37 protein-coding genes and 1 riboswitch (1 of these 38 only partly in view) are annotated in these 41,696 nt (G+C 72.4%); of the genes, 24 read left to right on the top strand and 13 right to left on the bottom strand.

Annotated elements, in window-relative coordinates:
• Positions 1 to 302: 302 nt before the first annotated feature.
• The 3 genes from ACIGFK_RS10455 to thiO all read right to left on the bottom strand — a co-directional run bounded on the left by ACIGFK_RS10455 (position 303) and on the right by thiO (position 2,535).
• Positions 303 to 1,097, bottom strand: coding sequence for a thiazole synthase (locus ACIGFK_RS10455; protein ID WP_400051229.1), 795 nt, complete (start codon positions 1,095 to 1,097; stop codon positions 303 to 305).
• Between the two features lie 5 nt (positions 1,098 to 1,102).
• Positions 1,103 to 1,303: a sulfur carrier protein ThiS gene (gene thiS, locus ACIGFK_RS10450; protein ID WP_376659461.1), complete on the bottom strand. Its 201-nt coding sequence runs from the start codon at positions 1,301 to 1,303 to the stop codon at positions 1,103 to 1,105.
• Positions 1,300 to 2,535, bottom strand: coding sequence for a glycine oxidase ThiO (thiO, locus tag ACIGFK_RS10445; RefSeq protein ID WP_386471936.1), 1,236 nt, complete (start codon positions 2,533 to 2,535; stop codon positions 1,300 to 1,302). The genes thiS and thiO overlap by 4 nt, the downstream gene beginning before the upstream one ends.
• Positions 2,533 to 2,644: riboswitch (TPP riboswitch) on the bottom strand. Its footprint overlaps the gene before it by 3 nt.
• A gap of 81 nt (positions 2,645 to 2,725) precedes the next feature.
• Here thiO and ACIGFK_RS10440 point away from each other — a divergent pair.
• The 5 genes from ACIGFK_RS10440 to ACIGFK_RS10420 all read left to right on the top strand — a co-directional run bounded on the left by ACIGFK_RS10440 (position 2,726) and on the right by ACIGFK_RS10420 (position 7,182).
• Complete coding sequence (locus tag ACIGFK_RS10440) at positions 2,726 to 3,973, top strand: NAD(P)/FAD-dependent oxidoreductase (RefSeq protein ID WP_400051228.1); 1,248 nt, start codon at positions 2,726 to 2,728, stop codon at positions 3,971 to 3,973.
• Positions 3,974 to 4,175: 202 nt separating this feature from the next.
• Positions 4,176 to 4,541, top strand: coding sequence for an Rv2175c family DNA-binding protein (locus ACIGFK_RS10435; RefSeq protein ID WP_376659464.1), 366 nt, complete (start codon positions 4,176 to 4,178; stop codon positions 4,539 to 4,541).
• Between the two features lie 85 nt (positions 4,542 to 4,626).
• Complete coding sequence (gene thiE / locus ACIGFK_RS10430; RefSeq protein WP_386471930.1) at positions 4,627 to 5,265, top strand: thiamine phosphate synthase; 639 nt, start codon at positions 4,627 to 4,629, stop codon at positions 5,263 to 5,265.
• A 78-nt stretch (positions 5,266 to 5,343) separates the two neighbouring features.
• Entirely contained in the window at positions 5,344 to 6,258 is a 915-nt protein-coding gene (gene metF, locus ACIGFK_RS10425) for a methylenetetrahydrofolate reductase [NAD(P)H] (protein ID WP_376659466.1), read from the top strand.
• Positions 6,259 to 6,300: 42 nt separating this feature from the next.
• Positions 6,301 to 7,182 (top strand): hypothetical protein, encoded by an 882-nt coding sequence (locus ACIGFK_RS10420; protein ID WP_376659467.1) that lies wholly within the window; start codon positions 6,301 to 6,303, stop codon positions 7,180 to 7,182.
• A gap of 13 nt (positions 7,183 to 7,195) precedes the next feature.
• Here ACIGFK_RS10420 and ACIGFK_RS10415 read toward each other — a convergent pair whose 3' ends face one another.
• The 5 genes from ACIGFK_RS10415 to ACIGFK_RS10395 all read right to left on the bottom strand — a co-directional run bounded on the left by ACIGFK_RS10415 (position 7,196) and on the right by ACIGFK_RS10395 (position 11,432).
• Positions 7,196 to 8,617: a phytoene desaturase family protein gene (locus tag ACIGFK_RS10415; protein WP_376659468.1), complete on the bottom strand. Its 1,422-nt coding sequence runs from the start codon at positions 8,615 to 8,617 to the stop codon at positions 7,196 to 7,198.
• A 23-nt stretch (positions 8,618 to 8,640) separates the two neighbouring features.
• Positions 8,641 to 9,270: a DUF4126 domain-containing protein gene (locus ACIGFK_RS10410; RefSeq protein WP_400051225.1), complete on the bottom strand. Its 630-nt coding sequence runs from the start codon at positions 9,268 to 9,270 to the stop codon at positions 8,641 to 8,643.
• Positions 9,271 to 9,413: 143 nt separating this feature from the next.
• Entirely contained in the window at positions 9,414 to 9,815 is a 402-nt protein-coding gene (locus ACIGFK_RS10405; protein WP_376659470.1) for a DUF3040 domain-containing protein, read from the bottom strand.
• A 274-nt stretch (positions 9,816 to 10,089) separates the two neighbouring features.
• Positions 10,090 to 10,848: a methyltransferase domain-containing protein gene (locus ACIGFK_RS10400; protein WP_376659471.1), complete on the bottom strand. Its 759-nt coding sequence runs from the start codon at positions 10,846 to 10,848 to the stop codon at positions 10,090 to 10,092.
• Between the two features lie 89 nt (positions 10,849 to 10,937).
• Complete coding sequence (locus ACIGFK_RS10395) at positions 10,938 to 11,432, bottom strand: SAV_6107 family HEPN domain-containing protein (protein ID WP_376659472.1); 495 nt, start codon at positions 11,430 to 11,432, stop codon at positions 10,938 to 10,940.
• 191 nt (positions 11,433 to 11,623) lie between these two features.
• Between ACIGFK_RS10395 and ACIGFK_RS10390 the strand changes: the two genes are divergently transcribed.
• The 3 genes from ACIGFK_RS10390 to ACIGFK_RS10380 are packed head-to-tail and all read left to right on the top strand — an operon-like array spanning position 11,624 to position 15,148.
• Complete coding sequence (locus ACIGFK_RS10390) at positions 11,624 to 12,436, top strand: ATP-binding cassette domain-containing protein (protein WP_376659473.1); 813 nt, start codon at positions 11,624 to 11,626, stop codon at positions 12,434 to 12,436.
• On the top strand, positions 12,408 to 14,495 hold the full coding sequence (locus tag ACIGFK_RS10385) for a YhgE/Pip family protein (protein ID WP_376659474.1): 2,088 nt from the start codon (positions 12,408 to 12,410) through the stop codon (positions 14,493 to 14,495). The genes ACIGFK_RS10390 and ACIGFK_RS10385 overlap by 29 nt, the downstream gene beginning before the upstream one ends.
• Before the next feature lie 14 nt (positions 14,496 to 14,509).
• Positions 14,510 to 15,148, top strand: coding sequence for a TetR/AcrR family transcriptional regulator (locus ACIGFK_RS10380; RefSeq protein WP_376659475.1), 639 nt, complete (start codon positions 14,510 to 14,512; stop codon positions 15,146 to 15,148).
• A 393-nt stretch (positions 15,149 to 15,541) separates the two neighbouring features.
• Here the strand turns inward: ACIGFK_RS10380 and ACIGFK_RS10375 are convergent, their stop codons facing one another.
• From ACIGFK_RS10375 to ACIGFK_RS10360, 4 genes are all read right to left on the bottom strand, one after another.
• Positions 15,542 to 17,956 carry a transglutaminaseTgpA domain-containing protein gene (locus ACIGFK_RS10375; RefSeq protein ID WP_376659476.1) on the bottom strand — a complete coding sequence of 805 codons (2,415 nt, stop codon included), beginning with the start codon at positions 17,954 to 17,956 and terminating at the stop codon, positions 15,542 to 15,544.
• Positions 17,953 to 19,341 (bottom strand): DUF58 domain-containing protein, encoded by a 1,389-nt coding sequence (locus ACIGFK_RS10370; RefSeq protein WP_376659477.1) that lies wholly within the window; start codon positions 19,339 to 19,341, stop codon positions 17,953 to 17,955. Before ACIGFK_RS10370 ends, ACIGFK_RS10375 begins: the two co-directional genes overlap by 4 nt.
• Complete coding sequence (locus ACIGFK_RS10365) at positions 19,341 to 20,351, bottom strand: AAA family ATPase (protein WP_400051221.1); 1,011 nt, start codon at positions 20,349 to 20,351, stop codon at positions 19,341 to 19,343. The genes ACIGFK_RS10370 and ACIGFK_RS10365 overlap by 1 nt, the downstream gene beginning before the upstream one ends.
• A 137-nt stretch (positions 20,352 to 20,488) precedes the next feature.
• The gene (locus ACIGFK_RS10360) at positions 20,489 to 21,076 is read right to left on the bottom strand and encodes a beta-class carbonic anhydrase (protein WP_376659479.1); all 588 of its coding nucleotides are present in this window, start codon (positions 21,074 to 21,076) and stop codon (positions 20,489 to 20,491) included.
• Between the two features lie 274 nt (positions 21,077 to 21,350).
• Here ACIGFK_RS10360 and rsmH point away from each other — a divergent pair, with 274 nt between their 5' ends.
• The 16 genes from rsmH to ACIGFK_RS10280 all read left to right on the top strand — a co-directional run bounded on the left by rsmH (position 21,351) and on the right by ACIGFK_RS10280 (position 39,747).
• A complete protein-coding gene (rsmH, locus tag ACIGFK_RS10355) occupies positions 21,351 to 22,310 on the top strand; it encodes a 16S rRNA (cytosine(1402)-N(4))-methyltransferase RsmH (protein ID WP_376659480.1) in 960 nt (319 codons plus the stop codon).
• Positions 22,307 to 22,846, top strand: coding sequence for a hypothetical protein (locus tag ACIGFK_RS10350; protein ID WP_376659481.1), 540 nt, complete (start codon positions 22,307 to 22,309; stop codon positions 22,844 to 22,846). The genes rsmH and ACIGFK_RS10350 overlap by 4 nt, the downstream gene beginning before the upstream one ends.
• Before the next feature lie 312 nt (positions 22,847 to 23,158).
• Positions 23,159 to 25,165, top strand: a complete 2,007-nt coding sequence (locus ACIGFK_RS10345; RefSeq protein ID WP_400051219.1) for a peptidoglycan D,D-transpeptidase FtsI family protein — start codon at positions 23,159 to 23,161, stop codon at positions 25,163 to 25,165.
• A 37-nt stretch (positions 25,166 to 25,202) separates the two neighbouring features.
• On the top strand, positions 25,203 to 26,897 hold the full coding sequence (locus ACIGFK_RS10340) for a UDP-N-acetylmuramoyl-L-alanyl-D-glutamate--2,6-diaminopimelate ligase (protein ID WP_376660686.1): 1,695 nt from the start codon (positions 25,203 to 25,205) through the stop codon (positions 26,895 to 26,897).
• On the top strand, positions 26,894 to 28,312 hold the full coding sequence (murF, locus tag ACIGFK_RS10335) for a UDP-N-acetylmuramoyl-tripeptide--D-alanyl-D-alanine ligase (RefSeq protein ID WP_400051216.1): 1,419 nt from the start codon (positions 26,894 to 26,896) through the stop codon (positions 28,310 to 28,312). Before ACIGFK_RS10340 ends, murF begins: the two co-directional genes overlap by 4 nt.
• Positions 28,309 to 29,379, top strand: a complete 1,071-nt coding sequence (gene mraY, locus ACIGFK_RS10330) for a phospho-N-acetylmuramoyl-pentapeptide-transferase (RefSeq protein ID WP_376660688.1) — start codon at positions 28,309 to 28,311, stop codon at positions 29,377 to 29,379. The genes murF and mraY overlap by 4 nt, the downstream gene beginning before the upstream one ends.
• Positions 29,361 to 30,953, top strand: coding sequence for a UDP-N-acetylmuramoyl-L-alanine--D-glutamate ligase (gene murD / locus ACIGFK_RS10325; protein WP_386471906.1), 1,593 nt, complete (start codon positions 29,361 to 29,363; stop codon positions 30,951 to 30,953). The genes mraY and murD overlap by 19 nt, the downstream gene beginning before the upstream one ends.
• Before the next feature lie 70 nt (positions 30,954 to 31,023).
• A complete protein-coding gene (gene ftsW, locus ACIGFK_RS10320) occupies positions 31,024 to 32,385 on the top strand; it encodes a putative lipid II flippase FtsW (protein WP_376660690.1) in 1,362 nt (453 codons plus the stop codon).
• 6 nt (positions 32,386 to 32,391) lie between these two features.
• Positions 32,392 to 33,486 carry an undecaprenyldiphospho-muramoylpentapeptide beta-N-acetylglucosaminyltransferase gene (murG, locus tag ACIGFK_RS10315; RefSeq protein ID WP_376660691.1) on the top strand — a complete coding sequence of 365 codons (1,095 nt, stop codon included), beginning with the start codon at positions 32,392 to 32,394 and terminating at the stop codon, positions 33,484 to 33,486.
• Between the two features lie 16 nt (positions 33,487 to 33,502).
• Positions 33,503 to 34,381: a cell division protein FtsQ/DivIB gene (locus ACIGFK_RS10310; RefSeq protein ID WP_400051213.1), complete on the top strand. Its 879-nt coding sequence runs from the start codon at positions 33,503 to 33,505 to the stop codon at positions 34,379 to 34,381.
• Between the two features lie 277 nt (positions 34,382 to 34,658).
• The gene (ftsZ, locus tag ACIGFK_RS10305) at positions 34,659 to 35,864 is read left to right on the top strand and encodes a cell division protein FtsZ (RefSeq protein WP_376660693.1); all 1,206 of its coding nucleotides are present in this window, start codon (positions 34,659 to 34,661) and stop codon (positions 35,862 to 35,864) included.
• A complete protein-coding gene (gene pgeF / locus ACIGFK_RS10300) occupies positions 35,861 to 36,592 on the top strand; it encodes a peptidoglycan editing factor PgeF (protein ID WP_386471899.1) in 732 nt (243 codons plus the stop codon). The genes ftsZ and pgeF overlap by 4 nt, the downstream gene beginning before the upstream one ends.
• Entirely contained in the window at positions 36,592 to 37,311 is a 720-nt protein-coding gene (locus ACIGFK_RS10295) for a YggS family pyridoxal phosphate-dependent enzyme (protein ID WP_376660695.1), read from the top strand. The genes pgeF and ACIGFK_RS10295 overlap by 1 nt, the downstream gene beginning before the upstream one ends.
• A 149-nt stretch (positions 37,312 to 37,460) precedes the next feature.
• Positions 37,461 to 38,081, top strand: coding sequence for a cell division protein SepF (locus ACIGFK_RS10290; protein ID WP_376660696.1), 621 nt, complete (start codon positions 37,461 to 37,463; stop codon positions 38,079 to 38,081).
• 60 nt (positions 38,082 to 38,141) lie between these two features.
• Entirely contained in the window at positions 38,142 to 38,438 is a 297-nt protein-coding gene (locus tag ACIGFK_RS10285; RefSeq protein ID WP_362299998.1) for a YggT family protein, read from the top strand.
• Between the two features lie 82 nt (positions 38,439 to 38,520).
• On the top strand, positions 38,521 to 39,747 hold the full coding sequence (locus tag ACIGFK_RS10280; protein ID WP_376660697.1) for a DivIVA domain-containing protein: 1,227 nt from the start codon (positions 38,521 to 38,523) through the stop codon (positions 39,745 to 39,747).
• A 352-nt stretch (positions 39,748 to 40,099) separates the two neighbouring features.
• Here the strand turns inward: ACIGFK_RS10280 and ileS are convergent, their stop codons facing one another.
• Positions 40,100 to 41,696: the 3' portion of an isoleucine--tRNA ligase gene (gene ileS, locus ACIGFK_RS10275; RefSeq protein WP_400051211.1), read on the bottom strand. The gene runs 1,562 nt beyond the window's last position; 1,597 of the gene's 3,159 nt are visible here — the last part of the coding sequence; its start codon lies off the right edge, out of view — the gene reads right to left on this strand; its stop codon occupies positions 40,100 to 40,102.

The following is a 41,696-nucleotide window of genomic DNA, read 5'->3' as shown; positions in this document are numbered from 1 at the left end:
GCGGCCACTCCCTCTCAGCCACAAAAGGCAAGCACCCTTCAGCCACACCCAGCCCTCCCGGACCACCCAACACCTTACGGAGCGCCCTTGACAGGGCGGCCCGCCACGGAAGGACTATGGGACTGACGGGAAAGCCCCAAGGCTTCTCTGATTCCGGCCGACTCGGGCCCTGCCATCGCTCGACCCCGCCGTACAGGACGGTTCGGCTCCGCGTCACCCCGCGTGGTGGTGGGTGGGCAGCCGCTGGGTGCGGGTGGGGGTCGCAGGGGATGAGGTCCCGCCCCCGCGGAACCCCGTACCCCTCAGAACGCCGGCCGCTCCGGGTCCAGGGCGGCGCGGCCCTCCGTGGGGGAGGAGGCCTCGGCGAAGCGGCGTTGGGGGATGCGGCCCGCGCGGTGGGCCAGGCGGCCCGCCGAGACCGCGTCCCGCATGGCCGCCGCCATCAGGGCGGGGGACTGGGCGCGGGTGACCGCGGAGGCGAGCATCACCGCGTCGCAGCCGAGTTCCATGGCGAGGGCCACGTCCGAGGCCGTCCCGGCCCCGGCGTCGAGGATGACCGGGACGCCCGCGCGCTCGGTGATCAGCTCGAAGTTGTGCGGGTTGCGGATGCCCATGCCCGACCCGATGGGGGAGCCGAGCGGCATGATCGCCGCGCAGCCCACGTCCTCGAGCTTGCGCGCCAGCACCGGGTCGTCGTTGGTGTAGGGGAGGACGGTGAAGCCCTCGTCGACCAGGACCTCGGCCGCGTCGAGGAGTTCGACGCCGTCGGGCAGGAGGGTTCGCTCGTCCGCGACGACCTCCAGTTTGATCCAGTCCGTGCCCAGGGCCTCCCGCGCGAGGCGCGCCGTCAGGACGGCCTCGCCCGCCGTGAAGCAGCCCGCGGTGTTGGGGAGGACGGCGATGCCGAGCTTGGTGAGGACCGAGAGGACGGACCCCTGGACCGTCGGGTCCAGGCGGCGCATCGCGACGGTCGTGAGCTCCGTGCCGGACGCGACCAGTGCGCGCTCCAGGACGTCCAGGCTCGGGGCCCCGCCCGTGCCCATGATCAGGCGGGAGGAGAAGGTCCGGCCGCCGAGGGTGAAGAGGTCGTCCGCCATGTCGTTCAGCCTCCCTGGACCGCGGTGAGGATCTCGACCCGGTCGCCGTCGCCCAGCGCCGTGGCGGGCCACTGGCCGCGCGGCACGACGGTCTCGTTGAGCGCGGCCGCGACCCCGGAGGGGGCGGTGGTGAGGGTGGCGACCACCGAGTCCAGGGTGGTGCCGGCCGCGATCTCGCGCGGCTCGCCGTTGACGGAGATGGTCATGCGTAGGACTCCTGACGTGCGGCGGAGAACCGGCGGGGGGAGAAGGGGCGGGCGATCGGCGGGAGTTCGCCGGTGGTCAGCAGCTCCGCCAGGACGTCGCCGGTGAGGGGGGTGAGCAGGACCCCGTTGCGGTAGTGGCCGGTGGCCAGGTGCAGGCCCGGCAGCTCGGTGGGGCCGAGCAGCGGGGCGTTGTCGGGGGAGCCGGGGCGCAGGCCGGCCTTGGTCTCGACGAGGGGGAGTTCGGTGATGCCGGGCACCAGCTCGTGGGCGTCGCGGAGGAGTTCGTAGACCCCGCCGGCGGTGACGGTGGTGTCCCAGCCGAGTTCCTCGCTGGTGGCGCCGAGGACGAGTTCCCCGTTCTCGCGCGGCACCAGGTAGACATGGCTGCCGCGTACGACGGCCCGTACGGTCCGGGACAGGAACGGTGCGTACGCCGCCGGTACGGAGAGCCGCAGGACCTGGCCCTTGACCGGCCGGACGGGTACGGCGGCCTCCGGCGGCACGCCGGGCAGCTTGCAGCTCAGCGAGCCCGCCGCGAGGACCACCTGGCTCGCGTGCAGCTCCGTACCGTCGTCCAGTACGGCGCCGGCCGCGCGGTCGGCGGTGACCAGGAGCCGTTCCGCGTTCGCCCGGTGGATGATCACCCCGGCCCGCTCGCAGGCGGCGAGCAGGGCGGCCGCGAGCCGGCGCGGGTCGACCTGGTGGTCGCCGTCCACGCGCAGGCCGCCGCGGACGCCGGGGGCCAGCATGGGCTCCAGGCGGCGGCACTCGCGGCCGGTGAGCCATTCGGACTCCAGGCCGCAGCGGCGCTGCAGGGCGTGCAGTTCGCGCAGGTGGAGGCGGTCGTCGGAGTCGAGGGCGACGGCGAGGGTGCCGCAGGCGCGGTAGCCGATGTCCATGCCGCCGCTGGCTTCGGCGAGCTCGGCGGCGAACTGCGGATAGCGCTCGGCGGAGGCGAGGCCGAGGCCCAGCAGGGCCTCCTCGCCGTAGTGCAGTTCGGTGACGGGGGCGAGCATGCCGGCCGCGACCTGGGCGGCGCCGCCGCCGGGGGCCGGGTCGGCGAGCACGGTCCGCAGGCCGCGCTCGGCGGCCCGCCAGGCGGTGACCAGGCCGATGATCCCGCCGCCGATGACGAGGACGTCGGATCCCGTTGCGGATCCCGTTCCGAGTCCGTTTCCGGATTGCGTTCCGGGTCCCGTTCCGGGTCCCGTTCGATTCCGAGATGAAAGCATGGGCGTCCAGCCCCTCCCTTCGCCGGCATGACCCGGATCAGGTTCGTACGGTCGGAGGCCGTCCAGCCTCCCTCTCAGCCCGGTGCGCCGGACTCCCGCGATAGGTACGGTGGCCAGACTAACCCGGCCGCCGACGGCGGGTAAGGCGGCACCTATTCCTGACGGAGCGTCAGAAGATTAGGGTGTCCGGGTGAGTGAGCAGACGGAGAACTATCAGAGCGGCGTCGTGATCGTCGGCGCCGGAATGGCCGGTGTGCAGACCGCGGTGGCCCTGCGGGAGCAGGGCTACGCCGGCCCCGTGACCCTGCTGGGCGCCGAACCGCACCAGCCCTACGACCGGCCCCCGCTCTCCAAGGCGGTCCTGCTCGGCAAGGCCGAGGACTCCGCCTTCGACGTGGACTTCGAGGGGCTCGGCATCGAGCTCAGGCTCGGCACCGAGGTCACGGGGCTGCGTGCCGCCGAACGGGAACTGGACACCGAGGCGGGGCCGGTCCCGTACGAGGTCCTCGTGCTGGCCACCGGAGCCGAGCCGCTGACCCTTCCGGGGACGGAGGGCGTCCCCGGCGTGCACCTGCTGCGCACCCTCGACGACGCGGCCCGGCTGCGCCCGGTCCTGGCGGAGGCCCCCTCGGTCGTGGTCGTCGGGGCGGGCTGGATCGGCGCCGAGTTCGCCACCGCGGCCCGGGAGGCGGGCTGCGCGGTGACGGTGGTCGAGGCCGCCGACCGGGTGCTCGCGGGGGCCCTGCCGGAGGAGGTCGCCGCGCCGATGGGGCGCTGGTACGGGGAGGCCGGCGCCGAGCTGGTCACCGGCGCGAAGGTCGCGGGGGTCGAGGCGGGCCGGGTGCGGCTGGCGGACGGCCGCGAGCTGGCCGCCGGGGCGGTCGTCGTCGGCATCGGGGCCCGCCCCGCGACCGGGTGGCTGGCCGGGACCGGCGTGGAGCTCGGGGCGGACGGGTCGGTCACCGCCGACGAGTACCTGCGCACCTCCGTGCCGGGGGTGTACGCGGTCGGCGACTGCGCGTCGTTCCCCTCGGGGCGGTACGGGGCGCGGCTGCTGGTGCACCACTGGGACAACGCGCTGCAGGGGCCGAGGGCGGTCGCGGCGAACATCCTGGCGGGGGCCGGCGCGGAACCCGGCGCGGGTGAGCCGGGTGCGGTGTACGACCCCGTCCCGTACTTCTGGTCGGAGCAGTTCGGGCGCTTCGTGCAGTACGCCGGGCATCACGGCGGGGCGGACGAGCTGCTGTGGCGGGGGGATCCGGACGGGGAGACCTGGTCGGTGTGCTGGCTGAAGGGCGGTGCGCTGGTCGCGGTGCTCGCGGTGGGGCGGCCGCGGGATCTGGCGCAGGGGCGGCGGCTGATCGAGACGGGGGTGGCCGTGGATCCCGCCAAGGTCTCCGACCCCGGGGTGCCGCTGAAGTCGGCCGCCGCCGGGTAGCTGCGTGAGCGGGGGCGGGGTCGGGGGCCGCTGCGCGGGGCCGTGTCCCCCAACCCGCCCCTCCACCGTTCCCCGGGCTCTGCCCGGACCCCGGTCCTCAAACGCCGGACGGGCTGGAAAGACCCGGGGCTCCGCCCCGGGCGGCACCCCGGACGGGGTGGCTCGGGTACCGGCGGCGGAGCCGAGATGGCAGGCTTGGGGTGTGACCGAGATTGACGCAAAGATCGATGCCCTTGTCCCCTCCTGGCTGTACCTCCCCGACATCTCGGAGATGCTCGGCATCGAGGTGACCCGGGTCCGCCAGATGGTCAAGGAAGGTCAGCTGGTCGCCGTACGCCGCGGCGAGAACCGCTCCCTCCAGGTGCCCGCGCCCTTCATCGACGGCGACAAGGTCGTCAAGGGCCTGGTCGGCCTGCTGACGGTGCTCCGCGACGACGGCTTCAGCGACGAAGAGATCCTGGAGTGGATGTTCACCCCGGATCCGACCCTGCCCGGCACCCCCGCGCAGGCGCTGAGCGAGAATCGCGGCACGGAGGTGAAGCGCCGCGCCCAGGCGCTCGCCCTCTGACCCGAAAGAAACGCATCGCTTCCGCTCCACCGCGGTGTACGGGCCTTCGCGCCCGTACACCGCCTCCATCACGGGGGGTACACCCATGCAGCAGCTGTCCGACGCCCGGCTCTACCTGTGCACGGACGCCCGCAAGAAGCAGGGTGACCTCCCCGAGTTCCTGGACGCCGTGCTCGCCGGGGGCGTGGACATCGTCCAGCTCCGGGACAAGGGCATGGAGGCCGGGGAGGAGCTCGAACACCTCCAGGTGTTCGCCGAGGCCGCCCGCCGGCACGGCAAGCTCCTCGCCGTGAACGACCGCGCCGACGTCGCCCACGCCATCGGCTCCGACGTCCTGCACCTCGGCCAGGGCGACATCCCCGTCCCCGCAGCCCGCGCCATCCTCGGCGAGCGGGTGCTGATCGGCCGTTCCTGCCACGCGGAGTCCGAGGTCGACGCGGCCGCCGCCGAACCCGGCGTGGACTACTTCTGCACCGGCCCCTGCTGGCCCACCCCCACCAAGCCCGGCCGCTACGCCCCCGGCCTCGGGCTCGTCCGGTACGCCGCCTCGCTGCAGCAGGACCGGCCCTGGTTCGCCATCGGCGGCATCGACGCCACGAACCTGGACGAGGTGCTGGACGCCGGAGCCACCCGCGTGGTCGTCGTCCGCGCGCTCACGGAGGCCTCCGACCCGGGTGCGGCCGCCGCCGACCTGGCCAAGCGCGTACGGGCCCGCCTGGGGTAGCGCCGCGGGGTGTCCAAAAACGTGTCCAAAAGGCGGACACCGCTTCGGGCTGTGCCATGCCGCGTCTAACCTGCCCGTATGGCCTTTGGTACCGCTTCCACCTGGTCGGACCGTGCACACACGGTCCGGGACCTCCTCGCGTCCGGGCGCTCCTACTCCTTCGAGTTCTGGGCGCCGAAGACCGAGAAGGGCGAACGCAACCTCTGGAACGCGCTGCGCCGGGTGGAGGCGGTAGCCCCCAGCTTCGTCTCCGTGACCTACGGCGCCGGCGGCTCGACCCGCGGCGGCACCGTCCGCGCCACCGAGCAGATCGCCTCGGACACCACCCTGACCCCCGTCGCGCACCTCACGGCGGTCGACCACTCGGTCGCCGAGCTGCGCCACGTCATCGGCCAGTTCGCCGACGCCGGCATCCGGAACATGCTCGTCCTGCGCGGAGACCCGCCGGGCGACCCCATGGGCGAGTGGGTGGCGCACCCCGAGGGCGTGCACTACGCCGCGGACCTCGTCCGGCTCGTCAAGGAGTCGGGCGACTTCTGCGTCGGCGTCGCGGCCTTCCCCGAGATGCACCCGCGTTCGGAGGACTGGGACACGGACATCCGGCACTTCGTGGACAAGTGCCGCGCCGGCGCCGACTACGCCATCACCCAGATGTTCTTCGATCCGGAGAATTATCTGCGGCTGCGCGACAGCGTCGAGAAGGCGGGCTGCGACACCCCGATCATCCCCGAGATCATGCCTGTTGTGGGCATCAAGCAGCTCGACCGGCTGCCCCAACTCAGCAACGCAGTCTTCCCTGCGGACGTGAAAGAGCGCATGCTCGCGGTCAAGGACGACCCGGCCGCTGTACGCTCCATTGGCATCGAGTTCGCCACGGAGTTCTGCGCGCGGCTGCTGTCCGAGGGTGTACCGGGGCTGCACTTCATCACGCTGAACAATTCCACGGCGACTCTCGAAATCTACGAGAACCTGGGCCTGCACCAGCGGGCCTGACCGGCCGTACGCCATGGGCGGCCGTACCGAGAGGGGCCACGCATGGGAATGACGGTCCTCTACATCGCGTTCGGCATCGTCGCGCTGTGGTTGCTCGCCGAGGTCCTGATGCAGTACAAGGCCCGGCTCCGCTGGCGCCTGCTGGCCTTCGCCGGCTTCCTCGGCGTGGTCGCCGGGGTGGTGCTGCCGTCCGTGCTGGTCATCGGTGCCGGCGCGGCGATGTTCGCCGTGGGCCAGACCCTCGTGACGCTCTCCTTCCGCAAGGGCTTCGTGGCCGGCTGGGCGCTGCGCCGCGGCGGGGAACCCGTACGGCAGACCAGGCGCCGCCGCTCCGGCGGTGCCGCGCAGAAGGAACCGTCCCTCCAGGTCACCGGGCTGGAGTACGAGGGCCAGGGCGACGGCCGGGGCGAGGACCAGGACCGGCCCGAGGCCCCCGAGGTCTACAGCCCGGAGCCGGTGCCCGAGGACACCGGGTCCTACGGGATCCAGAGCTTCGCGCCCTCCCAGCCCGCGCACGACGCCGCGCAGACGGCGGCCTTCGCCTCGCCGTTCACCACGGCCGAGCAGGACGCCCACCAGTACGCCGCGTACTACGACCCCTCGCAGTCCCAGGGCGGCCAGGGCGGCTACGACTACTCCAACGGCTATGCCGCGGGCGGGCAGCAGCAGGTCTACGCCGCCTACTCGGACCCGTACATCGGCACCGGAGGGTCGGTCCCCGCCGGCACCGACCCGTACGGCAACTACGCGTACGGCGACCAGGCGCAGCAGCAGTACTCCATGGACACCCCGCCCGGCGGGGTGTGGGTCCCCCAGCAGCGGACCACCGACGCGTACGGGCAGCCGTACCCGGCGGAGGACCAGCAGCAGGGGTACCAGTACCCCTCCCAGGGCACCGGCGAGTACGAGCAGTACCGCTACTGACGGATCCCGCGGCCTACTGCGAGCCGCGGAACTCCGCGCCCTCCACGATCAGCCCGGCCACCAGGGCCCCGGTCATCCCGGCGTGCGGCAGCCCGCCGCCCGGGTGCGCCCAGCCGCCCGCGAGGTACAGGCCGGGCACGGCCGTGGTGTTGGCCGGGTAGAGCAGCCGGCCCCCGGCACCGGCGAGGGCGGGCGGGGGCACGGAGCCGCCGGCCGCACCGGTCGCCGCCTCCACGTCGGCAGGGGTGCGCACCTCGTGCCACAGCAGGCGCTCCCGCAGCCCTGGAACGGCCTTCTCGGCGAGTTCCAGGAGCTGCCCCTCCCCGGGGACCCGGGGACCGCACACGGCGCTCACGGTGACCGCCTCGTGGTCCGCGTCGGGCCGGGTGGCGGGGTCGTCGGGGCGGATCACGGTGATGCCGGCGCCCTGCGCGTGGACCAGCGTGCGGTGGACGGCGTCGGCGGGGCGGGCCCCGCGCAGCGCGAGCAGCAGGGTGACCCGGCTCGGCACCCCCTCCCCGCGGGCGGGGACGGCCTCCGGGAGCCAGGGCAGGGAGCGGGCCGGCAGCTGCCGCGGGTCGATCCCGCAGACGACGGAGTCGGCCTCCACCTCGGTGCCGTCGGCCAGCAGCAGCCCGGACGTCCGGCCGGCGGCCGTGAGCACCTCCCGCACCTCGGCGCCGAAGACGAAGGCGACCTTCCGCTCCAGGCACCGCTCGTACACGGCGGTGGCCAGGGCCCGCATCCCGCCGCGCACGTACCAGCTGCCGAAGGTCTGCTCCATGTACGGGAGCACGGCCGCGGAGCCGGGCGCGGAGGCGGGGTCGAGCCCGTACGTGCGCACGAGGCCCGTCAGCAGTTCACCGAGCGCGCCGCCCAGCTCGCGGTCGGCGACCTCGGCGAGGGTCGGGGGCCGGCGGCGCAGCAGGCCGCTCCGGCGCAGGGCGGGGTACGGGTCGCCGCCGAGCGTCCGCCGGGCCTCGCCCGTGCGCAGCGGCTCCTCCAGGAGCGGGCGGCGGGTGGCGTCCCAGGCGTCCCGGGCACGGCCCAGCACGCCGTTCCAGCGCTCGCCGGAACCCGGGCCGAAGGCGGTGTCGAGGGCGGCGGCGACTCCGCCGCGCGAGGCGCCCGGCAGGGCGACGTCGATGCCGTGGTGGGGGAGGACGTGCCGGACGGCCGGGTCCACCTGGACCGTGTCCACGCAGTCCTCCAGGGACCGCTTGCCGGTCTTCACGAACAGGTCGCGGTAGACGGCGGGCAGGTGCAGCAGTCCGGGGCCGGTGTCGAAGGCGAAGCCCTCGCGCTCGTACCGGCCGAGCGCTCCGCCGTAGGTGGTCCCGCGTTCGTACACCGTCACCCGGTGCCCTGCGACGGCCAGCCGGGCCGCCGTCGCCATTGCGCCCATGCCGGCGCCGATCACCGCAATTCGTGCCATGCGGCCGAGCCTATCGAGCCCGGTCAGCGGTACGGCGGGGCCCCGGCGGTCTCACGGGCCCCGGGGGCGAGCCGCTTCTCCTCGCGGCGCTGGGCGCGCCGGCGCATGAAGCGGCGGATCCGGCTCCAGAGGAAGATCAACAGGGCCACGCCGGCGGCCAGTATGACGGCCGCGATGGTCGCGGCGGCCCCCGGGTGGAAGATCGCGAAGGTGACGAGACCGGCCACGCCGAGGTCCTCGGCCGTGCTCACCACGATGTTGCTGAACGGCTCGGGCGAGGTGTTGATCGCCATCCGGGTGCCGGCCTTGATGAAGTGGCTGACCAGGGCGGTGGAGCCGCCGATGGCGCCGGCGGCGATGTCGGAGAGGGAACCGCTCTGCCCGGCCAGGAGGGCCCCCACCACCGCACCGGCCACGGGACGGATCACGGTGTGGACCGAGTCCCATACCGAGTCCACGTACGGGATCTTGTCGGCGACCGCCTCGCAGAGGAACAGCACGCCGGCGACGATCAGTACGTCGGTGCGTTGCAGCGAAGCGGGGACCTCGTCGGTCATGCCGGTCGCGCCGAAGATGCCGAGCAGGAGGACCACGGCGTACGCGTTGACCCCACTGGCCCAGCCGCTGGTGAAGACCAGGGGGAGCACATTCACGCGATCATCATGCCGCAGTCCGGGGCCGAACGGGTGTGGATCGGGTGCCGAACCGTGGGACGAGCGGTGATGCACAACGGTGAGGGGACGGCCACCGGGCGGCGGCCGTCCCCTCGTCCACGTTGATTTCGGGGCCCGTGGTGCTAGTGCCCCTGCTCGTCACGGCGGCGCTGCCACCGTTCCTCGATGCGGGTCATCATCGACCGACGCTGGCGGCCACGGCCGTGGGCCGAACCGCCTGCACTGCCGGAGACGGGCTGCTCGCCAGGCTTGGGGGCCTTGCGCCAACCGGTGACCACGAGAACCGTGCATCCCAGCATGACGAGGAAACCCACCACGCTGATCCAGAGCACGTTCGGAATGATCACACCGGTCATGAGGAGCGCGATACCCACCACAATGCCTGCGACTGCCTGGTAGACCCGTCGCCGGGTGTACGTACGCAGTCCGCTTCCCTCAAGCGCTGTCGCGAACTTGGGATCTTCGGCGTACAGCGCTCGCTCCATCTGCTCGAGCATTCGCTGCTCGTGCTCCGAGAGCGGCACGGGAGTCCTCCTCATCCGTCGGTCGCGGGGGGTAGCGACCAGGGGTCCCCTTCAGGATAGGCGGGGAACCGCCCCCGTGATACCCGCCCTCTACGCCACGTTCCTAAAAAAGCACTGCCGGAAAGAACTGCGAGTCCGTCCGGCTCTGCGAGCGGCCACTGAGGCGCTTATTCCCCAATGATCCGTCCGCCATGCCGTTCGGTTACCCGATCATACGGGGCCGAGCGTCGTGGCGGAGGGTGTGTGGCCTACTCCATGCGCCGAAGCCTGCAGATCAGGCCTGCTTCTCGCCCAGGACGTGCAGCTGTGTGGCGACCGCGTGGAAGGCGGGGAGCTCCGCGGCGGCCTCCTCCAGCCGGAGCAGGGCCTCGACCGCGCCCGGCTCGGTGTCCACCAGGACGCCCGGCACGAGGTCGGCGAAGATCCGTACACCGTGGACCGAGCCGACCTCCAGGCCGGCTCCACCTACCAGCTCGGAAAGCTGTTCGGCGGTGAAGCGGCGCGGCACCGGGTCGCCGGAGCCCCAGCGGCCCGCCGGGTCGGTGAGGGCCGTACGGGCCTCGGTGAAGTGGCCGGCCAGCGCGCGGGCGAGCACGGCCCCGCCGAGACCGGCGGCCAGCAGGCTGAGCGTGCCGCCGGGGCGCAGGGCCGCCACCGCATTGGCCACGCCTTCGGCCGGGTCGTCCACGTACTCGAGCACGCCGTGGCAGAGCACCACGTCGTACGAGCCCTGCTCGACGACGTCCAACAGGCCCTGGGCGTCGCCCTGGACGCCGCGGACCAGGTCGGAGAGGCCGGCCTCGGAGACCCGGCGCTCCAGCCCGAACAGCGCGTTCGGGCTGGGGTCGACCACGGTGACCCGGTGGCCCAGGAGGGCCACCGGCACCGCGAACTTGCCGGTACCGCCACCGGTGTCGAGCACGTCCAGCACATCCCGCCCGGTCGCCTTCACCCGGCGGTCGAGAGCCTCCTTGAGGACCTCCCACACCACGGCGGTGCGAAGGGAGGCGCGGGGGCGGGAATTGTCCGACACGGCTGATGGCTCCTCGGCGCGCTAGGGAATCGGGTGGGCCGTCAGTGCCCCACCCCGCCCCACCCTATTGCCTTGCGCAGCCCGGCAGCTCATCCCGCGTCCGGACGCTCCGGACGAGGTCCCGGCAGGGCCCCCGGGAGGGGCTGCGCCGGCGGCCGCAGGGCGAGCATCCGCTCCACCAGGCGCAGGAACATCGAGACGGCGCGCACCAGATCGTCCGCCTCCCGGGCACTCGCCGCGCCCTCTATCCCCGCCTCGGCCCGGGCCCGGCGCGCTGCCCCGGAGGCGAAGAGCGCGCTCCACTCGGCGAGCTCCGGCGCTATCTCCGGGAGCACCTCCCACGCGCTGCGGATCCGGGGCCGCCGCCGCGGGTTGACCGGTTCCGGCCGCCCGCGCGCGGCGAGCACGGCCGCGGCGGTGCGCAGTGCGGCCAGGTGGGCGGTGGCGTACCGCTCGTTGGGCCGGGTCAGCCGGGCCGCCTCGGCCAGGCCGCCGCGGGCCTTCTCGAGCAGGTCGAGCGCGGCCGGATCGGCTGCCGACTTGCGCGGGACGGGATGGACAGGGGACGGGGACGGTGTGGCCATGACGAACCTCCTGTCGATGCCTTGCACGGTGTTGCTGCCTTGTCACCATCGTGACGGGCGCCACTGACAATCACGCTGACCTGCGGTTCTTTCCTCGCCGACACGGCAACTTCCCCCTCCTGCGCACCTGGTGCGGAAAGGGATGGTAGTTTTTGAACTGACCGGTCAGTTCAAAAAGAAGGGGGGACGGCGTGGACAGCCCGCACGGCGCGGCCGTCAAAGCCGAGAACTTCGGACTCAAGGGCCCGCGCGGATGGGCCTTCCGGGGAATCGGCATCGATGCGGCGCCCGGCTCGCTCATCGCGGTCGAAGGCCCTTCCGGCAGCGGCCGCACCTGCCTGCTCCTCGCCCTCACCGGACGGATGAAGCCCACCGAGGGCCACGCCGAGATCGGCGGCCACCGGCTGCCGAAGCGGATGACCGCGGTCCGCCGCACCGCCGCCCTCGGCCCGGTCACCGGGGTCAACGAGCTCGACCAGGCCCTCACCGTCGCCGAGCAACTTCGCGAAGGCGCCCTGCTCCAGCGCCGCTACGAAGGATCCGTCCGCGCCCTGCTGCGCCCCCGCGACGAGCGCAGCTCCGCGACCCAGGCCCGCATCGACGCGGCGCTGGCCGCTGCCGGACTGGACCTCGACACGCTGCCGAAGGGCGCGCGGACCTCCGTGCGCGACCTGGAACGCCTGGAGTCCGTACGGCTGTCCGTGGCCATCGCCCTGCTCGGTGAGCCGCGGCTGCTGGCCCTGGACGACCTCGACCTGAAGCTCTCGGACGCCGAACGCGACGAGGCCTGGGCGATGCTCCGCGGGATCGCAGCCGCGGGCACCACCGTCCTCGCGGTCTGCAGCGAGGCCCCCGCCGACGCGATGGTCCTGCGGACCGCCGCCGGCACGGAGGCCGCCACGGCCGGGACCGGCACCGGCACGGACACCGGCACTCACACCGACACCGACAACGAAGACACGAAGGGGGCGGACGATGCGCTCGCCGAAGCTGGCCGCGCTTGAGCTGAAGCGGTTCGGGCGGGGGAAGCTGCCCCGGGCCGCTCTCGTCGCGCTGCTCCTGCTGCCGCTGCTCTACGGGGCCCTGTACCTCTGGTCCTTCTGGGACCCGTACAGCCGCCTCGACAAGGTGCCCGTCGCCCTCGTCAACTCCGACAAGGGCGCCACCGTCGACGGCAAGCACATCGACGCCGGCGGCGAGATCACCAAGAAGCTCCACAGCAGCAAGACCTTCGACTGGCGCGAGGTCAGCGCCGAGGAGGCCGCCAAGGGCCTGGAGAACGGGACGTACTACCTGTCCCTCACCATGCCCGCGGACTTCAGCCAGAAGATCGCCTCCAGCTCCGGCCAGGACCCCACCACCGGGGCCCTCCAGGTCCGCACCAACGACGCCAACAACTACATCGTCGGCTCGATCTCCCGGACCGTCTTCTCCGAGGTCCGCTCGGCGGCCTCCACCAACGCCTCCCGGGGCTTCCTCGACAAGATCTTCGTCTCCTTCTCCGACCTGCACGACAAGACCGCCGAGGCCGCCGACGGCGCCGACAAGCTCAAGGACGGTGCCGGCAAGGCCCAGGAGGGCGCCAAGGAGATCGCCGCCGGACTCGACACCGTCGAGGAGAAGAACGGCGAGCTGACCGGCGGGCTGAAGAAGCTCAGCGAGGCGTCCGCCAAGCTGGCGAAGGGCACGAAGGACGTCGCCGCCGGCACCCAGCAGGTCGCGGACAAGGTCAACGGCACCGCCTCCCAGGTCCGCCCCTACCTCGACAACCCCAAGCAGCTCGCCGACGCGGCCCTGCTCGTGGCGGACACCGCCCACGTCGTCAACAACCACCTCGAGACCTTCGGCAAGAAGGCCCCCGCCGCCGCCCGGGTCAGCAAGCAGGCCGCCGCCCTGGCAGCCGACACCTACACGCGCACCTGCACCGGTTCGGCGCCCAAGCCGCTGCCCGCCGCGTGCGCCGACATGAAGAAGCTGAAGGACGCCACCGCCGAGGCCGCCCGGCTCACCGGAGACGTCGACACCCTGGTCAAGGACTCGGGCGGAGACCTGGCCGCCCTGCGCAAGCAGCTCACCGACCTGGAGAAGCAGGCCCGCAAGCTGGCCGACGGCGCCCCCGGCCTCGCCGGCAAGCTCGACCAGGCCGTCGCCGACGCCAAGGCCCTCAACGACGGCGCCCACAAGGTCGCCACCGGCATGGCCCAGCTCCACGCGGGCCTGGGCAAGGCCACCGACGGCTCCGCCGCCATCGGCGAGGGAGTCGGCAAGATCGGCGACGGCGCGCACAGCCTCAGCGGCGGCATGTACAAGCTCGTCGACGGCACCGGCGAACTCGCCGGCGGCCTCCACGAGGGCGCCGACAAGATCCCCGACTACGACGACCAGCAGCGCGACGCCCGCACCGAGGTCATGGCCGACCCCGTCCGGCTCGCCAACCAGTCCCTGCACAAGGCGCCCAACTACGGCACCGGCTTCGCCCCCTACTTCATCCCGCTCTCCCTCTGGGTCGGCGCGATGGTCGCCTACATGCTGATCGCCCCGCTCAACAAGCGGGCCCTGGCCGCCGGAGCCTCGCCCTGGCGGATCGCCCTCGCCGGCTGGCTGCCCGTGGCGGGCCTCGGCGCGGCGCAGGTGGGCGCGCTGATGTCCGTACTGCACTTCGGACTCGGCCTGGAGATGGCCCACCCCGCCCTCACCATCGGCTTCCTGATGCTGGTCACGGGCTGCTTCGCGGCGATCGTGCAGTGGCTCAACGCCAAGTTCGGCGCGGCCGGGCGGATCCTCGTCCTCGCCGTGCTGATGCTCCAGCTGACCTCGGCGGGCGGCACCTACCCCGTCCAGACCAGCCCCGGCTTCTTCAACGCGATCCACCCGTACCTGCCGATGTCGTACATCGTCGAGAGCCTGCGCCACCTGATCAGCGGCGGGCCGCTCACCGCGGTCTGGCAGGGCTCCGCGGTCCTGCTGGCCTTCACCGCGGGCGCCCTCGCCCTCACCGCGCTCGCCGCCCGCGGCAAGCAGGTGTGGACCATGGACCGGCTGCACCCGGAACTGAGCCTGTAGGGAGCGGTTGACCTGTGAGAATCAGCGCCATGGAAAGCAGCACCGGTACCGGCACGGGCGGCCGACGGCAGGCCACGCGGCAGAAGCTCTACGAGGCGGCCGTGACGCTCATCGCGGAACAGGGGTTCTCGGCGACCACGGTCGAGGAGATCGCCGAGCGGGCGGGCGTGGCGAAGGGCACCGTCTACTACAACTTCGCCAGCAAGAACGACCTCTTCGAGGAACTGCTGCGGCACGGCGTCGGGCTGCTGACCGCGTCCCTGCGGGAGGCCGCGGAGACCACCGAGGCACGGGGCGGCACGCGCGTCGAGGCGCTCGACGCCATGATCCGGGCCGGTCTCGTCTTCATCGACCGCTACCCCGCCTTCACCCAGCTGTACGTCGCCGAGCTGTGGCGCACCAACCGGACCTGGCAGTCCACGCTGATGGTGGTCCGCCAGGAGGCGGTGGCCGTCGTGGAGAAGGTGCTGGCGGAGGGGGTCGAGCGGGGTGAGCTGAGCGCGGAGATCGACGTTCCGCTGACCGCCGCGGCGATGGTCGGGATGGTGCTGGTGGCGGCGCTCGACTGGCAGTCCTTCCAGCGCGAGCGGTCCCTGGACGACGTCCACTCCGCGCTGTCGCTGCTGCTGCGGGGCCGGGTCAGCGGGCACTGACCCGGTCGGCGGTGTCCGCGCGGGGCGCGGAGCCCGTACAACTGGTGGGGCCCGCCGCGGCGGCTGAGTATCCGTACCTAGACGCGGATATGAGTAGGCGCGCGGATGGGCCGCCACCTGCCCGGACGCCAGACTGGGGGCAACGGACGGGAGACCCGGTCCGCACCGCCGACACGGGGCTGCGGAGCGGACCGGGTGCCTCCTGGCCGGGTACGGGGGTGTGGGAAACGGCGGGGCTCGGGGGGATCGAGCCTCGCCGTTTCGCGTTCCCGCACCTTGGGCCGCCCCGCCGCTGCCGGGGCTCCGCCCCGGACCCCGCTCCTCAAACGCCGGAGGGGCCGGAATGTCCGGGCGGGGGCGGGGGAGAGGCCCCGCAGGGACCGCCCCCGCCCGTCAGCCGCGGCCGCGCAAAGGCAGGCGGAGGCGTACGGCGGACGTCCGGGCCGATACCGTCGAGGTCAGCGCCGACCAGCGCGCCGAGGCCGCCCACGAGAGGCGGGCCGCCGAGCGCGGCAGCAGCAGCGCGCGCAGGCGCGACCAGCGGGTCACCGCCCCAAGGAGCCCCGCGCGGGCCAGCAGGACGTCGGACGCCAGGCCGGGGTACGAGACCTCCGCGCCCGGGGGTGCGTACAGGGAGCGTTCCACCGCGCCCGCCACCCGGTGCACGGCAGCCGCTCCGTCCGCGTCCAGCCGGCCCAGGTCCGCCACGCGCGCGGCGGCCCGGCGCGGGGACAGCGCCCCGTCCGGCGGTACGCCCACGTCCCACGCCGTGTCGCCCAGCTCCCGCCAGGCCGTCAGCACGTCACCGGTGCCCAGCCGGCGCGCCCGCAGCCTGGTCCGCCACAGCAGCGGCAGCAGCGGCAGGCCCAGCACCGCCAGCGCGGCCAGCACCCACACCGCGATCGCCGCCGCCGACGGACCCCCGCCGCCCGAGGCGCCCTGCGCCGCCGCAGCCGTACCGCACTCGCCGAGCTTCTTCATCTCCGGCGGGCAGTCGTCCGCCTTCGAGGGGGCGGCGGAGGGCGCGGGCGTGTTCGCCGAGGGCAGCGGAGCCGGCGCGGACGGCTGGGCCGGCTGCGCCTGCGGCCGGGAGTAGTCCGGAATCGTGATGCCCGACCGGGGCGTCGGCTCGAACCGGGTCCAGCCCACGCCCTCGAAGTACAGCTCGGGCCAGGCGTGCGCGTCCCGCATCGAGACGTTCACGCTGCCGTCCGCCTGCTTCTCGCCGGGCGTGAAGCCCACGGCCACCCGCGCCGGGATCCCCAGCGAGCGGGACATCGCCGCCATCGAGAACGCGAAGTGGACGCAGAAGCCCTCCTTCTCGGCGAGGAACCTGGCGACCGCGGCCGAACCCGTGCCCGAGGCGGTCTTCGTGTTGTAGCGGAAGCCGCCGCTCACCGCGAAGTAGTCCTGGAGCCTGACCGCCCGCGTGTAGTCGTCCTTCGCGCCCTGCGTCACCTGGCGGGCCGTCTCGGCCACCACCGGCGGCAGGTTGTCCGGCAGCTTGGTGTACTCGGCCAGGACGGCCGGGTTGGGATCCGGGGCCTTGGAGAGCTGCTCGGCCGTCGGCTTCAGCAGCAGGCTCCGCACCGTGTACTGCGCGCCCTGGACGTTCTGGAACTTGTCCTTCGCCAGCTGGTCGCCCACCAGGGTCCGGCCCTCCGGCTCGAACCGCCACTTCCCGCCGATGTCCACCTGCGTCGCCGGGTACGGCATCGGCAGGTAGCGCTGGGTGTAGCTGTCCGCCGCCGAGACGCTCGTACGCACCTCGGTCGCGCCCGCCCGGACGGGCCCGCTGAGACCGGGAGGCCTCGGCAGCTGCTCCGGGACGTCGGTCAGCGCCCGCCCGGAGGCCTCCCACTTGACCCCGTTGAACTCGTCCAGCGCCAGGATCCGCAGGTACTGCTCGCTCTGCTGCGGGCTGTCGGTGCGGTACTTGAGCACCACCCGGTTGTCCTGTGCGTTCAGGCTGCTCTGCAGGGACACCAGCGGGTTGACCGCCGAGATGGTCCCGCCCGCGCCGCTCCCGCCGCGCTCCTCGCCCTGCGCGCCCAGCAGTCCGCCGCCGAGTGCGGGCAGCGCCGCGGGAACCGCCAGCGCGACCCCGAGCGCCACCGCGCCGATCCGCCGCCCGGTCCGTACCGGGGCCGTCGCCTGTCCGCCCGCGCCGCCGCCCAGGCCGGAGGCGGCCGAGACCCGGTCGCGCGGGGCCGCGCCGAAGACCCGGCCCCACTGGGCGAGCCGGTCGCGGCCCTCGGCCAGCAGCATCAGCAGGTAGCCGCAGCCCGCCAGCAGGAAGGAGAACCAGGAGGCGTTCCCGCCGCCCGACAGGCCCGCGGCCACCGAGTACAGCGCGAGCAGCGGCAGACCGGCCGCGGCGGCCGTCCGCGCGGTGACCGCCAGCGCGTCCACCAGCAGCCCGATCAGCAGCACTCCGGACAGCAGCAGCAGCCGGATGCCGTCCGTCAGCGGGGCGGGGATCGCGAACTCGCCCACGTCCTGAGCGCCTTGCGCGAACAGCGCGCCGAAGTCCGTGACCAGGTAGGCGAACGGGCCCTGGCCGGTCGGCTCGCCCTTGCCCAGGAAGAGGAACATGAGCAGGAGCAGGGAGACGAGCGCCTGCGCGGCCACGGTCAGGGACCGGGCCAGCGGCACCCGCCGGGCCCCGGCTCCCACTGCGCTCTGCACGGCCAGCAGCAGCGCCGCCTGGAGCAGCCAGCCCGCCGACTGCACCAGCGGGGTCAGCGACCACGAGGTCAGCAGCGTCGCCAGTGCCGCGAACAGGGTCAGTCTCGCGCGCCCGCTCATCCGCGTCCTCCGGAGGTTCCCGTGCCGAGGGGAGCGGCCCCGGCCTGTCGCCACAGCTCGCCGAAGGCCACCCCGGGCGGGACGGCCACGGCCGTCCAGCCCGCGTCGCGCAGCCTGTGCAGCCGCTCTTCCACCGAGGGCAGGCCGTACGCCGACGCGGGTTCCCCGGACCAGGTCGCCGAGTCCAGTACGAAGGCCACCGCGCCCCCGGCACGCTGGCGCATCTTGGCCGCCAGCTCGGTCTGTGCGTCGTCCAGGTCCCCGAAGAACGCGACGAGGAGCCCGTCGCCGCCGAACCCGCCGCCGCTCTGGCCGGCGCCGCGCACCGCGTCGTGGGCACGGGAGATCCCCGCGCCGTCGGAGTGCCCGATGACCGCGAGGGTGTCCATCATCAGCCCGGCCGCCTCGGCGGACTCGTGGCCGGTGGAGGAGACTCCGCCGAAAGCACTGTCGCCCTCGCCGGGCACCGAGGTGCCGGTGTCCGTGAGCAGCCGTACCGAGAAGCCCTGCTCCAGCAGGTGCACCAGGGTGGAAGCGGCCGCGGACACGGCCCACTCGAAGGCGGAGTCGGGCCCCGCGCCCTCGAAGGCGACGGCCCGGGTGTCCAGCAGGACGGTGGCCCGGCTGCGCTGCGGCTGCTCCTCGCGGCGCACCATCAGCTCGCCGTAGCGGGCGGTGGAGCGCCAGTGCACCCGGCGCAGGTCGTCGCCGCGCCGGTAGGTGCGCGGGATGACGTCGTCGTCGCCGGCCAGGGCCAGCGAGCGGCGGCCGCCGTCGCCGTAGCCGGAGGAGTCGCCCGTCAGCCGGACCGGCGGCAGGGGCTCGGTGCGGGGGATGACGGTGAGGGTGTCGTACGTGCTGAACGAGCGGGTCAGCTCGACCAGCCCGAAGGGGTCGCTCAGGCGCAGCTGGAGCGGGCCCAGCGGATAGCGGCCGCGCAGGTCGGAGCGGACCCGGTAGGACACCTCGCGGCGCCCGCCGGGCTCGACCCGGTCCAGTACGAACCGCGGGCGCGGGCCCAGTACGTAGGGCACCCGGTCCTGGAGCATCAGCAGTCCGGTGGGCATGCGGGACACGTTGTCCATCCGCAGCTGCACCCGGGCCTCGGCGCCCGCGGGCACCCGCCCGGGGCTCAGCCGGCGGCTGCCGGACACCCGGTGGCGGGTGCGGTGCAGGGCGACGACGCAGATCAGCGGCAGGGCGGTGAGCAGCAGGCCGACCCGCAGCAGTTCGCCCTGGCCCAGGACGTAGGCGCACGCGGCCGCGGCGATCCCCGCGGCCAGGAACGAGCGGCCGCGGGTGGTCAGACCGGACAGTGACGCGCGCAGCCCGCCGACGCCGCCGCGGTCCTCGCCACCGGCGCCGCGCGGGGCACCGGCGCTCATCAGAAGCTCCGGATGCCGGCGCCGGGCGGAATCTCGCCGCCGGGGTGCGCGGCCGGCACGGGCGTGCGCTGCAGGATGTCGGCGACTACCTGCTCGGCCGTGCGCCGGTTCAGCTGGGCCTGCGCGGTGGGCAGCAGGCGGTGCGCGAGGACCGGTGCGGCGAGCGCCTGGACGTCGTCGGGCAGGACGTAGTCCCGGCCGGCGAGCGCGGCGGAGGCCTTCACGGCGCGCAGCAGGTGCAGGGTGGCGCGGGGCGAGGCGCCCAGGCGCAGGTCGGGGTGGCTGCGGGTGGCGGAGACCAGGTTGACGACGTACCGCTTGACGGGCTCGGCGACGTACACCTCGCGGACGGCCTCGATGAGCTTGACGATCTCGTGGGCGTGCGCGACGGCCGTCAGGTCGTCGAGCGGGGAGAGCCCGCCGTGCACGTCGAGCATCTGCAGTTCGGCGTCGGCGCTGGGGTAGCCGACGGAGACGCGGGCCATGAAGCGGTCGCGCTGGGCCTCGGGCAGCGGGTAGGTGCCCTCCATCTCCACCGGGTTCTGGGTGGCGACGACCATGAAGGGGCTCGGCAGCGTGTAGGTGGTGCCGTCGATGGTGACCTGGCGCTCCTCCATCGACTCCAGCAGCGCGGACTGGGTCTTGGGGGAGGCGCGGTTGATCTCGTCGCCGATGACGATCTGGGCGAAGATCGCGCCCGGCTTGAACTCGAACTCGCGGCGCTGCTGGTCGTAGATGCTGACACCGGTGATGTCGGAGGGCAGCAGGTCCGGTGTGAACTGGATGCGCTGCACCGAGCAGTCGATGGACTTGGCCAGCGTCTTGGCGAGCATCGTCTTGCCGACGCCGGGGACGTCCTCGATCAGCAGGTGCCCTTCGGCGAGGAGCACGACCAGCGCGAGGCGGACGACCTCGGGCTTGCCCTCGATCACGCTCTCGACCGAGTGGCGCACCCGCTCCACCGTGCTCGTCAGATCCGCGAGGCTCGCTCGGTCGTCATACGTCGTCACCTTGGTACTCCTCGGCCCAAAATCCAGGGCCGACGCCCTTGGCGCATGACCGGCCCACCCCAAAACGCGGACACCGGCCCGGGGGGTCCCGGGTGGCGCCTCCCCGCATTGTTGACGGCGTTACGGCCTTGTGTCACTCAAGAGCTGGGATCGATCTCCCGCAGGAGCCCGGTGTGCACGTCGAAGACGAAGCCTCGCACATCGTCGCGGTGCGGCAGGAAGGGGTTCGTACGGACGCGCTGCATGGACTGGCGAACGTCCTGGTCAACGTCCCGGAAAGCCTCCACGGCCCAGGCGGGGCGCTGGCCGACCTCGTCCTCCAGCTCGTGGCGGAAGTCCTCGGTCAGGCTTTCGAGGCCGCAGCCGGTGTGGTGGATGAGTATGACCGAGCGGGTGCCGAGGGCGCGCTGGCTGATGGTGAGGGAGCGGATGGTGTCGTCGGTGACGACGCCGCCGGCGTTGCGGATCGTGTGGCAGTCGCCGAGCTCCAGGCCGAGGGCCTTGTGCAGGTCGAGACGGGCGTCCATGCAGGCGACGATCGCCACCTGGAGGACGGGGCGCGCGTCCATTCCCGGGTCGGTGAAGTCCGACGAGTAGGCACGGTTCGCCTCGACCAGTCGGTCGGTGACACTGCTTCCGCCGGAAGCCTTGTGTGCGGACTCGGCGGGCACGGATGCGGAGGTCGTCATGGATACGACGTTAGTGGTCACAGCTGGTCCGGGCATGGGGTGAGGATGGACAAAGAAGGTCAACCGGCTTTGTTGTGAGCTAATCCACAGGGGTGGCAGGAGGGGGCCGTACGGGTGATTGGCGGCATTTGCGGGTTCCCGTGGAGAGGGGCGCACCGCACGCGGGGCGGTTCGTTGACCGCGGCGACCGTTGCACTAAAGTGACGCGAACCGGCCGGAGCCCGGCCCTCACCGGCCGCCCGGCCCCCTGGTAACACTCCGCGTGCGCGGCGCGGCGTATGCCTGCCGCGCCGTTATCTGAGAGGGCGCTTTGACCAGCGAGTCCCGACATGTCCCGGTGATGCTCCAGCGGTGCCTGGACCTGTTGGCCCCGGCGCTGCAGAAGCCGGGGGCCGTCGTCGTCGACTGCACCCTCGGCCTCGGCGGCCACAGCGAGGCCCTGCTGACCCGATTCCCCGAGGCGCACCTGATCGGCCTCGACCGCGACAAGGAGGCCCTGCGGCTCTCCGGCGAGCGCCTGGCGCCCTTCGGCGACCGGGTCACCCTCGTCCACGCGATCTACGCCGACCTGGCCGAGGTCCTCGACCGGCTGGGCATCCCCGCGGTCCAGGGCATCCTCTTCGACCTCGGCGTCTCCTCCATGCAGCTCGACGAGGCCGACCGCGGGTTCGCGTACGCGCAGGACGCCCCGCTCGACATGCGCATGGACCAGACGACGGGCATCAGCGCCGCCGAGGTGCTCAACACCTACGCGCCGGGCGAGCTCGTACGGATCCTGCGCCAGTACGGCGAGGAGAAGCAGGCCAAGCGGATCGTGTCGGCGATCGTCAGGGAACGGGAGAAGGAGCCGTTCACGAACAGCGCCCGGCTCGTGGAACTGATCCGCGACTCGCTGCCGCAGGCGGCGAAGCGGACCGGTGGCAACCCCGCCAAGCGGACCTTCCAGGCCCTGCGCATCGAGGTCAACGGGGAGCTGTCCGGCCTGGAGAAGGCCATTCCGGCGGCGGTGGACCGGATCGCGGTCGGCGGCCGGATCGCCGTGCTTTCGTACCACTCGCTGGAGGACCGCCTCGTGAAGCAGGTCTTCGCCGCGGGCGCCGCCTCCACGGCCCCGCCGGGGCTGCCGGTGGTGCCGGAGAAGTACCAGCCGAAGCTGAAGCTGCTGACGCGCGGGGCGGAGCTGCCGACGGAGGAGGAGGTCGCCGAGAACCGGCGGGCCGCACCGGCGAGGTTCCGCGGGGTCGAGCGCATCCGGGAGGCGCTGCTGTGACCAAGGCCGCCGCCGGGGCCGGGCCGGGGAAGTTCGCCACGCTGACGCGCCGGGCGCTCGGCGGGCGGCCGGTCCGCCCTGTCCGCCCCGCCCGGCCGGGAGGGCAGGCGGCGCGGACGCCGTTCGTCCTGCTGGTCGTGGCCCTGCTGGCCGGCGGCCTCATCAGCCTGCTGCTGCTCAACTCGGCCCTGAACGAGGGCTCCTTCCAGCTGACGAAGCTGAAGAGGGAGACCACCGCCCTGACGGACGAGGAGCAGGCGCTCCAGCGGGACGTGGACGGGTACTCGGCGCCGGACGCGCTGCAGCGGCGGGCGCAGGAGCTGGGCCTGGTGCCGGGCGGCAGCCCGGTCTTCATCGGCGCGGACGGCAAGGTCGCGGGCACCGCCGCCGAAGCGGAGCCGCCGCCGGCCCCGTCGCCGTCGTCCGCCGCCCCGGCCGCCCCTGGCCAGCCGAGCCCGCCTCCGGCTTCCGCCGCTGCTCCGAGCCCGAACCCGGGGGGATCCTCCCCGGCGCCCCAGCCGACTCCTGGAAGGTGACGCCGTGACACGGAACCCTGCGGGGCTGTCCCCCACCCCGCCCCTTCCCGAAACCGGGGCTTGCGACCCCGGCCGCCGCTCCCGGGGCTCCGCCCCGGACCCGACGGGGGCTCCGCCCCCGGACCCCCGTGCCTCAAGGGCCGGCGAGGTTGAAGTTGCCCCCCGCGGCGGTGCGATCGACCCGAGTGGGGTCCAGCTGCGCCTGGCAGGCGGCAGTGGCCGAAATCCAGCCCCTCCGGCGTTCGAGGAGCGGGGTCCGGGGCGGAGCCCCAGGAGGCCCGGCCGGAGGCCGGGGGTGCTTGCACGGCGGCGGTGTGCCGTAGCGGCGGTGGCGCTGTGAGCCCCGCGCCGCGCGACCCGCGGCGGGTGCCCGGGCCCGGCAGGCCGCGCGGCGGCGCCACGGCCCGCCCCGCATCGCGGCCCGCGACCCGGAGGCCGCCCGCGCAGCGCAAGCCGCACACCATCCGGCTCGGCAGTCCGCGGCCCCGGCTGCGCCTCGTCGGCGTCGGGCTGACCCTCGTCATGGTCGCCTTCGTGGTCCGGCTGCTCCAGGTGCAGGCCGTCGACGCCTCCGCGTTCTCCGCCGAGGCCTCCAAGAACCGCTACACCAGCGTCAAGCTGGCCGCCGAGCGCGGGGAGATCACCGACCGCAAGGGCGTGGCCCTGGCCACCAGCGTCGACGCGTACGACATCACCGCCGACCCGAAGATGTTCACCCCGCAGGAGAGCAAGGCCCCCGACGCCCCCGAACAGGCCGCCGCCCTCCTCGGGCCCATCCTCGGCACGGACGCCAAGGCGCTCACCACCAAGCTGAAGACCAAGAACTCCCGCTACGTGGTGCTCGCCCACCGCCAGACCCCCCAGGTCTGGAACCAGATCAAGGACCTCAAGCGCGTGTTCGCCGACAAGGCCGCCGCCGACAAGAGGAACAACGGCCCCGGCGCCAACGTCCTGGCGGGCGTGTTCAAGGAGGACAGCAGCAAGCGCGTGTACCCGAACGGCGACCTCGCCGCCGGGATACTGGGTTACGTCAACGCCGACGGCAAGGGCGCCGGCGGGCTGGAGTCCTCCCTCGACAAGAAGCTGTCCGGCAAAGACGGGGAGATCACCTACGCCCAGTCCGGCGGCCGCAAGGTCCCCACGGCCGGTTCCAGCGAGAAGCCCGCCGTGCCCGGCGAGGACGTCGAGCTGACCATCGACCGCGACATCCAGTGGGCCGCGCAGAGCGCCATCGCCGAGCAGGTCGAGAAGTCCGGCGCCGACCGCGGCTACGTCGTCGTCCAGGACACCCGCACCGGCGAGGTGCTGGCCATGGCCAACGCCCCCGGCTTCGACCCCAACGACCTGACCCGGGCCCGCTCCACCGCCATGGGCAACGCCGCACTCCAGGACGTGTACGAGCCCGGCTCCACCGCCAAGGTGATGTCGATGGCCGCCGTACTGGAGGAGAAGAAGGCCACGCCCGAGACGCACGTCGAGGTCCCCAACCGGCTGCACCGCGGCGACCGGCTCTTCAAGGACGACATCGACCACCCGACCTGGTACCTGACCCTCAACGGGGTCCTCGCCAAGTCCTCCAACATCGGCACCATCCTGGCCACCGGCCAGCTCGGCGCCACCCAGCCCGAGGCCAACCGGGTCCTGTACTCCTACCTGACCAAGTTCGGCATCGGCAGGCCCACCGGCCTGAACTACCCCGGCGAGTCCCGGGGCATCCTCGCCAAGCCCGAGGCCTGGTCCACCTCCCAGCAGTACACGATTCCTTTCGGCCAGGGCCTGTCCCTCAACGCCATGCAGGCGGCCTCCGTGTACTCGACCATCGCCAACGGCGGCGTCCGCATCGAGCCGACGCTGGTCCGGGGGACCAAGGGCCCCGACGGCCGCTTCACCCCCGCCCCGGCCCCCGAGCAGAACCAGGTCATCAGCAAGGAGACCGCCAAGACCCTGGCCGAGATGCTCGAATCCGTGGTCGACGACCAGGAGGGCACCGGCACCAAGGCGAAGATCCCCGGCTACCGCGTCGGCGGCAAGACCGGCACCTCCAACCGGGTGGATCCGGCCACCGGCCGCTACAAGGGCTACACCGCCTCCTTCGCCGGTTTCGCACCGGCCGACAACCCCCGCATCACCGTCTACTGCGCCATCCAGAACCCCACCAAGGGCAGCTACTTCGGCGGCCAGATCTGCGGCCCCATCTACAAGAAGGTCATGGAGTTCGCCCTCAAGACCCTCCAAGTCGCCCCCACCGGATCCGCCCCCGCCGGACTTCCGGTCACCTACGAACCCGGCCAGCAGCCCGCTGCGCAGCCGGGCCGGTGACCGGCCGTCCCGGCCCGAAAAGCGTGAGGCACCATCAGTGACAACGATCACCCCGAAACCAGGGAACCAGTCGGCCGACGGCGCGGAGGCCGGGCCCTCACTTCGCGGGCGGCCCGCCGCGCCCGGTACGCTCACCGCCGTGCCCCACGCTGATCAGCCCAGAACCACCCAGAAGGACGCCCCGGCAGTGCCGCCGGGAGCGCCGCGGCCCGAGTCCGTCCGCCAGAGCGCGCTCGGCGGGCTGGCAGCCCTGCTGGGGCTGCCCGAACCGGCCGCCGCGACGATCACCGGCATCACGCACGACTCCCGTGCGGTCCGCCCCGGCGACCTGTACGCGGCCCTGGCCGGAGCCAGGACGCACGGCGCCGACTTCGCCGCCCAGGCCGCCGGCCTCGGCGCGGCCGCGGTGCTGACCGACCCCGCGGGGGAGGAGCGCGCCGCCGCCACCGGACTGCCCGTCCTGACCGTCGACGACCCGCGCGGCCGGATGGGCGAGCTCGCCGCCGAGATCTACGGCCGGCCCGGTGAGGACCTGCTCCAGATCGGGATCACCGGTACTTCCGGCAAGACCACCACGGCGTACCTCGTCGAAGGCGGCCTGCGCGCCGCGGGCCGCCGCACAGGGCTCGTCGGCACCGTCGAGATGCGCATCGGCGACGAGCGCATCAAGTCCGAGCGGACCACCCCCGAGGCCACCGACCTCCAGGCCCTCTTCGCGGTCATGCGTGAACGCGGGGTCGAGGCCGTCGCCATGGAGGTCTCCAGCCACGCCCTGGTGCTCGGCCGGGTCGACGGCTGCGTCTTCGACGTCGCCGTCTTCAACAACCTGAGCCCCGAGCACATGGAGTTCCACTCCGACATGGAGGACTACTTCCAGGCGAAGGCGGGACTCTTCACCCCCCGCCGCGCCCGCCTGGGCGTGGTCAACCTCGACGACGAGTACGGCCGCCGCCTGGCCAAGGAGGCGGCGATCCCGGTCGTCACCTTCTCCGCCGCGGGCGACCCGGCCGCCGACTGGCGCGCCGAGGACGTCGTCACCGGCCACATGGACTCCACGCTGACGCTGGTCGGCCCCGAAGGACAGCGCGTACGGGCCACCGCCCCGCTGCCCGGCCCGTTCAACGTCGCCAACACCGTCGCCGCGATCGTCACGCTCGCCGCCGCCGGCCTCGACCCGCAGACCGCCGCCGACGGCGTCGCCGCGGTCCCCGGGGTCCCGGGCCGGCTGGAGCGGGTGGACGCGGGGCAGCCGTACCTGGCCGTCGTCGATTACGCCCACAAGACGGACGCCGTCGAATCGGTGCTGCGGGCGCTGCGCGAGGTCACCACCGGCAAGCTGCACATCGTGCTCGGCTGCGGCGGCGACCGCGACACCACCAAGCGCGCGCCCATGGGCGCCGCGGCCGCCCGGTACGCCGACGTGGCCGTCCTGACCTCCGACAACCCGCGCTCCGAGGACCCCCTCAGGATCCTCGCCGCGATGTTCGAGGGCGCGGTGTCGGTACCGCCCGCCGAGCGGGGCACCGTCCTCGTCGACGCCGACCGGGCCGCGGCCATCGCCGCCGCCGTCGCGCGCGCCGAGCCGGGGGACACCGTGCTGGTGGCCGGCAAGGGCCACGAGCAGGGCCAGGACACCGCGGGGGTCGTACGCCCCTTCGACGACCGCGAGGTGCTCCGCGCGGCCATCGAGACCCAGCAGAGCAGCGCCCGACAGGCCGAGGTGAACCAGTGATCGCCCTTTCCCTCGCCGAGATCGCCGACATCACCGGCGGGCGGCCCCACGACATACCGGATCCGTCGGTGCGGATCAGCGGGCCCGTGGTCATCGACTCCCGCCAGGTGGAGGCCGGCAGCCTGTTCGCCGCCTTCGAGGGCGAGCACGTCGACGGCCACGACTACGCCGAGCGCGCGGTCGCCGCCGGAGCCGCGGCCGTCCTCGCGGCCCGGCCGGTCGGCGTGCCCGCCGTCGTCGTCCCCGACGTGGAGAAGGCGCTCGGCGCCCTCGCCCGCGCCGTCGTCGAGCGGCTCGGCACCGACGTGGTGGCCCTGACCGGTTCTGCCGGAAAGACCTCCACCAAGGACCTCATCGCCCAGGTACTGCAGACCCACGCACCCACGGTGTGGACACCCGGCTCCCTGAACAACGAGATCGGCCTGCCGCTCACCGCCCTCAAGGCCACCCCCGAAACCCGCCACCTGGTACTGGAGATGGGGGCCCGGGGGATCGGCCACATCGCCTACCTCACCGGCCTGACCCCGCCCCGGATCGGCCTCGTACTCAACGTCGGCACCGCCCACATCGGCGAGTTCGGCGGTCGCGAGCAGATCGCCCGGGCCAAGGGAGAGCTGGTCGAGGCCCTGCCGGCCGAGGCCGAGGGCGGCATCGCCGTCCTCAACTCGGACGACCCCCTGGTGCGCGCGATGTCCTCCCGCACCAAGGCCCGCACGGTCCTCTTCGGCGAGGCCGACGACGCCGAAGTCCGGGCCACCGAGGTCCGGATGACCCCCTCGGGACAGCCCGCCTTCACACTCCACACACCGACCGGGTGCAGTGATGTGACCTTGCGGCTGTACGGTGAGCACCACGTGTCGAACGCGCTCGCCGCGGCCGCCGTAGCCCATGTACTGGGAATGTCCGTCGAGGAGATCGCCACCGCGCTCTCCGGGGCGGGCACGCTGTCCCGGTGGCGGATGGAGGTCACCGAGCGGGCGGACGGTGTGACGATCGTCAACGACGCCTACAACGCGAATCCCGAGTCCATGCGGGCCGCACTGCGCGCACTTGTCGCGATGGGCGGCCCGGCCAGGGCGAACGGGGGGCGCACGTGGGCGGTGCTCGGTCCCATGGCCGAACTCGGTGACGAATCGCTCGCCGAGCACGACGCGGTCGGACGGCTCGCCGTCCGGCTCAACGTGAGCAAGCTCGTCGCAGTCGGGGGCAGGGAAGCGTCCTGGCTGCAACTGGGCGCATATAACGAGGGTTCGTGGGGTGAGGAGTCGGTGGTCGTGTCCGACGCGCAGGCGGCGGTCGACCTGTTGCGCAGGGAACTGCGCCCGGGTGACGTCGTGCTGGTGAAGGCTTCCAGGTCGGTCGGTCTGGAGCGGGTGGCGCTGGCGCTGCTCGAGGGCGAGGTCGCCGGCCGATGAGGCAGATCCTGTTCGCCGGTGTCATCGGCATGTTCCTCACGGTCATCGGCACCCCGCTGCTCATCAAGCTGCTGGCCCGCAAGGGCTACGGCCAGTTCATCCGCGACGACGGCCCCCGCGGCCACGCCGGCAAGAAGGGCACGCCCACCATGGGCGGTATCTCCTTCATCCTGGCCACGATCGTCGCGTACGTCCTGACGAAGGTCATCACGGGCAGTGAGCCGACCTTCTCGGGCCTGCTCGTCCTGTTCCTGATGGCGGGCATGGGCCTGGTCGGCTACCTGGACGACTACATCAAGATCGTCAAGCGGCGCTCGCTGGGTCTGCGCGCCAAGGCCAAGATGTCCGGTCAGCTGATCGTCGGCATCGCCTTCGCGGTGCTCGCGCTGCAGTTCAAGGACTCGCGCGGGCTCACCCCGGCCTCCACCAAGCTGTCGTTCGTCACGGACTTCGGCTGGTCGATCGGCCCGGTGCTGTTCGTGGTCTGGGCGCTGTTCATGATCCTCGCGATGTCCAACGGCGTGAACCTGACCGACGGCCTCGACGGCCTGGCCACCGGCGCCGCGGTGATGGTCTTCGGCGCGTACACCTTCATCGGTGTGTGGCAGTTCCAGGAGTCCTGCGCGAACGCGGCCACGCTGACCAACCCCAACGCGTGCTTCGAGGTGCGCGACCCGCTCGACCTGGCGGTCGTGGCGTCGGCCCTCATGGGCGCCTGCTTCGGCTTCCTGTGGTGGAACACCTCGCCCGCCAAGATCTTCATGGGTGATACCGGTTCGCTGGCCCTCGGCGGCGCGCTCGCCGGCCTCGCGATCTGCTCCCGCACGGAGTTCCTGATCGCCCTGCTCGGCGGCCTCTTCGTCCTCATCACCATGTCGGTCGTCATCCAGGTCGGCTCCTTCAAGCTGACCGGCAAGCGCGTCTTCCGGATGGCCCCGCTGCAGCACCACTTCGAACTCAAGGGCTGGTCCGAAGTCCTCGTCGTCGTGCGGTTCTGGATCATCCAGGGCATGTGCGTCATCGTGGGCCTCGGTCTCTTCTACGCGGGATGGGCAGCCGACAAGTGAGCACCACCGATCTGGCCGACGCACTCGGCCCCGATGCCCTGGGCCGGTTCGGTCTGCCCGGCCGGATCACCGTGGCGGGCCTGGGCATCAGCGGCATCAGCGCCGCCCGGGCCCTGGCCCGGCTCGGTGCCCACGTGACCGTCGTCGACAACGGCGACGGCGACGCGCACCGCGCGAAGGCCGCCGAGCTCGCGGAACTGGGCATCGAGGTCCGCCTGGGCCGTCTGCCCGACGGCGTCCGGGCCGGGGAGGGTCTGCCGGAGGGCACCGAGCTGGTCGTCACCTCGCCCGGCTGGAAGCCGGACAGCCCGCTCTTCCTGGAGGCCGAGAAGGCCGGTGTGGACGTCGTCGGCGACGTCGAGATCGCCTGGCGCCTGCGCGGGGCCGGAGTCGAACTCCGGGCCGCCCGCGCCGCCGCGGCCGCCGAGCCGGATGCGGCCGGGCCCGCCGACTCCGCCGAGGGCCCGGTACGCGGCGCAGCCGAATGGCTCGCCATCACCGGGACGAACGGCAAGACCACCACCACGCAGATGCTGGCGTCGATCCTGAAGGCAGCGGGGCTCCGCACCGCGGCCGTCGGCAACATCGGCACGCCCATCATCGACGTGGTCCTCGGCGAGCAGGAGTACGACGTACTCGCCGTCGAGCTCTCCAGCTACCAGCTCCACTGGGCGCCCTCGCTGCGCGTCCACTCCGCGGCCGTGCTCAACCTGGCCCCGGACCACCTCGACTGGCACGGTTCGATGGAGGCGTACGCCGCCGACAAGGGCCGGATCTACGAGGGCAACACGGTGGCCTGCGTCTACAACGTGGCGGACAAGGCCACCGAGGACCTGGTCGCCCTGGCCGACGTGGAAGAGGGCTGCCGGGCCATCGGCTTCACCCTCGGCGCCCCCGGCCCCTCCATGCTCGGCGTGGTCGACGGCATCCTCGTCGACCGCGCCTTCGTCGAGAACCGGCAGAAGAACGCCCAGGAACTCGCGCAGGTCGAGGACGTCAACCCGCCCGCCCCGCACAACATCGCCAACGCGCTCGCCGCCGCGGCCCTGGCCCGCGCCTTCGGCGTCGAGCCGCGTGCCGTCCGCGACGGGCTGCGCGACTTCCGCCCGGACGCCCACCGCGTCGCGTACGTGGACGAGGTCGACGGGGTCACCTACATCGACGACTCCAAGGCCACCAACACGCACGCCACCGAGGCCTCCCTGGCGTCCTTCGAGCCGGTCGTCTGGATCGCCGGCGGCCTCGCCAAGGGGGCCACCTTCGACGAGCTCGTCCGGAAGGCGGCGAAGCGGCTGCGCGCCGCCGTGCTGATGGGCGCCGACCGGGCGCTGATCGCCGAGGCGTTGGCGCGACACGCGCCCGAGGTCCCGGTCGTCGACCTCGACCGGACCGACACTGGGGCGATGCTCGCAGCCGTCCGGGAAGCGGCCCGGCTCGCCGAGCGCGGCGACACGGTCCTGCTGGCGCCCGGCTGCGCCTCGATGGACATGTTCGCGAACTACAACGAGCGTGGGGACGCGTTCGCCGACGCGGTGCGCGAACTGGCCGCCGAGAGCGCCGCGAACACGGCCTAGGCCGGGGGCTCCGGGAGCGGTTCCCTCCGGTCGGCTGCTCGCTTCGTACGAGTGGAGGGGAAGATCACAGATGCCGGCCAAGCAGATGCTGCCGGGGCGGCGGCCTTCCGCCGTGAGGGCGCAGGGCCGCAAGCGCCCGGCGGCGAGCCCGAAGCGGCCCGCGGGGCGCGGGCCGCTGGCCGGGATCCGGCGCACGCAGCGGAAGGTGCGCAAGGCCTGGGACCGACCACTCACTGCGTATTACCTGATTTTCGGCAGCTCGCTGCTCATCACCGTGCTCGGCCTGGTGATGGTCTATTCGGCCTCCATGATCAAGGCGCTCCAGCTCGGCCTGGGCGACGCCTACTTCTTCAAGAAGCAGTTCCTCGCGGCCCTCATCGGCACCGGGCTGATGCTCGTCGCCTCGCGGATGCCCGTCAAACTCCACCGGGCGCTGTCCTATCCGGTGCTCGCCGGCACGCTCTTCCTGATGGTCCTGGTCCAGATCCCCGGGATAGGGGTGGCCATCAACGGCAACCAGAATTGGATCTCCCTTGGTGGTCCGTTCATGTTGCAGCCCAGTGAGTTCGGCAAGCTGGCACTGATCCTGTGGGGCGCCGACCTGTTGGCGCGCAAGGGCGACAAGGGGCTGCTCAGCCAGTGGAAGCACCTGCTGGTGCCGCTGGTCCCGGTGGCCTTCCTGCTGCTCGGGCTGATCATGCTGGGCGGGGACATGGGCACCGCGATGATCCTCGGCGCGATCCTCTTCGGCCTGCTCTGGCTGGCGGGGGCGCCGACGCGGATGTTCGTGGGCGTGCTCGTCTTCGCTGGTGCGATCGTCGCACTGCTCATCAAGACGAGCCCGCACCGGATGGACCGGCTGGAGTGCATCGGCGCGACGGACCCGGGCAGGAACGACCTCTGCTGGCAGGCAGTCCACGGAATCTACGCCCTCGCATCCGGCGGATGGTTTGGTTCCGGACTGGGTGCCAGTGTGGAAAAATGGGGCCAACTACCCGAAGCCCACACCGACTTCATCTTCGCCATCACCGGGGAGGAACTGGGTCTGGCGGGGACGCTGTCGGTGCTCGCCCTGTTCGCGGCTCTAGGCTATGCGGGTATCCGCGTGGCCGGACGCACGGAGGACTCCTTCGTACGGTTTGCCGCGGGAGGCGTGACCACCTGGATCACGGCCCAGGCCGTGATCAACATCGGTGCGGTGCTCGGCCTGCTGCCGATCGCCGGTGTCCCGCTCCCGCTGTTCTCCTACGGAGGGTCGGCCCTGCTGCCGACCATGTTCGCGGTCGGACTGCTCATCGCCTTCGCGCGGGAGGAGCCGGCGGCGCGCGCGGCCCTGGCGATGCGGCAGCCGAAGACGGGCTGGTGGCGGACCGGGGTGAGATGGAAGTCGATGAGACGGCGCGTCAAGAAGCGTCCGTCCGGAGAGCGGTGAATTTCGGTGCATGTCGTACTCGCCGGTGGGGGGACCGCCGGCCACATCGAGCCGGCGCTCGCCCTCGCGGACGCCCTGCGCAGGCAGGACCCTTCAGTGGGCATCACCGCCCTCGGCACCGAGCGCGGACTCGAGACCCGCCTGGTGCCGGAACGCGGCTACGAGCTGGGCCTGATCCCCGCCGTCCCGCTGCCCCGCAAGCCCACTCCCGAGCTGATCACCGTCCCCGGACGGCTGCGCGGCACCATCAAGGCCGCGGAGGAGATCCTGATCCGCACCAAGGCCGACTGCGTCGTCGGCTTCGGCGGCTACGTGGCCCTGCCCGGCTATCTGGCGGCCAAGCGGCTCGGGGTGCCGATCATCGTCCACGAGGCCAACGCCCGGCCCGGACTGGCCAACAAGATCGGTTCCCGGTACGCGCACGCCGTCGCGGTCTCGACCCCCGACAGCAAGCTGCGCGGCGCCCGCTACGTGGGCATCCCGCTGCGCCGCTCCATCTCCACCCTCGACCGCGCCGCCGTGCGCCCCGAGGCGCGCGCCGCCTTCGGCCTGGACCCCAACCTGCCGACGCTGCTGGTCTCCGGCGGCTCGCAGGGCGCCCGCCGCCTCAACGAGACGATCCAGCAGGTCGCTCCGAACCTCCAGCGCTCCGGGATCCAGATCCTGCACGCCGTCGGGCCGAAGAACGAACTGCCGCGTGTCGACAACATGCCCGGGATGCCGCCCTACGTGCCGGTACCGTACGTGGACCGGATGGACCTCGCGTACGCCGCCGCGGACATGATGCTGTGCCGTGCGGGCGCGATGACCGTCGCCGAACTCTCCGCCGTCGGGCTGCCCGCCGCCTACGTCCCGCTGCCGATCGGCAACGGTGAACAGCGGCTCAACGCCCAGCCGGTGGTCAAGGCCGGCGGCGGCCTGCTCGTGGACGACGCGGAACTGACGCCCGAGTGGGTGCTCGGCCAGGTCCTCCCGGTGCTGTCCGATCCGCACCGCCTGTACGAGATGTCCCGCGCCGCAGGCGAGTTCGGCCGCAGGGACGCCGACGAGCTGCTGGTCGGCATGGTGTACGAGGCGATCGCGGCGCACAGGAGCCGCTGAGGCAGGAGGCACAGGAGTGGCCGGAGCGACGACCGCACAGCGTGGCAACCCGGGCTCTGACCGGCCCGCCCGCAAGGCCGGCACCGGCTCTCCGAAGCCGCCCAGGACCCCCAAGTCACCCAAGCCGCCCAAGCCGCCCAAGGCGTCCAAGCCGGCGGAGCGGTCCGGCGCGCGGGGCCCCGGCGTACGCGTGCGCCGCGGCCCCGTGCTGCTGGCCGCCCTCGCCGCCGTGCTGCTCCTCGCCGGGGGCGGCACCTGGGTGCTCTACGGCTCCTCCTGGCTGCGCGTCGAGAAGGTCACCACTGGCGGCACCGAGGTGCTGACCCCCGAACAGGTCGTCGCCGCAGCCGCGGTGCCGGTCGGCGCACCCCTCGTCGGCGTGGACACCGACGAGATCGCCGACCGCGTCCGCGGCCGTCTGCCCCGCATCGATTCGGTCGACGTGGTGCGGGCCTGGCCGCACGGGATCGGGCTGAAAGTGACGGAACGCAAACCCGTACTGCTCATCAAAAAGGACGCCAACTTCGTAGAAGTGGACGCATCGGGTGTGCGATTCGACACGGTTCCGAAAGCGCCGGCCGGTGTCCCGGTCCTCGAATTGAACGCGGCGGGCTCCCCGAGCGCCCGCCGCTTCGACGAGGACCGGCTCCTGCACGAGGCCGTGCTCATCGCGGGAGCGCTCCCGGAGCCGATCTCGAAGGCGACGGTGCAGGTCAAGGTGGGTTCGTACGATTCAGTGGTTCTGGAGCTCACCGGGGGGCGGAGCGTGACGTGGGGGAGCGGTGAACAGAGCGAAGCCAAGGGGCGCGCGCTGACCGCTTTGCTCAAGGCCGCGCCCAAGGCCGCTCACTTCGACGTGAGCGTTCCCACCGCCCCTGCGGTGTCCGGGAGTTGACTCCCGGTCGAACAGCGGAGCACCCTGGTTGGCCAGCGATACGGGTGATCACATAGGGTGAAAAGAAAAACGGGAGGTTCGGCGTGTTCGTTGAACACGCGCTACTTGTCGACTTAGTGTCCTGTTCGGAAGAGTCCAAGGAACAGACACACCCCTAACCCTAAACTTCAGGGTGAGGGTTCGGGTCGGCGCGTTCGGACCGTCCCCATTTCGGCATCAGTCGTCGCAACGCAGACCGCGAGGCGACGACACGTAATCGAGGCGAGAGGCCTTCGACGTGGCAGCACCGCAGAACTACCTCGCAGTCATCAAGGTCATCGGTGTCGGCGGCGGTGGTGTCAATGCCATCAACCGAATGATCGAGGTCGGTCTCAAGGGCGTCGAGTTCATCGCCATCAACACGGACGCCCAGGCGCTGTTGATGAGCGACGCCGACGTCAAGCTCGACGTCGGCCGTGAACTCACCCGGGGCCTCGGCGCCGGAGCAAATCCGGCCGTCGGTCGCAAGGCGGCAGAGGACCACCGCGAGGAGATCGAGGAGGTCCTCAAGGGGGCCGACATGGTCTTCGTCACCGCCGGTGAAGGCGGCGGCACCGGCACCGGCGGCGCACCCGTCGTCGCCAACATCGCGCGCTCGCTGGGCGCCCTGACGATCGGTGTGGTCACCCGGCCGTTCACCTTCGAGGGCCGGCGTCGCGCGAACCAGGCGGAGGACGGCATCGCCGAGCTCCGCGAAGAGGTCGACACCCTCATCGTCATCCCCAACGACCGCCTGCTGTCCATCTCGGACCGCCAGGTCAGCGTGCTCGACGCCTTCAAGTCGGCCGACCAGGTCCTGCTGTCCGGCGTCCAGGGCATCACCGACCTCATCACCACCCCGGGCCTGATCAACCTCGACTTCGCCGACGTCAAGTCCGTGATGTCCGAGGCCGGCTCGGCCCTGATGGGCATCGGCTCGGCCCGCGGCGACGACCGCGCCGTGGCCGCCGCCGAGATGGCCATCTCCTCGCCGCTGCTCGAGGCGTCCATCGACGGCGCCCGTGGCGTGCTGCTCTCCATCTCCGGCGGCTCGGACCTCGGTCTCTTCGAGATCAACGAGGCCGCGCAGCTGGTGAGCGAGGCCGCGCACCCCGAGGCGAACATCATCTTCGGTGCCGTCATCGACGACGCGCTCGGCGACGAGGTGCGGGTCACCGTCATCGCGGCCGGGTTCGACGGCGGACAGCCCCCGGCCCGCCGGGACAACGTCATCGGCGCCGCTTCCACGAAGCGCGACGAGCCGGCCCCGGCCCCCGTCCGTGCGCCGGAGCCGGTCCGTCCGGCCTTCGGCGGACTCGGCACGGTTCCCCCGCGCGAGGAGCCCCCGGTCCCGGTCGAGCCGGCCCCGGTCGAGGTCGTGGCCCCCGCGCCGCAGGTCCCGACGGCCCGTCCGTACCAGGACAGCCCGGCCGAGGAACTGGACGTTCCGGACTTCTTGAAGTGACACCGGAGCAGCACCACGTGGGCGGCGCCCACTTCGCCTTCACCGACAGGTGGGGCGGAGTGAGCGCCGTTCCGTACGAAGAGCTCAACCTCGGCGGCGCGGTCGGAGACGACCCGGCCGCCGTTCTGGCGAACCGGGCGCTCGCCGCGAACTCCCTGGGCCTGGAGCCGGACCAGGTGGTCTGGATGAACCAGGTGCACGGCCGGGACGTCGCGGTGGTCCCCGGACCCTGGGGTGCGGGCTCCGCGGTCCCCGCCGTGGACGCGGTGGTGACCGACCGCCGGGGCCTGGCCCTCGCCGTGCTCACCGCGGACTGCACGCCCGTCCTGCTCGCCGACCCCGTCGCCGGGATCGCGGGCGCCGCCCACGCCGGGCGGCCCGGACTGGTCGCGGGAGTGGTGCCCGCCGTCCTGGAGGCCATGGTCTCCCTCGGCGCCGAACCGGGCCGGATCGTCGCCCGGACCGGCCCGGCGGTCTGCGGACGCTGCTACGAAGTGCCCGCCGAGATGCGGGAGGCCGTCGCCGAGGCGGTACCGGCCGCCCGGGCGGAGACGAGTTGGGGGACGCCGGCCGTCGACGTGGTCGCCGGGGTGCACGCGCAGCTCGCGGAGGCGGGGGTGGTGGACGTCCGCCGATCCCCGGTCTGCACACTGGAGTCGCGGGACCACTTCTCGTACCGCCGTGACCGGGTGACCGGGCGGCTTGCCGGATATGTCTGGTTGGACTGATGACGGATCGTAAGTCGGAACTCGCCGGGAACCTGGAGCGGGTGGAGGAGCGCATCTCGTCCGCCTGCGCGGCGGCGGGGCGCGAGCGGGGCGAGGTGACCCTCATCGTGGTCACCAAGACCTACCCCGCGAGTGACGTACGACTGCTGGCGGAGCTGGGCGTCCGTCATGTTGCGGAGAATCGGGACCAGGACGCCGCCCCCAAGGCCGCGGCCTGCGCGGATCTGCCGCTCAACTGGCACTTCGTCGGACAGTTGCAGACGAACAAAGTCCGTTCCGTGGCGGGATACGCGCACGTGGTGCAGTCGGTCGACCGCCCGAAGCTCGTGACCGCCCTCTCGGCGGCCGCGGAGGCGGCGGGGCGGGAGCTCGGCTGTCTCGTGCAGATCGCCCTCGACGCGGAGTCGGGGGAGCGCGGGTCCCGCGGCGGCGCGGCGCCGGAGCAGCTCGCGGAGTTGGCGGACCTCGTCGCGAAGGCGCCGGGGCTGCGGATCGACGGGCTGATGACGGTCGCTCCGCTGTCCGGCGAGTACGCGGGACGCGAACAGGCCGCCTTCGGCCGGTTGATGGAATTGTCATCCCGCCTGCGCGCGGACCATCCTGCTGCCACGATGGTGTCGGCCGGGATGAGTGCAGACCTGGAACAGGCCGTTGCGGCCGGTGCGACACATGTACGCGTCGGCACTGCGGTACTCGGCGCGAGACCCCGGCTCGGGTAACGTCGCGAAGAAAGTCGAACCACAGCAGAAAATATGGTCATTCCCGCAGATGGGCGGGCAGGCCACGTGGATCGCGGGCAGTTGGTGACATTCGTGACACGGCGGCACCTGCGACAGGGCGATCCACCACAGAGCGGAGGACTCAGAGAATGGCCGGCGCGATGCGCAAGATGGCGGTCTACCTCGGCCTCGTGGAGGACGACCGGTACGACAACCCGGGGTACGACCCCGACGACGAGTTCGAGCCCGAGCCGGAACCGGAGCGCGTGGCCCGGGACCGGGATCGCCGACAGCAGCCCGTGCACCAAACGCCCGTATCGGACGAACCGGTACGAGCCGTACAGCCCCCGCCGCAGCGCGAACCCATCCCAATCCCTGCTGAAAATGGACGTCCTGCGCGAATCGCCCCCGTGGCGTCTATCACACCCGACCGTTCGAACCTGGAGAAGAACGCCCCCGTGATCATGCCCAAGGTCGTCTCCGAGCGGGAGCCGTACCGCATCACGACGCTGCACCCCCGGACCTACAACGAGGCCCGTACCATCGGGGAACACTTCCGTGAGGGCACTCCGGTGATCATGAATCTGACGGAGATGGACGACACTGACGCGAAGCGTCTCGTGGACTTCGCCGCCGGACTCGTCTTCGGTCTGCACGGCAGCATTGAACGCGTGACACAGAAGGTGTTCCTGCTGTCGCCTGCTAACGTCGATGTCACGGCGGAGGACAAGGCCCGCATCGCGGAGGGCGGGTTCTTCAACCAAAGCTAGACCGATCCGTCAGATACGGGACCGGGAACAGAGCGGGAAACGGGGAGAGGGAAGCGCGGGATGGGCGTCGCACTACAGGTGGTCTACATCGCGCTGATGTGCTTCCTCATCGTGCTGATCTTCCGACTGGTCATGGACTACGTGTTCCAGTTCGCACGTTCATGGGCACCCGGCAAGGCGATGGTGGTCGTCCTGGAGGCCACCTACACTCTTACCGATCCACCGCTCAAGCTTCTTCGGCGGTTCATCCCGCCGTTGCGTCTCGGGGGCGTGGCACTCGACCTGTCCTTCTTCGTTCTGATGATCATCGTTTACATCCTCATCAGTTTCGTGAGCACCGCTGCGAGAAGCGTGTGAACGATGAGCTTCTCCGCGCGCGCGGGGACAGTCCCGATACGGTCTTGCCGACTGCCGACGACTACGTAGAGGTGAAGAAGACATGCCGCTGACTCCCGAGGACGTGCGGAACAAGCAGTTCACGACCGTCCGCCTCCGAGAAGGCTATGACGAGGACGAGGTCGACGCCTTCCTCGACGAGGTCGAGTCCGAGCTGACGCGCCTGCTGCGCGAGAACGAGGACCTGCGCGCCAAGCTGGCTGCCGCCACGCGTGCCGCGGCGCAGAACCAGCAGCAGCAGGGCATGCGCAAGCCGGAACCCCAGGACCAGCGTGGCCCGGGCGCCCCCGTGCCCGCGGCCATATCCGGCCCGCCGCAGCAGCCCCAGATGGGCCCGCCGCAGCTGCCGGGCGGCCCGCCGCAGCTCCCGGCCGGCCCCGGCGGACACGGACCGCAGGGTCCGGGCCCGATGGGCGGCCCCATGCAGCAGCACCCCATGGGTGGACCGCAGGGCATGGGCCAGCAGGGGATGGGTCAGCAGGGCATGGGCCAGCAGGGCATGGGCCAGCCCTCCATGGGCGGCCAGAACCCGCTCGGCCAGCAGATGCAGCCCATGGGTCAGCAGATGCAGCCGATGGGCCAGCCGATGCAGCCCATGGGGCAGCAGATGCAGCCGATGGGTCAGCCGCAGCAGCAGCTCCCGCAGCAGGGCCCCGGTGGCGACAGCGCCGCCCGCGTCCTGTCGCTGGCGCAGCAGACCGCCGACCAGGCGATCGCGGAGGCCCGTTCCGAGGCCAACAAGATCGTCGGCGAGGCACGCAGCCGCGCCGAGGGCCTGGAGCGGGACGCCCGCGCCAAGGCCGACGCGCTGGAGCGGGACGCGCAGGAGAAGCACCGCGTCGCGATGGGCTCCCTGGAGTCCGCCCGCGCCACGCTGGAGCGCAAGGTCGAGGACCTGCGGGGCTTCGAGCGTGAGTACCGCACGCGTCTGAAGTCCTACCTGGAGTCGCAGCTGCGCCAGCTGGAGACCCAGGCCGACGACTCGCTGGCCCCGCCGCGCAACCCGGCCGGTCCCGCGCTGCCGCCGTCGCCGTCCCCGTCGATGGCTCCGGCCGGCGCCATGGGTCACTCCATGGGCGGCCCGTCGATGGGCAGCGGCCCGTCCCCCATGGGCGGTCCCTCCCCGATGGGCGGGCCCTCCTACGGCGGCCAGCAGCAGATGTCCCCGGCGATGACCCAGCCGATGGCTCCGGTCCGGCCGGCGGCTCCGCAGCCGATGCAGGCGCCGTCGCCGATGCGGGGCTTCCTGATCGACGAGGACGACAACTAAGCGCCGCCGCCGCGTCTGTCGGCAGTCGCCTTTGCGGGCCGGGCCCGGTTCCCCTTCGGGGGCACCGGGCCCGGCCCGTTTCGCGTACCCGTACGCCGAGTGCCGTGCGGGGGCGTGTGCCGCGTGCGGGCGGGCCGGGGAGGCGGGTGCCGCTGCGCGGAGCTGCTCCCCGCCCCGCCCTTTCTCCGTTTCCCGGGGCTCCGCCCCGGACCCCCGCGCCTCAGACGCCGGCCGGGCTGCATTTCAGCCCCGCCGGCGTCTGAGGCGGGAACGGTGGAAGGGCGGGGCGGGGAGGAGAAAAGGGTGTGGCCCGGACCCCTGTGCGGGGGCCGGGCCACAGAGGGCCGGAGCGTTACGCCTTGCGGAGGCGGAACGTCAGGGCCAGGGACTCGTCCGTGAACGCGTCGCCGTACGTGGAGTCCGGCTCGCCGGTCGCAAAGTCCGTCGACAGGACCTCGTCCGCGATGAGCTCCGCGTGGTCCGTCAGGGCCTGCGCGACCTCGGGCGAGTCGGACGACCAGCGCAGGGCGATGCGGTCCGCCACGTCGAGGCCGGAGTTTTTGCGGGCCTCCTGGATCAGGCGGATCGCGTCACGCGCCAGGCCCGCCAGCCGCAGCTCCGGGGTGATCTCCAGGTCCAGGGCGACCGTCGCGCCCGAGTCGGACGCCACCGACCAGCCCTCGCGCGGGGTCTCCGTGATGATGACCTCCTCGGGCGTGAGCGTGACCTCCTCGCCGTTGACCGTCACGGCCGCGGAGCCCGCGCGCAGGGCCAGGGAGAGGGCGGCGGCGTCGGCCGCGGCCACGGCCTTCGCCACGTCCTGGACGCCCTTGCCGAAGCGCTTGCCCAGCGCCCTGAAGTTGGCCTTCGCCGTCGTGTCGACGAGGGAGCCGCCGACCTCGGAGAGGGAGGCCAGCGAGGAGACGTTCAGCTCCTCCGTGATCTGCGCCTGCAGTTCGGGGGAGAGGGCCTCGAAGCCCACCGCGCCGACCAGCGCCCGCGAGAGGGGCTGGCGGGTCTTGACCCCGGACTCCGCACGCGTCGCGCGTCCCAGCTCCACGAGGCGGCGCACCAGCAGCATCTGCTGGGACAGGGTCCGGTCCACCTGGGAGGCGTCCGCCTCGGGCCAGGAGGACAGGTGCACCGACTCCGGGGCCTCCGGGGTGACCGGGGCGATCATGTCCTGCCAGACCCGCTCCGTGATGAACGGGGTCAGCGGGGCCATCAGGCGGGTCACCGTCTCGACCACGTCGTGCAGCGTGCGCAGCGCGGCCGCGTCGCCCTGCCAGAAGCGGCGGCGCGAACGGCGGACGTACCAGTTGGACAGGTCGTCCACGAAGGCGGAGAGGAGCTTGCCCGCGCGCTGGGTGTCGTAGGCCTCCATGGCGTCCGTGACCTCGGCGACGAGGGTGTGGAGCTCGGAGAGCAGCCAGCGGTCCAGGACCGTGCGGTCGGCCGGCGCCGGGTCGGAGGCGGAGGGCGCCCAGTTCGACGTACGGGCGTACAGGGCCTGGAAGGCGACCGTGTTCCAGTACGTGAGGAGGGTCTTGCGGACGACCTCCTGGATCGTGCCGTGGCCGACGCGGCGCGCCGCCCACGGGGAGCCGCCGGCCGCCATGAACCAGCGCACCGCGTCCGCGCCGTGCTGGTCCATGAGCGGGATCGGCTGGAGGATGTTGCCCAGGTGCTTGGACATCTTGCGGCCGTCCTCGGCGAGGATGTGGCCGAGGCAGACCACGTTCTCGTAGGACGACTTGTCGAAGACGAGGGTGCCGACCGCCATCAGCGTGTAGAACCAGCCGCGGGTCTGGTCGATGGCCTCCGAGATGAACTGCGCCGGGTAGCGCTTCTCGAAGATCTCCTTGTTCTTGTACGGGTAGCCCCACTGCGCGAACGGCATCGAGCCCGAGTCGTACCAGGCGTCGATGACCTCCGGCACGCGGACCGCC

The sequence above is a fragment of the Streptomyces sp. NPDC085524 genome (assembly GCF_044541755.1).
In the GTDB taxonomy this organism is placed as follows: domain Bacteria; phylum Actinomycetota; class Actinomycetes; order Streptomycetales; family Streptomycetaceae; genus Streptomyces.
This window is presented reverse-complemented; position numbering and strand designations above follow the sequence as displayed.

Coding starts and splice junctions, on each gene's coding strand:
- ACIGFK_RS10385 (WP_376659474.1), top strand. CDS start 12,408: ATGCGCTCGCCGAAGCTGGCCGCGCTTGAGCTGAAGCGGTTCGGGCGG.
- thiE (WP_386471930.1), top strand. CDS start 4,627: ATGCAGCAGCTGTCCGACGCCCGGCTCTACCTGTGCACGGACGCCCGC.
- ACIGFK_RS10280 (WP_376660697.1), top strand. CDS start 38,521: ATGCCGCTGACTCCCGAGGACGTGCGGAACAAGCAGTTCACGACCGTC.
- ACIGFK_RS10285 (WP_362299998.1), top strand. CDS start 38,142: ATGGGCGTCGCACTACAGGTGGTCTACATCGCGCTGATGTGCTTCCTC.
- ACIGFK_RS10395 (WP_376659472.1), bottom strand. CDS start 11,432: ATGGCCACACCGTCCCCGTCCCCTGTCCATCCCGTCCCGCGCAAGTCG.
- thiO (WP_386471936.1), bottom strand. CDS start 2,535: ATGCTTTCATCTCGGAATCGAACGGGACCCGGAACGGGACCCGGAACG.
- ACIGFK_RS10420 (WP_376659467.1), top strand. CDS start 6,301: ATGGGAATGACGGTCCTCTACATCGCGTTCGGCATCGTCGCGCTGTGG.
- murD (WP_386471906.1), top strand. CDS start 29,361: ATGGGCAGCCGACAAGTGAGCACCACCGATCTGGCCGACGCACTCGGC.
- thiS (WP_376659461.1), bottom strand. CDS start 1,303: ATGACCATCTCCGTCAACGGCGAGCCGCGCGAGATCGCGGCCGGCACC.
- mraY (WP_376660688.1), top strand. CDS start 28,309: ATGAGGCAGATCCTGTTCGCCGGTGTCATCGGCATGTTCCTCACGGTC.
- metF (WP_376659466.1), top strand. CDS start 5,344: ATGGCCTTTGGTACCGCTTCCACCTGGTCGGACCGTGCACACACGGTC.
- ACIGFK_RS10375 (WP_376659476.1), bottom strand. CDS start 17,956: ATGAGCGGGCGCGCGAGACTGACCCTGTTCGCGGCACTGGCGACGCTG.
- ACIGFK_RS10455 (WP_400051229.1), bottom strand. CDS start 1,097: ATGGCGGACGACCTCTTCACCCTCGGCGGCCGGACCTTCTCCTCCCGC.
- ACIGFK_RS10295 (WP_376660695.1), top strand. CDS start 36,592: ATGACGGATCGTAAGTCGGAACTCGCCGGGAACCTGGAGCGGGTGGAG.
- ACIGFK_RS10360 (WP_376659479.1), bottom strand. CDS start 21,076: ATGCCCGGACCAGCTGTGACCACTAACGTCGTATCCATGACGACCTCC.
- ftsW (WP_376660690.1), top strand. CDS start 31,024: ATGCCGGCCAAGCAGATGCTGCCGGGGCGGCGGCCTTCCGCCGTGAGG.
- ACIGFK_RS10290 (WP_376660696.1), top strand. CDS start 37,461: ATGGCCGGCGCGATGCGCAAGATGGCGGTCTACCTCGGCCTCGTGGAG.
- ACIGFK_RS10370 (WP_376659477.1), bottom strand. CDS start 19,341: ATGAGCGCCGGTGCCCCGCGCGGCGCCGGTGGCGAGGACCGCGGCGGC.
- ACIGFK_RS10415 (WP_376659468.1), bottom strand. CDS start 8,617: ATGGCACGAATTGCGGTGATCGGCGCCGGCATGGGCGCAATGGCGACG.